General features: G+C 49.1%; 53 protein-coding genes and 1 other annotated feature (2 of these 54 cut by a window edge). Of the genes, 14 read left to right on the top strand and 39 right to left on the bottom strand.

Features of this window, described 5'->3' with window-relative positions; all coding sequences use genetic code 11:
* The 12 genes from M1D61_RS10885 to M1D61_RS10830 all read right to left on the bottom strand — a co-directional run.
* A protein-coding gene (locus tag M1D61_RS10885; protein WP_458122353.1) for a PAS domain S-box protein crosses the window boundary here: on the bottom strand, positions 1-99 show its beginning. The gene continues 1,932 nt to the left of window position 1, outside the view; the window shows 99 of its 2,031 coding nt (coding positions 1-99); it begins with the start codon at positions 97-99; its stop codon lies beyond the left edge, outside the window.
* A gap of 48 nt (positions 100-147) precedes the next feature.
* On the bottom strand, positions 148-1,071 hold the full coding sequence (locus tag M1D61_RS10880; protein WP_458122352.1) for a sensor domain-containing diguanylate cyclase: 924 nt from the start codon (positions 1,069-1,071) through the stop codon (positions 148-150).
* A 163-nt stretch (positions 1,072-1,234) separates the two neighbouring features.
* Positions 1,235-1,597 (bottom strand): response regulator, encoded by a 363-nt coding sequence (locus M1D61_RS10875; protein WP_458122351.1) that lies wholly within the window; start codon positions 1,595-1,597, stop codon positions 1,235-1,237.
* A gap of 22 nt (positions 1,598-1,619) precedes the next feature.
* Complete coding sequence (locus tag M1D61_RS10870; RefSeq protein WP_458122350.1) at positions 1,620-2,555, bottom strand: alpha/beta hydrolase; 936 nt, start codon at positions 2,553-2,555, stop codon at positions 1,620-1,622.
* Positions 2,556-2,585: 30 nt separating this feature from the next.
* A complete protein-coding gene (locus M1D61_RS10865; RefSeq protein ID WP_458122349.1) occupies positions 2,586-3,776 on the bottom strand; it encodes an alpha/beta hydrolase in 1,191 nt (396 codons plus the stop codon).
* Positions 3,777-3,887: 111 nt separating this feature from the next.
* The gene (locus tag M1D61_RS10860; RefSeq protein WP_458122348.1) at positions 3,888-4,127 is read right to left on the bottom strand and encodes a YkuS family protein; all 240 of its coding nucleotides are present in this window, start codon (positions 4,125-4,127) and stop codon (positions 3,888-3,890) included.
* 123 nt (positions 4,128-4,250) lie between these two features.
* Entirely contained in the window at positions 4,251-5,279 is a 1,029-nt protein-coding gene (locus tag M1D61_RS10855; RefSeq protein ID WP_458122347.1) for an asparaginase, read from the bottom strand.
* The gene (gene cphA, locus M1D61_RS10850) at positions 5,272-8,055 is read right to left on the bottom strand and encodes a cyanophycin synthetase (protein ID WP_458122346.1); all 2,784 of its coding nucleotides are present in this window, start codon (positions 8,053-8,055) and stop codon (positions 5,272-5,274) included. Before cphA ends, M1D61_RS10855 begins: the two co-directional genes overlap by 8 nt.
* On the bottom strand, positions 8,048-8,869 hold the full coding sequence (locus tag M1D61_RS10845; protein ID WP_458122345.1) for a cyanophycinase: 822 nt from the start codon (positions 8,867-8,869) through the stop codon (positions 8,048-8,050). Before M1D61_RS10845 ends, cphA begins: the two co-directional genes overlap by 8 nt.
* A gap of 462 nt (positions 8,870-9,331) precedes the next feature.
* Positions 9,332-9,700, bottom strand: a complete 369-nt coding sequence (locus M1D61_RS10840) for a hypothetical protein (RefSeq protein ID WP_458122344.1) — start codon at positions 9,698-9,700, stop codon at positions 9,332-9,334.
* 187 nt (positions 9,701-9,887) lie between these two features.
* Positions 9,888-10,121: a hypothetical protein gene (locus M1D61_RS10835; protein ID WP_458122343.1), complete on the bottom strand. Its 234-nt coding sequence runs from the start codon at positions 10,119-10,121 to the stop codon at positions 9,888-9,890.
* A gap of 306 nt (positions 10,122-10,427) precedes the next feature.
* Positions 10,428-14,240, bottom strand: coding sequence for an S-layer homology domain-containing protein (locus tag M1D61_RS10830; protein ID WP_458122342.1), 3,813 nt, complete (start codon positions 14,238-14,240; stop codon positions 10,428-10,430).
* A 344-nt stretch (positions 14,241-14,584) separates the two neighbouring features.
* Here M1D61_RS10830 and M1D61_RS10825 point away from each other — a divergent pair, with 344 nt between their 5' ends.
* Positions 14,585-15,265 (top strand): expansin EXLX1 family cellulose-binding protein, encoded by a 681-nt coding sequence (locus M1D61_RS10825; RefSeq protein WP_458122478.1) that lies wholly within the window; start codon positions 14,585-14,587, stop codon positions 15,263-15,265.
* 221 nt (positions 15,266-15,486) lie between these two features.
* Here M1D61_RS10825 and M1D61_RS10820 read toward each other — a convergent pair whose 3' ends face one another.
* The 3 genes from M1D61_RS10820 to M1D61_RS10810 form a co-directional block, all read right to left on the bottom strand.
* Positions 15,487-15,849, bottom strand: a complete 363-nt coding sequence (locus tag M1D61_RS10820) for a hypothetical protein (protein WP_458122341.1) — start codon at positions 15,847-15,849, stop codon at positions 15,487-15,489.
* A gap of 175 nt (positions 15,850-16,024) precedes the next feature.
* Positions 16,025-17,011 carry a tryptophan--tRNA ligase gene (trpS, locus tag M1D61_RS10815; RefSeq protein ID WP_458122340.1) on the bottom strand — a complete coding sequence of 329 codons (987 nt, stop codon included), beginning with the start codon at positions 17,009-17,011 and terminating at the stop codon, positions 16,025-16,027.
* A gap of 80 nt (positions 17,012-17,091) precedes the next feature.
* Positions 17,092-17,347 (bottom strand) — a binding site (T-box leader).
* 312 nt (positions 17,348-17,659) lie between these two features.
* Positions 17,660-17,920 carry a hypothetical protein gene (locus M1D61_RS10810; protein WP_458122339.1) on the bottom strand — a complete coding sequence of 87 codons (261 nt, stop codon included), beginning with the start codon at positions 17,918-17,920 and terminating at the stop codon, positions 17,660-17,662.
* 283 nt (positions 17,921-18,203) lie between these two features.
* Between M1D61_RS10810 and M1D61_RS10805 the strand changes: the two genes are divergently transcribed.
* A complete protein-coding gene (locus tag M1D61_RS10805) occupies positions 18,204-19,436 on the top strand; it encodes an outer membrane protein assembly factor BamB family protein (protein WP_458122338.1) in 1,233 nt (410 codons plus the stop codon).
* Between the two features lie 252 nt (positions 19,437-19,688).
* On the opposite strand, the gene M1D61_RS10800 is transcribed toward M1D61_RS10805, so the two are convergent.
* The 3 genes from M1D61_RS10800 to M1D61_RS10790 all read right to left on the bottom strand — a co-directional run bounded on the left by M1D61_RS10800 (position 19,689) and on the right by M1D61_RS10790 (position 25,288).
* Positions 19,689-20,723: a metal ABC transporter substrate-binding protein gene (locus M1D61_RS10800; RefSeq protein WP_458122337.1), complete on the bottom strand. Its 1,035-nt coding sequence runs from the start codon at positions 20,721-20,723 to the stop codon at positions 19,689-19,691.
* A 507-nt stretch (positions 20,724-21,230) separates the two neighbouring features.
* Positions 21,231-22,103 (bottom strand): amidohydrolase family protein, encoded by an 873-nt coding sequence (locus M1D61_RS10795; protein WP_458122336.1) that lies wholly within the window; start codon positions 22,101-22,103, stop codon positions 21,231-21,233.
* Positions 22,100-25,288 (bottom strand): N-acetyltransferase family protein, encoded by a 3,189-nt coding sequence (locus M1D61_RS10790; RefSeq protein WP_458122335.1) that lies wholly within the window; start codon positions 25,286-25,288, stop codon positions 22,100-22,102. Before M1D61_RS10790 ends, M1D61_RS10795 begins: the two co-directional genes overlap by 4 nt.
* Positions 25,289-25,441: 153 nt before the next feature.
* Here M1D61_RS10790 and M1D61_RS10785 point away from each other — a divergent pair, with 153 nt between their 5' ends.
* The gene (locus M1D61_RS10785) at positions 25,442-25,663 is read left to right on the top strand and encodes a helix-turn-helix domain-containing protein (RefSeq protein WP_458122334.1); all 222 of its coding nucleotides are present in this window, start codon (positions 25,442-25,444) and stop codon (positions 25,661-25,663) included.
* Here M1D61_RS10785 and cntE read toward each other — a convergent pair.
* From cntE to M1D61_RS10710, 15 genes are all read right to left on the bottom strand, one after another.
* Complete coding sequence (cntE, locus tag M1D61_RS10780) at positions 25,647-26,870, bottom strand: staphylopine family metallophore export MFS transporter CntE (RefSeq protein ID WP_458122333.1); 1,224 nt, start codon at positions 26,868-26,870, stop codon at positions 25,647-25,649. The genes M1D61_RS10785 and cntE overlap by 17 nt on opposite strands.
* A 21-nt stretch (positions 26,871-26,891) precedes the next feature.
* Entirely contained in the window at positions 26,892-27,638 is a 747-nt protein-coding gene (locus tag M1D61_RS10775; RefSeq protein WP_458122332.1) for an ABC transporter ATP-binding protein, read from the bottom strand.
* Between the two features lie 34 nt (positions 27,639-27,672).
* Positions 27,673-28,479 carry a staphylopine uptake ABC transporter ATP-binding protein CntD gene (gene cntD, locus M1D61_RS10770; protein WP_458122331.1) on the bottom strand — a complete coding sequence of 269 codons (807 nt, stop codon included), beginning with the start codon at positions 28,477-28,479 and terminating at the stop codon, positions 27,673-27,675.
* Positions 28,476-29,357, bottom strand: a complete 882-nt coding sequence (cntC, locus tag M1D61_RS10765) for a staphylopine uptake ABC transporter permease subunit CntC (protein ID WP_458122330.1) — start codon at positions 29,355-29,357, stop codon at positions 28,476-28,478. Before cntC ends, cntD begins: the two co-directional genes overlap by 4 nt.
* The gene (opp1B, locus tag M1D61_RS10760; RefSeq protein ID WP_458122477.1) at positions 29,358-30,284 is read right to left on the bottom strand and encodes a nickel/cobalt ABC transporter permease; all 927 of its coding nucleotides are present in this window, start codon (positions 30,282-30,284) and stop codon (positions 29,358-29,360) included. It abuts the gene before it with no gap.
* A gap of 42 nt (positions 30,285-30,326) precedes the next feature.
* Positions 30,327-31,937, bottom strand: a complete 1,611-nt coding sequence (cntA, locus tag M1D61_RS10755) for a staphylopine-dependent metal ABC transporter substrate-binding lipoprotein (protein WP_458122329.1) — start codon at positions 31,935-31,937, stop codon at positions 30,327-30,329.
* A 13-nt stretch (positions 31,938-31,950) separates the two neighbouring features.
* Positions 31,951-33,249: an opine metallophore biosynthesis dehydrogenase gene (locus M1D61_RS10750; RefSeq protein ID WP_458122328.1), complete on the bottom strand. Its 1,299-nt coding sequence runs from the start codon at positions 33,247-33,249 to the stop codon at positions 31,951-31,953.
* The gene (locus M1D61_RS10745; protein WP_458122327.1) at positions 33,246-34,049 is read right to left on the bottom strand and encodes an SAM-dependent methyltransferase; all 804 of its coding nucleotides are present in this window, start codon (positions 34,047-34,049) and stop codon (positions 33,246-33,248) included. The genes M1D61_RS10750 and M1D61_RS10745 overlap by 4 nt, the downstream gene beginning before the upstream one ends.
* A 78-nt stretch (positions 34,050-34,127) precedes the next feature.
* Positions 34,128-34,967 carry a diaminopimelate epimerase gene (locus M1D61_RS10740; protein WP_458122326.1) on the bottom strand — a complete coding sequence of 280 codons (840 nt, stop codon included), beginning with the start codon at positions 34,965-34,967 and terminating at the stop codon, positions 34,128-34,130.
* Positions 34,968-35,232: 265 nt separating this feature from the next.
* On the bottom strand, positions 35,233-36,012 hold the full coding sequence (locus M1D61_RS10735; protein WP_458122325.1) for a helix-turn-helix domain-containing protein: 780 nt from the start codon (positions 36,010-36,012) through the stop codon (positions 35,233-35,235).
* Between the two features lie 24 nt (positions 36,013-36,036).
* A complete protein-coding gene (locus M1D61_RS10730; RefSeq protein WP_458122324.1) occupies positions 36,037-36,639 on the bottom strand; it encodes a LysE family translocator in 603 nt (200 codons plus the stop codon).
* A 585-nt stretch (positions 36,640-37,224) separates the two neighbouring features.
* Positions 37,225-38,205, bottom strand: coding sequence for an aldo/keto reductase (locus M1D61_RS10725; RefSeq protein ID WP_458122323.1), 981 nt, complete (start codon positions 38,203-38,205; stop codon positions 37,225-37,227).
* Between the two features lie 27 nt (positions 38,206-38,232).
* Positions 38,233-38,379, bottom strand: coding sequence for a hypothetical protein (locus M1D61_RS10720; protein WP_458122322.1), 147 nt, complete (start codon positions 38,377-38,379; stop codon positions 38,233-38,235).
* Positions 38,380-38,572: 193 nt separating this feature from the next.
* Positions 38,573-39,748: an MFS transporter gene (locus M1D61_RS10715; protein WP_458122321.1), complete on the bottom strand. Its 1,176-nt coding sequence runs from the start codon at positions 39,746-39,748 to the stop codon at positions 38,573-38,575.
* 126 nt (positions 39,749-39,874) lie between these two features.
* Complete coding sequence (locus M1D61_RS10710) at positions 39,875-40,969, bottom strand: alpha/beta hydrolase (protein WP_458122320.1); 1,095 nt, start codon at positions 40,967-40,969, stop codon at positions 39,875-39,877.
* A 193-nt stretch (positions 40,970-41,162) separates the two neighbouring features.
* On the opposite strand from M1D61_RS10710, the gene M1D61_RS10705 reads away from it, so the two are divergent.
* From M1D61_RS10705 to M1D61_RS10695, 3 genes are all read left to right on the top strand, one after another.
* A complete protein-coding gene (locus M1D61_RS10705; RefSeq protein ID WP_458122319.1) occupies positions 41,163-42,062 on the top strand; it encodes a LysR family transcriptional regulator in 900 nt (299 codons plus the stop codon).
* Positions 42,063-42,236: 174 nt separating this feature from the next.
* The gene (locus M1D61_RS10700) at positions 42,237-42,584 is read left to right on the top strand and encodes a carboxymuconolactone decarboxylase family protein (protein ID WP_458122318.1); all 348 of its coding nucleotides are present in this window, start codon (positions 42,237-42,239) and stop codon (positions 42,582-42,584) included.
* Positions 42,577-42,978 carry a cupin domain-containing protein gene (locus M1D61_RS10695; RefSeq protein ID WP_458122317.1) on the top strand — a complete coding sequence of 134 codons (402 nt, stop codon included), beginning with the start codon at positions 42,577-42,579 and terminating at the stop codon, positions 42,976-42,978. The genes M1D61_RS10700 and M1D61_RS10695 overlap by 8 nt, the downstream gene beginning before the upstream one ends.
* Before the next feature lie 194 nt (positions 42,979-43,172).
* Here the strand turns inward: M1D61_RS10695 and M1D61_RS10690 are convergent, their stop codons facing one another.
* Positions 43,173-43,778 (bottom strand): pentapeptide repeat-containing protein, encoded by a 606-nt coding sequence (locus M1D61_RS10690; RefSeq protein ID WP_046214103.1) that lies wholly within the window; start codon positions 43,776-43,778, stop codon positions 43,173-43,175.
* A 308-nt stretch (positions 43,779-44,086) separates the two neighbouring features.
* On the opposite strand from M1D61_RS10690, the gene psiE reads away from it, so the two are divergent.
* From psiE to M1D61_RS10660, 6 genes are all read left to right on the top strand, one after another.
* Entirely contained in the window at positions 44,087-44,503 is a 417-nt protein-coding gene (gene psiE / locus M1D61_RS10685; RefSeq protein ID WP_458122476.1) for a phosphate-starvation-inducible protein PsiE, read from the top strand.
* Positions 44,504-44,575: 72 nt separating this feature from the next.
* Entirely contained in the window at positions 44,576-46,318 is a 1,743-nt protein-coding gene (locus M1D61_RS10680; protein WP_458122316.1) for a sensor histidine kinase, read from the top strand.
* Between the two features lie 38 nt (positions 46,319-46,356).
* Positions 46,357-47,037 (top strand): response regulator transcription factor, encoded by a 681-nt coding sequence (locus M1D61_RS10675; RefSeq protein ID WP_458122315.1) that lies wholly within the window; start codon positions 46,357-46,359, stop codon positions 47,035-47,037.
* 56 nt (positions 47,038-47,093) lie between these two features.
* Positions 47,094-47,618, top strand: coding sequence for a CDP-diacylglycerol--serine O-phosphatidyltransferase (pssA, locus tag M1D61_RS10670; protein ID WP_458122314.1), 525 nt, complete (start codon positions 47,094-47,096; stop codon positions 47,616-47,618).
* A gap of 6 nt (positions 47,619-47,624) precedes the next feature.
* On the top strand, positions 47,625-48,113 hold the full coding sequence (locus M1D61_RS10665) for a DedA family protein (protein ID WP_458122313.1): 489 nt from the start codon (positions 47,625-47,627) through the stop codon (positions 48,111-48,113).
* 69 nt (positions 48,114-48,182) lie between these two features.
* A complete protein-coding gene (locus M1D61_RS10660) occupies positions 48,183-48,701 on the top strand; it encodes a GNAT family N-acetyltransferase (RefSeq protein WP_458122312.1) in 519 nt (172 codons plus the stop codon).
* A gap of 134 nt (positions 48,702-48,835) precedes the next feature.
* Here the strand turns inward: M1D61_RS10660 and M1D61_RS10655 are convergent, their stop codons facing one another.
* The 3 genes from M1D61_RS10655 to M1D61_RS10645 all read right to left on the bottom strand — a co-directional run bounded on the left by M1D61_RS10655 (position 48,836) and on the right by M1D61_RS10645 (position 51,976).
* A complete protein-coding gene (locus M1D61_RS10655; RefSeq protein ID WP_458122311.1) occupies positions 48,836-49,351 on the bottom strand; it encodes a hypothetical protein in 516 nt (171 codons plus the stop codon).
* 216 nt (positions 49,352-49,567) lie between these two features.
* Positions 49,568-50,194 carry an NUDIX hydrolase gene (locus M1D61_RS10650; protein ID WP_458122310.1) on the bottom strand — a complete coding sequence of 209 codons (627 nt, stop codon included), beginning with the start codon at positions 50,192-50,194 and terminating at the stop codon, positions 49,568-49,570.
* A gap of 21 nt (positions 50,195-50,215) precedes the next feature.
* Complete coding sequence (locus M1D61_RS10645; RefSeq protein ID WP_458122309.1) at positions 50,216-51,976, bottom strand: ABC transporter substrate-binding protein; 1,761 nt, start codon at positions 51,974-51,976, stop codon at positions 50,216-50,218.
* 169 nt (positions 51,977-52,145) lie between these two features.
* On the opposite strand from M1D61_RS10645, the gene M1D61_RS10640 reads away from it, so the two are divergent.
* Positions 52,146-53,393 carry an MDR family MFS transporter gene (locus tag M1D61_RS10640; RefSeq protein ID WP_458122475.1) on the top strand — a complete coding sequence of 416 codons (1,248 nt, stop codon included), beginning with the start codon at positions 52,146-52,148 and terminating at the stop codon, positions 53,391-53,393.
* A 561-nt stretch (positions 53,394-53,954) separates the two neighbouring features.
* Positions 53,955-54,875 carry a heme o synthase gene (cyoE, locus tag M1D61_RS10635; RefSeq protein ID WP_458122308.1) on the top strand — a complete coding sequence of 307 codons (921 nt, stop codon included), beginning with the start codon at positions 53,955-53,957 and terminating at the stop codon, positions 54,873-54,875.
* A 132-nt stretch (positions 54,876-55,007) separates the two neighbouring features.
* Here cyoE and M1D61_RS10630 read toward each other — a convergent pair whose 3' ends face one another.
* Both M1D61_RS10630 and M1D61_RS10625 read right to left on the bottom strand, forming a co-directional pair.
* Positions 55,008-55,745 carry a TetR/AcrR family transcriptional regulator gene (locus M1D61_RS10630; RefSeq protein ID WP_458122307.1) on the bottom strand — a complete coding sequence of 246 codons (738 nt, stop codon included), beginning with the start codon at positions 55,743-55,745 and terminating at the stop codon, positions 55,008-55,010.
* Between the two features lie 156 nt (positions 55,746-55,901).
* On the bottom strand, positions 55,902-57,671 hold the 3' portion of the coding sequence (locus M1D61_RS10625) for an efflux RND transporter permease subunit (RefSeq protein ID WP_458122306.1). The gene runs 1,362 nt beyond the window's last position; 1,770 of the gene's 3,132 nt are visible here — the last part of the coding sequence; its start codon lies off the right edge, out of view; the stop codon is at positions 55,902-55,904.

Below are 57,671 nucleotides of genomic sequence, written 5' to 3'. Positions count from 1 at the left end.
AGGCAGGTTTTGATAGTTTTTGTACAACACAATAAAAGCTATTACAAGAATGATAAACCCTGTAATATTAATAACTTCTAATAATAAATTTGTATACAATTTCGGATTCTCCTTGACGTGAAAATTGGAGCAGTGTTCAAATCCGCTTTAGTAAGCATATCCGTTTTTGGAGCCATTTTTGATAGACAGCATACGGGTGTTGGCACGATGAATAAGTTCATGAATATCGGTTGTCCATTCTTCCGACAATGCTATCCCGATACTGGCGGACAGATTGCTTTCTCCAGGCAGCATGATTTTTGAAATATTCAATTGGAACTCCTGGGTTTTTTTGATGAGTTGGTTTAGTACCGGATGCTGTAAAATGACAACGAAATGGTTCCCCTGCATCCGTACATTTACACTTTCTTCCCCATAGATACGTATAATCACATTAGCACAATAGATCAGTAGACGATCGCCATAACTATCGCCATAGTCCCGGTTGATGGATTTAAAATTATCAAGATCCATATAAATAACACCCAGAGGACTCGTCTTGAAATTATGGGAGCCGTAAAAGGTATCCAGCAGCTCACGGTTAAAAGCGCCTGTCAGAGCATCCTTGTATTTCTCATATTCCAGCATGACTACATTAGAAAGAAGACGGGCCATCGATTGCAGAAGTTCGAGATCTTTCTCGGAAAAAGTCCCGGGATTATCGTCAATTGCACAAATGGTACCAAACACACTACCGTCTCCCAGAGTGAGCGGAGCTCCCATAAAGGAACCACGTCCTATCTTCTTGGTGATTTTCAGCGAAGCCGTAAGCGGATCTCTTTCCGTATCCCTGATTAAGGTAGCCATTCGTCCATTGGCACAGACCAGCTGACAATAGCTCTCTTCAAAAGGTAGCACAGCAAACTGATCTGCCAATGAGCTATCTTTGCAGAAGGCTTTAAGCACTACGTTATTTATACGATCATTAACAGCTACAAACAATGCCAGGGCGTCAATTGACTGTCGCAAAACATCAATAACATATTGTGAAGTCGTCATAAAGGGTTGATTTTGTACAATTTCCTGAATCATTTTCTTTTCTCCCTACTTACTGAACAGATCGTCAAAATAAAGAATACGCCGATATTTTTTATATCGGCGCATACGTTTTTTGATGTTATATTTTTCTATAAATACAACAATTAACTATATTTTTTTATTTAAACCTGTAGAGACCATTTCTATCATATAAATTTTAGACACCCAGTACTTTGTTGATAGCGAGTTCTACCCGATCTTTTTGAAATGGCTTAACGATAAAGTCTTTGGCGCCGGCTTGAATCGCATCTACGATCATGGCCTGCTGTCCCATCTCGGAACACATGATAATTTTGGCACTCGGGTCTGTACTGCGGATAGAGCGTACCGCTTCAATTCCATCCATCTCTGGCATGGTGATATCCATTGTTACCAGATCAGGCTTGTTGGCTTCATAAGCCTTGATCGCTTCCAGTCCATTCCCGGCTTCTGCCACAATATCATGCCCCAGTGTAGACAGCATATCCTTCAACATCATTCTCATAAATGCAGCGTCATCCACTACCATAATTTTAGCCATTTGTTTATTCCTCCAATAGTTATCATTCGTTTAGATATACATGCTTGAGCCGCTCGGCGGACAGGATAATCGCTTCCTGCGTCCGATCGAGCTGACCCATCGTGACAAAGCCATGAATCATACCATCATAACAGATATATTCGGCTTCTACGCCTTCTTTTTTGAGCCTGCGGGCATATTCGGCACCGCTGTCCCGCAATGGATCATATTCTGCAGTCATAATCAACGCTGGGGGCAGACCGCTGAGATCACCGCTCAGCACAGGTGAAGCATATGGATGGTTCTCATCCTCAGGTTGCTTAAAATAACATTTGCGGAACCAGTTCATCATATCAGCCGTCAGCAGATAACCCTGACTGTTCTCCCGATAGGAAGGCGTATCTGTCGCATTTCCCATAGAAGGATAAAACAGCAGCTGATAACAGATCTCCGGGCCGCTTTTATCGCGGGCAATGATGCAGGCGACAGCTGCCAGGTTGCCCCCGGCACTGTCACCGGATACGGCGATTCGCTTGGCATCAATACCATATTCTTCGGCATGTTCTGCAATATAGTGCAGGGAATCGTACGCGTCCCATACAGCTACCGGAAAAGGATGCTCCGGCGCCAGTCGGTAATCGACAGAGATCACGACACATTCCGCTTCACGAGCGAGCTTTCTGCATAATTCATCATGGGAATCCAGACTTCCCAGCACCCAGCCTCCCCCATGATAAAAAATAAGTGCAGGATGAACGTTGGCATCTGTCGGTGTATACAGGCGAACCGTAATTTGCCGGTCTGCTAGAGGAATACTCCGATCCTCCACCCGGTATATATCGGTTTGGGGGACGTTTTGTTGTAGAGCTGAGCTGCTTTCCATGCTGCGAATCATTTTGGGATCAATAGAATCCATAACGGGCATCTGATATTGGTTATACATATTCAGGAAATCCTGTACCTGCGGATCAAGTGGCATACGGTTCTCTCCATTCTATTTAGTAACGATTTAGACAGTCTCACTGTCGCCGATTCCCCATTTCTGCTGGATGGCTCGGGCGATCTCGACGAGGCAGTCTTCCGCCTGCGGGTAATACCCTACTTTCTCGACAAAAGAATGATCCACCCCCATATAACGAACTGAGGTTGTCTTGACGCCGGCGCGAGCCAATTTGGTCGCCATTGCTTCGGCTTCGTGATTCAGATAATCAAATTCAGCCGTGACGATCATCGTCTCCGGCAGATGGCTCACATCTTCCAGCAGCAGCGGGGATACCAGCGGATCGGTCTTTTTGGCTCCCTGCTGCAGGTAAAGGTCATACACTTTGCCTCCCAGAAAGGAATAGCTCTGAATCGCTCCAACCGTCAGCTGCCGATGCTCCTGCTGCCGCTTATCTTCTGTACCATGATCGTCCAGTTTCCACTGAAAATCTTCTGCCGTTACACCTGCCGGATTGAGCGGCGGATACAGCAGTGCCTGGAATCCGATAAAGGATGTTCCCTGCTGCCGGTCCAGCACCGAGCATCCGATCGCCAGATTGCCTCCTGCACTGCAGCCGACAATAGCGATCTGCTGCGGATCAATGCCGATGACATCAGCCTCGCTGTATGCCCATTGTACTGCATCCAGACTGTCCATTAAGCCCGCAGGAAAAGGATGCTCCGGCGCCAGTCGGTAATCGACTGCAATAACGACGGCATGCGCCCGCTCAGCCAGTGCCTTGCAGATATGCTGGGATTCATCCAGACTGCCAGCGATAAAAGCGCCGCTGTGCAAATATAGTACAGCCGGAAGAGACTGTCCGGTGCCAGGGCGATATATTCGCAGCGTAATCGTCCCATTGCGTCCCTCGATATTCTCTTCGCTGATGCGAATCTCTCCGCGGCTAATATCCAGACTGGACCTTGCCATCGCCATACGTACCTCTTCGATCGGGAAAGCGGCAATCTCTTCCGCTGACATCTCCGGTTCGCCGAATTCACCGGATTCCTTGGCTCCCTCGGAAGCATCATCCGGCAGCAGTATGGTCAAATCCTGAGCATGATGTTCGACGGTAGCCCGCACCCGCGGGTCGAGAGCTCCCGGGGCATCTGCATCCGGAACAAACTTGGTTATTTTCGTTAGATAGCCTTCATGTTCGATATGCTGACTCATACGTAGTGTTGCCATCAGCTGCTGATATTGCTGGCCAATTTCCATAAGACATCTCTCCTTGGAATAAAATAACCTGCTTATAAAAAAGGCAGACATTCTCTACGTTCCATAGAGTTATGCCTGCCTCTTATCCCGCATCGCTACTTGCATACGTCACTACTTCATCTTCTCGACGTAGTCACTGACACGCTCTACAACCTCATCAATCGACATTCCTTCGATACTGACCACCGGGAAATCATACAGATCATTATCTCCATCGTTCTGTACACGAATTACGCCGAGATCATAGCCTTTCAGCTCCTGATCATTCTCCACCAGATCCACCTGATGGCCTTTCTCTTCCAGCGCTTCCTTTACATCATCAAACGGTTTTTCGACTGCAATCTTAGCCATAATGGTAGCCTCCTGGTATTCGGTAATAAGGATTCACTCTTTCTTTGCTTCCCCAACTTTACCGGTGGTGAAACGATTTCCTGCTACGTGGGAGGTTCCTTTGGAAGTTGGGATGAATACAAGTTATTCGTTCTGCAGCATACGATTTGACGGTATCAACCGGAAGACCGGGATCAGCCTGCCTGCTTCCTCATCGCGGTTATTCTTCTGTATCGGCTTATGAAATTCAGCCAGTGCAGCACGGTCCTGGTCTTCCAGAACGCCCAGCTGCTCCAGAATCTCTACAGCTGCCGGATAGGCACCGCGGCGATTGCCATCATCAATTTTGATGGCAATTCCGAGTCCCTGCTTTGGTAATGCCATGCAAAATACACCTTCCGCCCCAACTTTGCCAATCACACGTCCCTTCATCTGCTGCATCAGCACGGTATCAAATTCGCCGGTGCCTCCTATCATCTCCGGATGCTCAAACATCGCATGAACGATACGCTTAATCGCTTGGGCGGTATCATCAGGCATTTTGTCCGGAGCCGCCAGCCTGGCGAAGACAAGTGCCAGATGCTCCAGCGGCAGCAGATGAGTGGGCAGTCCGCAGCCGTCCAGACCAGTCGGAATCTCGCTCTCCTGCAGCCCTGACAGCATGGAAAGCTGCTTCATGACGCTCTGCTGTACCTCATGCTCCCGGTGGGTGTAATTGCTGAGGTCTGCGCCGATATTCTGCGCTGTCAGCAGCATACCGGCATGTTTGCCGGAACAGTTGTTATGCACCGGCTCCGGAGTACGACCGCCGAGCAGCAGTTGCTCATAGGCTTCTACGCTGTAGGGAGCATGCACGCCGCAGTGCAGCCTATCAAGATCTAGCCCGGCTTTGGACATCATACCCGTGACTGTCTCGATATGCATCGGCTCTCCATTATGGGAAGCACAGCAGACAGCGATCTCGCGGTCTGTAAGCTCATAACGGTCTGCCGTCCCTGTGAGGATCATCGGGATGGCCTGGACCGGCTTCATGCAGGAGCGGGAGTAGATCGGCTGATGCGGTTCACCAATTTCATACAGCACATGGCCTCCTGCATCAACAACAACTGCCGAACCTGCATGTGAGGACTCCATCGCATCACCGCGTATTACATGAACCAGTATCTCACCCATGCTTGTGTCCTCTTATCGGATGTACCGATTGTGTTAATGCCTGCAGCGAAGCCGGAGTCATCCGAATCGTCTCATTTTCTTCCTGCAGCGGAGCAGCGGCTGGAATGGGCTCTGTATTTTCTACCACCATATTTACGACAGTAGCAGACAAAGCAGACGGTTCCAGAGCATTAATCAGCCGCTCTACATTTTCATATTTGTCATAGAACATCAGGATCAGATCCCCTGGCTTCGAGATCTCCCACGCCTGAAGATGGGCTGTATGTTCATCCGGGATAACAACCGTATGTTCTTCCGGCAACCCCGCAGAGCTGCAGCCTACCTGCAGCAGGCTCGCTGTCTCCAATGGTTTACGTTCACGAAGATCACCATCTTCCTTTAGAATAACCAGATCGGAATGTTGTCCGATGATTTTACCCATTTCAATAATAGAATGATCGGTTCGGTCCCCAGGTGCAGAGACTACAGTGATCAGACGATTTTTGGGCATCTCGGCAACTGCCTCATAGATGGCTGTCATACCTGCCGGATTATGACCGTAATCCGCAATTAGTGTACGATTCTCAATACGGCTGATATTGAAACGTCCGCGGCTCTGCTCCGGCGAAGGGTAAAAAGTCATAATACCTTCACGCAGCTGATCCAACGTCATCCCTGCGGCATGGGCGGCAGCGAGCGCCGCCAGACTGTTGGCAATATTATGCTTGGCCAGTCCACCCACAGTGACAGGTATTTCTCTAGCATCGGCAAAATGTTCCACCTGTCCGTCCACCGCGTGCATCATACTGCCGTCTTCGGCCAGATACCAGACTTCCCCGCCTGCATAGATTGTTCCCTGTACAACAGGATTATGTTCATTAAGAGAGAAATAGACGACCCGTCCATCCGTATGATCACCCATGGCGATACAGCCTTCATCATCCGCATTGAGGATGCAAACACCACCCGGCAGCACCACTTCAGGAATGAGCCGCTTGAGTTTACGCAGATCCTCAATCGTATCCAGCCCGTCCTGACCAAGATGATCCTCCGATACATTCGTTACGATACCTACATCGCACCAGCGGAAAGCGAGTCCTTCGCGCATCATGCCGCCGCGCGCAGTCTCCAGCACCGCCGCTTCGATGTCTTTACGAGCGAGAATTTTGCGGGCACTTCCCGGACCGCTGCAATCGCCCTGATCGATGCATTCATCTCCGGCCCATACGCCGTCCGAGCAGGTCATACCTACTTTTTGCCCGGTCGTTTTGAGCAGATGAGCAACCATACGGACGGTAGTCGTTTTACCGTTAGTCCCGGTTACGGCTACCAGAGGAATGGCGGCTTCCTCTCTGGACTGGAACAGATAATCGACGATGGCAGCACCTACATCCCGCGGTGTACCTTTAGCAGGATAATGATGCATGCGTATGCCGGGAGCTGCATTGACTTCCAGAATGCAGGCTTCATTGTTATCCAGAGGCACACTGACATCCGGACTGATAATATCCACTCCTGCTACATCCAATCCGATCGCTTCTGCAGCTTCTATAGCCAGACGCTCATACGAAGGATGCACCTGATCGGTTATATCTTCTGCTGAGCCGCCCGTAGACAGATTGGCACTGCTCATCACACACAGTGTCTCACCAGCGGGGAGTACATCATCCAGCGAAATGGAAGCCTGGCTCAGGAAGCACTCCGCCTGTTCGATGGGTATCTCGCTCATCGGCTTCTCATGTCCTGAGCCGCGCAGCGGATTGGTGTTCTCGATCGCAATCAGCTGACGAATGGTGGATACGCCATCACCGGTTACCGCAGGCGGCTGACGCAGACTGGCAGCGACCAGCTTGCCGCCAACTACCGTAAACCGGTAGTCATTGCCGGTAAAATAGCGCTCCACAATATACTCCGTATATTCCGGAAATTCCCGGGACACGAAGTTGTACGCCTGCTCCAGCTGAAGTATGGACTGAAGGTTGGTCATCACACCCTGTCCTTGACGTCCGTTTGCAGGCTTCAGTACCAGCGGGAATCCCAGATTCATCACTGCTTTGACCAGTTCCGAGCGGGTGCCGATGACTGTTCCCTGCGGAACCGGCAGGCCGGCCGCTTCGAGCAGATGCTTGGTCATTTCCTTATCACAGCTGTTTTCTACAGCCAGATAGGAGGTCTGACTGGTTACGGTAGCCTGTACGCTTTTCTGGCGGATTCCTGTCCCGAGACGAAGAGTACTGTCTGTCCCGATCCGTTCAACAGGAATACGGCGCGCTACAGCCGCATTATAGATCGCTTCCGTACTTGGGCCCAGCTTGTTGTTAAAATACAGCTCGGATACCCGGCTGATGTGCGGCTCGGCATGAATGTCCGTCTTCCCTGCCAGAATCGCTTCCACAATCTCAACAGCTGCCTCGAATGCCGTCCGACCCGATTCCTTTTCCTGGTAATCAAAGGTGACATAGTAGATGCCGGGAGTGGAGCCGGTGATGGTCTTGCCGCGCCGAACCGGGATTCCGGCCAGATGCTGAATCTCCAAAGTAATATGTTCAATAATATGCCCTATCCAGGTGCCTTCATACAGCCGCTCCACAAAGCCGCCTTCATACCCTCGTGAGCAGGTGTGGGTATGCAGGGAGGGCAGGACGGAGAGCAACGCTTCATTGAAGCCGGGCAGCTGATGGGATGGCTGATGCTCCAGATCCCCAATATTCAGTTCCACCCACATCGTCGGTTTGAGATTATACTGATTGGGACCCGACCAGTAGCGGATTTTGTTAATTTCAATGAAGTTACTCATGATGTTGTTCCTCCTCCAGGAAGGTAGTAATCAATTTGCGGTTTTTGAGATCGAAGGTATAGCCGGCTGCCAGCGAGTGCAGACGAACTCCGGAGAGTGTGATATTCTGATTGTCTCCGTGATTCGTCGTATCTACGAAATCCAGCTTTTTGCCATCGAACACCGTGACGGAATGCTCTCCGAGTACGGTAAAACATCCACCATCATCTGTAACTTCAATAGCGGTATTTTCATCAATACCAATGCCCATGACCTGCGGATTATGGGCAATCGCTGTCATGAGACGACCGAACCTCGCGCGCTGGGAAAAGTGCTGATCAATGATCACATCTTCCACAAAGCAGAAGCCAGCTCCCATTTCCACAATATACTCATCATCCGTCTCGGTAGCCGCCATGATCATATGACAACTCATGACTGCAGCGCCTGCACTGGTACCTCCAATCGGCATCCCTTCATGACCCCAGCGATGGCGAAGCTGTTCATAGAAAAGCGTCCCTCCGAGAATACTGGTCAGTCGCACTTGATCACCGCCTGTGATGAACAAGCCGGTACACTCCTGCAGCTGCCCGGTCAGACTATCGTGCTCTGCACTTTCGCGGGTGTTTAGATGAAATAATATCGTTTTATCGCAACCCAGCGACTGGAACAGCTCGCTATACTCCTTGCCAAGCTCCTGGGGATATTGAGTCGCTGTTGTCAGAATGCCGATCACTGCCTGCTGACCGCCAGCCATTTCCACAAACCGTTGAAGAATTTCCTTGGCACCTGTCTTATCTTCTTTACCGCCTACAATCAACAAATCACCTTTCACTGGGAACCCTGCCTTTACAAGTTGGTATGTGACATGCTTTGTACGATTCTGCTCCGATTATTACCCATGAAAACGCTATTATAACCATAAAATTACAGTTGTTTTGTGCAAAAGGAGAGTAAAGCTATTTAGCAGTACCCAGACAGTCAGGAATGCTTTTCAATCATGCTGTTAAAAGAAATTCCGACAAATTATACATAAAAAAAGCTTCACACTTTTCGCCAGTTACTGGTGAAATAGTGTAAAGCTTTGTGGTTCTTTTAATTAACCTGCTTTATGAGAATAGCTGGAAAAATGATGCCAATGCTTGAAGGCTAGTTCTAGAGAATGAACTATATTTTCTCACCTTAGTTTACATAATAAAATATATGTTAACTAAAGGACAGAATATATATGATTTTCTTTGATTGCTTTACTCCCTTTTCAAGTTAAAAAGTTCGCTTTGCAACAATCCACAGACATTTATTTGCTGCCGGCTTTGCGGGAAGCATAGAATTCTGCGGCTTTTTGCAGCATCTGCTGGAGCGAACTGAACTGGGTGTTCTGACTCAGCTGATTGTCCATTTTATCCTTCGGTACAAGCATCACCTGATTGGCAGAATCGTTGTTGGAGCCAAGCCCCATTTTTTGCAGCATTTCGCCCACAGATTTAAACGACGTGTATTTTTGCATGAATTCCGGAGTTAGCAGCTTTTCCAGCGGCAATTTCTGGATAATTTTGTCCAGGGGCAGTTTGTTCAGCATGTCCATGATTCCATTTGCACCTGTAGTGATCACACCTTTATTTTTCGTATCGAACAGACCTTTTAAGTTATGCAGATTAAATCCCATTATAATTCCTCCTCTGGATTTATTTTATATTTTAAGAATGAATAGAAGATTGGAATGAATATACGCTATTTGTATACGTAATTATAATTATGTAAACAAAACATAGGATCATTGAGCCGTATCGTTGGAGTGTTATGTTTACAACCCTACCAGTCTACCCTTAACTGTTTCGGCAAATCAGGATCGTTTATATAAACTCCAGCATACGTTCCCATGAATTTAAATATTCCAGCTCTTCCTCTACCTGCTGCTGTTCATCTTCAAATTCTTCGGTAATTGTGAGTGATTCTGTCGGATCAGATTCTATTCCGCTATCTGCAGCCCATACAAGAGACAATGATTCGATATAAAAGTAGCACTGGATGGTATTCCTGAGTGAATGATCATCCTTGGCATAATCGGTATTTTCAATAGATTTCAACCTGATCCTCTCCTCGTGATTCAGGATGGTCTGTCTGCTATCATGTTATTACAATTCCTGACTCTACAAATCGGCTTTCAGGATGAATTGTTTTGGTCATTTTCTCCGTCTAGAGATGGACTTTTAGAACTGAAATGTACAAATTGTGCCATATAGCAAAGGTTTAAGATGATAACAAGCATCATTTATGTGTGATATCACGTCCACAGAGCTGTTTTGGCGGTAATAGAAAAAGCGCACTTCCCGACCTTGCTCAGGCTCGGGAGGTGCGCTTTTGGATGTGGTTTGTTTAGATAATGTGGTCAATCAGTTGGTAGAACCGGTCAGCTGATCCAGCAATCGGTTGAGAATGACTGCACTTTCTGAGCGGGTTAGTTTCTTTTTCGGCTGGAATTGTCCGGCAGTATTGCCGTTCAGCAGTTTTGAGGCGCTCAGACGGTCGATCGCCGGCCTTGCCCATTGTGCTGCTTGATTACGGTCGGTTAGACGGCTGCTGGTATTCTCGGCGACTGTCACACCGGAGTAGGATAATGCTCTCTCCAGCAAGACGGCCATCTCTTCACGGGTTATTGTGGCGTTCGGGCGAAATTGTCCCTTGGCATCTCCCTGGATCAGTCCTGCTGCTGCAGCGGTACCTACGCTATCCGCATACCAGGCCGAGCTATTTACATCGTTAAAGGTAGTGCTGCTGTTATCAATAGCAGTTAATCCGAGCGTCCTTACCAGTAAAGCCGCCATTTCGGCGCGGGTAATAGAGATATTCGGACGGAAAGCACCCTGCGCTGTACCGGTGACTATACGCTGATCGGCCAGCTGCTGAATATCGGTCTGTGCCCAGTGGCCAGCGAGATCTTTCAGCTGAACAGCCGAATCAATGACTGCATAGGTGCTGTTGCTACGGCTGAATAGCGTTACCGCTCCATTCTGTACGATGAAGGGAACAGGAGTGTACGTTACAGCACCGTCTGAGCCCGTTTCGATCCGTACGACTGCGATCCGGTCTGTGGAGACAAGGCCATCCACCTGCATGGAACGCTGGATATAACGGTCCATCTGCTGTACCGGTTGTCTGGCATTATTGCCGTCCAGCGTATACAGGCTGTACTCGACGGCAGCACGTGCCGAATAGCCGTTATTCCGTGCCTGCTGCATGGCTGCACTCGCTGCTGACATTTCCAATACGAGTCGTTCTTGACCCGTACCGGACGATTGCAGCCAGGATACCGGTACTTCATAGGTACCTACCGGAGTAGCGATGGCAATTTGCTTAATATTATTCTGGGCGGTTAGTGCCTGCCTTGCTTCCGGCTGCCATTCCAGGCGATACCGATCAGCAGTCTGTGCCGGCTGGATACGGATACGGAGCGTACTTGCCTCGCCTGCCTGCGCGAGCATCGCTGCTGTTGATGAAGCATTCAGCACTGATCCCGCAACCGTTCCGCTGCCGGTCTCCTGACTCATCGCAGGTGTCATCGACCAGCTGGATACCGTGCCATCAGCGGATGATGCTTCTGCTGTCGGCAGAGCATTTACCGGAACTGGAGTCGGTGAGATTGGAGCAGCTGGTGCAGTACTGCCGCCACCTGATCCTGAGCTGCCGTTACTTCCAGAGCCATTACCCGGAATACGGCCCGAATGGTTTTTATCGTCTTTCTTATCGGAGTGGCGGGAGAAATCAATCCGTGTCAGCAGTGGGTCATGGTCGCTGACCCGTCCATCCGCTTCCATAAAGTCCGCATTGAGATGGACAATATCCAGCTGGGCACGGGACGCCAGCCCTGTAGTCATCAGAATATGATCCAATGTCTGTGAATTGCCTTCATACACATAGGAATAACGCTCATTCTCAGGCAGGGTATCCACCATATTCGTCAATTCACTGCCTTTGAGAATCTGCAGCGTATTGGAGAATTGATAGTCGTTAAAGTCACCGACCAATACGATATTAGCATTACTGTTCTGGGCCAGCGTATTTTTAACGAACGAATTCAGCAGGGTCGCCTGCTTGGCACGCTGCACTTCACTGATCCGCTGGGGCGGCTGTGCAGCTCCGTACAGCGCCTGGTCTCCACCTTTGGAATTGAAATGATTCGCTACCACAATCACCTGCTGTCCATTGAAGACGAACTGGGCAGCCAGCGATTTGCGGGAATGAGCAAATGCTTCATTGCCCGGCTCGATGCGTCCCGGGTTATGGGTTAATCCCTGCGGACCATAAGTAACGGCAGTAACCGAGTCTCCCGCTCCTCCCGGAGCATCGGCCAGTGTGACACGCGCCGGATTGTACAGGAAGCCGACCCGGATATTACCGCCAGGAGCTCCGCCGTCTTCATTGTTTTGCGGAGTAATGCTGGTATACCGGTATTCCGGACCACCCGCTTCCTGAATCTCGCGGATCAGCGCGGCAAAGCTTGCGCTGGCATCGGTGGTTCCGTCATCCTTTTCCCCGTTGTTATCCTGTACTTCCATTAGTCCGATAATATCCGGGGTATGCAGATTCTCGGTGACATTGCGGGCAATCCGCTCTGTCTTCTCCCGGTTGGCAGGATCATCCCAGAAGTTCTCTACATTAAAGGAAGCGATCGTCAGCTGCTCGGTACCGTTATACAGCGCGGATACTTCCCGCTTCAGTCCACTGCTAATAATCGGGGGCAGGCCATTTTCTGGCAAAATTTTGAAGTTGCTGTAGCTGTAACTCATAATCCCGTAGAGCGGACCATCGAACCGGTCACCTGTTTTCACCGGCTGCTTAGGCTTCTCCCCGATCAGCAGACGATTCGGGTTAAACTGATTATTCGCAATTACCAGGCCGCCTGCGGGTGTAACACTGCGGCTCTCTTCCCGATCCACAGTCACCGGAATCTCATACGTATACGGTCCAATAATACTCGCATTATTAAGCTGAACCCGCATGCCTTCCAGACTCTCGTACAGATCAATGCTGTAGGATGACGGGTCAAAGGATACCAGTCCCTGAGGAGAAGCAATCTGTCCCGGAATCGTCCGGCCCCCCTTGCCAATAACAACGGGTTGCGGCAGCGGCTGATTCTCGGCCAGACGTGTGATCGAAGAGGCGGCAATCTCGGTGGTGGTCAGATCATCTGCGTCGCTGTAGCCTGTCTCCTTATATTCTTTGACCGTTCCATCCACGCTGACCCGGTCGCCTACCTTCATGCCATGAGCGGATTTGTAGACCATGATCGCTTCCGAGGTACGATCATCCTGGTCGGCCAGTGCATCTTCGGTCTGCATATAGAAGATCGTTTTTCCTTTGACCATGGTGACGATGCCCTCGACTTCGCGCACTTCCTGCCCTTCATAAGGGGAACGCTGGGAGGCGCCCTGAATATCGTGAATCGCCAGCTTCACCGGTGCTTCCACAACCGGAGGCGTACCTCCGGCGATGTCTTCTGCAGATCGCGGAATCAGCTGAATGCTGTCATTATACTGTGACACGACACCGGTAATGGAATCATAGGATTGTCCTACGGTCAGCCATGGACTCTTGCTGTAGACGGTGAAGCTTCCGCTGCTGTCCTGAAGGGTATAATTGTTGCTGCTTTTCCCGGTTACAGTTACCTGATGAATCCGGACGAGCTGTCCTTCATAAGGGTTATCAGCCGTAAAATCATCTGCTGTAATCGGATGTGCGGATACGCTCTGAGGGGTCTGCACCCGAATATATGTATCAGCTGCGGCGGCTTCGATCTGCAGCAGCTTGCGGTATTCACTGAGCTTGCCGGTCGTCTCGATCTCCTGGCCCGGCTCACCCGGCAGGTTCTGACCGCGGATAACGATGCCAGCGCTTCCATCCTGGATATACAGATTGCTGTAATTGCTCCCTGTATCTTCCCTGTATGTAATCCATCCCCGTGCCGTCACCCTGCTGCCAGTGCTCTGCTGTCTGATCGCGGATAGCGTGTAAGTATCGGCGCTAACAGATACCGAAGGCACTGTCTGTACAGTGAATGTTCGGGTTTCCTCCTGAGCAGCCGACATTTCTGTCTGCAGCTGCTGTGCATAGGCACTCCCGGATAGATCTGCTCCTGTGGGAGCTATTGCCGAGGCAACCATAACTGCTGCTGCACTCAGACTGACTTTCTTTTTCCATTGCTTCATTCGTATAATCCTCCAGTTTCTGTATCAAAATCCTCATCGTTCCTAACATATCATATGAATGTAAAAATAAAAGCTTTCCTTTGTAAAATAATGAATGGCCTTCTATCCACTCTGCTTTTTGATATGCAGACACAAAGTTTCTTATTTTGTTAGATCTTCATTTATTGTGTTATGAGTAAATATATAGTACATTGTTAACGGCAGTCGTCTACCTATATATTTTTGCAATACTTTTGTGAATCGTAAACCATTCTATGCAAAAGTATTGTGCGGCAGGCGGTCTTCCGCATACTAAAATCTGGAGGATTCTATTGATGAAATGGTCTGCACCCCGCAAATGGAGTATGTTCGGCATGATGGTCACTCTGAGTCTGGTCCTGTTCGCACTTCCCGCCTCGGCAGCCTGGAATGATACATACAAGGGCTATGCCACCTATACCGGCTCCGGTTATTCCGGCGGCGCTGTACTGCTCGATCCGATCCCGGCGAATATGGAGATTACCGCGCTCAACCCGACCCAGATGAACTATGGCGGCGTCAAAGCGGCATTGGCAGGCGCTTATCTGGAAGTACAGGGCCCCAAAGGCAAAACGGTCGTCTATGTAACCGATCTGTACCCGGAAGGAGCCAGCGGTGCACTGGATCTCTCACCTAATGCATTTGCCAAGATTGGTGACATGTCCAAAGGCAAAATTGATATCCAGTGGAAAGTGGTCAAAGCGCCGATCAGCGGTAATTTCAGCTACCGGATCAAGGAAGGCAGTTCCCGCTGGTGGGCGGCCATTCAAGTCAGAAACCACAAATATCCGGTCATGAAGCTGGAAGTACAAAAGAACGGCAGCTGGGTAAGCCTGCCGAAGATGGATTATAACCACTTTGTCGGTGAGCAGCTCGGTGCCAATCCTCTGCCGGTTCGCATTACCGATATTCGCGGCAAAGTCGTTACGGATACTATTCCCGCCCTGCCGGAAAGCGGCACATCCAGTGCGTATATTGTACCGGGCCGTGCTCAATTCCCGGATTGATAATGGCAGATAACAAAATGCTGTGTGCAGTATGGTGATTAATGTCTCTGTATTATGCCCTTATATCCATAATGTGCATACAGCAAAGCGGCTGTCCTTTAGAAGAGACAGCCGCTTTTTTTATGATTCGCCCATATTCTTGTTTGCCATCATGCCATTGTCTGCACAGCCAATCTATCTATACGATATGCTGAATGGCAGCAGTCGCCATTTATGCAGAGTTACTGTCCGCCTTTGCGTGCAGCATAGAACTCAGCCGCTTTTTGCAGCATTTGCTGCAGGGAACCGAACTGCGTATTCTGGCTGACCTGGTTGTCCATCTGGTCGGTAGGCACCTCTTTGACCTTCTCCGGAGAGTCGGTAGTCGAGCCAAGCCCTGTTTTCTGAAGCAGCTCGCCGATCGATTGGAACGGAGTATGCTTTTGCATAAATTCCGGGGTTAGCAGTTTGTCGAGCGGCAGCTTTTGAATAATCTGATCGAGCGGCAGTTTGCCCAGCATGCCCATGATTCCGCCGGTTGAATTGCCACCTTCACCTTTATTGTTAAGTAGACCTTTGAGATCGTTAAGATTGAAGCCCATCATTAAAACCTCCTTGTGCTATTCTTGTGTTTGCAGTAATACGATCCTCTTGCGAGGAAGGTAAGGATTATGAAATGTAAAGCCTTTCTTTATGTTCTTTACCCGCAATGCAGCCACTTGATAGCCTGGAGGCAGATTCGTGAAGGCTAACCGCCTTGTTTTACAGGCAGCGATACATCTATGCAAACACAACAAACCCCATCGCTTCCGAAGCTTTGCGCAATGTGCTATTGGCTGCAGTCGCAGCCTTTTCGGCGCCCTGACGCAGAATGATATCCAGTTCGGAACTGCCAACAATCTCGCGGAAGCGCTGCTGCATAGGTTCCAGCTTGGCTATAACCACATCGGCTAGTTCCTGCTTGAACATCCCGTATCCCTGTCCTGCATATCGCTGTTCAATCACATCTGTAGACTCATCTGTAAATACGGCATAGATTTCGATCAGATTGCTGACAGCCGGTTTGTGCTCCCAGTCATACCGCACCATTCCTTCCGAGTCCGTCACCGCCCGTGACAATTTTTTGCGAATGATTTCCGGTGAATCCTGCAGCAGAATATAACTGTTCAAATTGGGGTTACTTTTACTCATTTTCCGGGAAGGATCGTCCAGGCTCATGATCCGGCTGCCGATCTCCGGAGTAATCGGCTCGGGCAGGGTAAAGGTCTGTCCATACCGGCTGTTAAAACGCTCCGCCAGATCGCGGGTCATCTCCAGATGCTGCTTCTGATCGTCGCCGACAGGCACATGGGTCGCCTGATACAGCAGTATATCCGCTGCCATCAATGCCGGATAGGTAAATAGCGCCGAACTGACACCTTCCTTGCCCTCTGCCTTTTCTTTGAACTGTGTCATTCTATTCAGCTCTCCAAAATGCACCTGAGTCTCCATCAACCATCCCATCTGAGCGTGGGCACTGACCCGGGATTGCAGGAAAATAGCAGATTTCTGCGGATCGATGCCGGCAGCGATGTAATAAGCGGCGATCTCCCGTGAGCGCTGATGCAATTCTGCCGGGTCCTGATAGACTGTTACGGCATGCAGGTCCGGAACAAAAAAGAAACTCTCATATTCATGCTGATACTTCACAAACTGGCTCAATGCTCCTCCATAACCGCCAATATTGAGATCCCCGCTTGGTTTGATGCCTGATAAAATACGTTGCATGTGTATTCCTCCCTGGATAGTGTATATCCGTCTCCTCTAACAAGCGCCCGGAACGCAAAAAAAGCACTCCATCCCCTATAAAAAGGGACGAAGTGCTTGCTCTCCGCGGTACCACCCGAATACGGCCATAAGGCCGCTCTCTACCCTGTCACAACGACTAACAGGTCTCCCCGAGGTAACGGAGGGATGCCGTCAATGCCTACTAACCATCCATTATGGTGTTCAAATTGAAGCGAATAGACCCATTCACTAAGCTTCCATGTACCGGACCTCTCACCAACCGCCGGCTCGCTTGGACAATTCCGCTCAGCTACTCCTTCTATTCATAGCTTTGATATGGGGTGACGTATAATGGATCTTATTTTAGCGAATAACGCAGGAATGGCAAGAATTATTTTACAATAGGATTGGATAAATCAGGAACAAGATGAATTTGTTGGCACAAAAAGATTCGGTGGCGCATTTTCAGTTAAACCAATTAGTTTACATAACAATTATTATGTTATTTTAATTAATTTTGATTTTGTCGTATAAGATACTGGTTAGTAATTTATAAAATAACAGCCAGTAAATCTACTATCGATTCACTGGCTGGGTGCCATCATGGTTATGGGATATAAAACACTAAGTACTGCGCAAACTGATATATTATCGTTCGTTATCCTTTCTACGGGTTTTCGGCTGGCGCTCTGGTTCTGGTTGCTCTTTCCGCTCCCAATGAAGCGGTATCTTGATCGTAGTGCTTTTCGGCTTGGGATGAGGATTATGGTCCGTAAATGGTGCGAACCCTCGAATCATCTCGTTTGCCAATACCCGGGAGCGGGTCATGACCAGAGCGATACGAAATATGTAGTCAAAATGCTCTTCGAACAGCTGTTGTGCCTGCTCTCTGGATATGGATTCATTCAATGGGTGCTCCTCCTTTTTAAAATGTATATGCTTTCAGGAGCAAAAAGGTTCGGTAGGTATCGTGAATTTGTATATTGGGGATGTACAATCATTGTATATGCTAATCTGTTATCTGGAAATTTTTGTATAAAACCACACGTGAATTATATATCAACTTAGCTTTAAAACATAAAATAAACATAATTAATATTATGTAAACTTAAAAGAGGTGTGCTCAAGCAACAAAACCAAAATCCGAATCGTCTATATATTTATACCAAATTTATCCTTAAGGAGTATTCATATGAACAGATGCTATTCATCCCTGCGGGAAATATCACTCCCCCTCCTGCTTACGGCTGCACTCGGCGCGGCATCACTCGTCTGGACTCACGGAACTCCAGTAAATGCCGCAGAACAAGTCGTTAGTCAACCACAGCAGGCCGCTACTTTCCACACACTAACTCCCGATTGGGAGAAAACGATTCGCAAGCCCAAGTATGGCGTTGACGAGGAAGTGAGCACCTATGCCAATGGGCGTGTCTATTACAAGCTAAAAGAGAAAATTGCCGCCACTGAAGTGACAAGCGGAAAAACAAAATGGACCGTTCCGGTAACGATGGCCGCTCCTCCGACAGCAGATACAACTTCCCTGTATGTGATTAACAAACAAAATGTATTATACAGACTCGACCAGAAAACCGGAAAAACACTCTGGAAATCCAGCATCCCTCATTTGAATATCAAAAAGAAATCCATTCCTCAAAACATTCGTATACAAGAAAATCTTGTGATCACCGGAGATTCGGCAGCATTAACTGCATTTGATCGCACCAGCGGAAAGTTAAAATGGCAAAATCACACTACCTCCAAAGCGGGTTATTACGTGGAACAGAGCAGCTCATCAATTATCATTGCTACTCCAGGTCGTTCAATTTATGAACACAGCATCCCTCTATATGCTTTGGACAGCAAAAATGGCCGACTGCTCTGGAAAACAACGGCCAAATACGAAAAAGTGCTGACCATCCAGAATGGTTATATTTATAGCCAGAAGTACACATCCAGTAAAAGCAAGAGTGATACAGTCCATATAGACAAGCTTGATCTTCAGACCGGCCAACCCGTCCAGACTTTCAATTATTCAATCAAAAATGACTCGAGATTTGGATGGAGTTTCAACGTCGATTATTATGATGGGGACTTTTATATTAGAACGACTATTAATTATGATGATCGACAATGGGGATTATTCCGCATTCCGCTCGATGCACCATCCGGTTCCAAACCGGCAGCATCGTACAGTTTCTACACACCAATTTACCGGGTCGATTTTAGCAAAGATGTATTGGCAGTTGCTCTGATGGATGAAAATGTATATTTCCTGAATCGGCAAAATGGTCAGCGGCTGGGAGTCTCTCTTTTTGAATCCAATTTCTTCAACGCGACCCTGAACGCCGAAACCCATTTCCTGATCCAGACCGCCGGCAAAATCTCCGCAGTCAAAATTCCGGAAAACAGCCCAATAGATAAATGAAGATTAATTGGATATTTATGTATAAAAATTGCTAATTACAAGGTGGATAAGTGGTCTAATATCACTATGTAAATGCTTTAAAACAAAAACAGCGTATAATTTATATTATGCGCTGTTTTTTTAATGGGTATTTAATAACTATTCTTCGCAGTCTAACTAAAAACCATAACCTTCTTCCTTTAGTATTTCTCAGCATAAAAATGAAAAGACCTCATGTTAAAACGAGGTCTCCACCGATATACCGAGCACATACTATTCATTAAGTGCCTTTTTGAGAGCGGTTAGATTCTGTTTCATTACACTGATATAATCCGCACCCTGAGCCATTTCTTCCTTGGTCAGCCCTTCGATCGGATTAAGTACATCGGATTTGGCACCAATTTCATTAGCGATTGCTTCTGCAACACTGGTAGATGCAAGAGTCTCGAAGAAGATGGTCTTGATGTTATGTTCTTTGGCGAAATTCACAATCTCGGCCATTTGCTCTGCCGATGGTTCCTGATCCGGAGACAATCCTGCGATAGGTACCTGGGTTAATCCGTATTCCTTCGCCAGATATCCGAAGGCGGCATGCTGGGTAATGAAATCTTTTCTTTTGGTATTCTGTAATTCTGTTTTAAATTCCTGATCCAGTGATTCCAACTTGGCGATATAGGCATCTGCATTTCTCTTAAAATTGTCTTTGTGTTCGGGAGCTGCTTTGGAGAGAGCAGCTTCGATATTGCGAACTTCCTGCACAGCCAGAGCCGGCGATAACCATACATGTGGGTCCAGTCCGCCATGATCGTGGTCGTGATGCTTGGTTTCTTCGTCCGAATGGTGTTCATGGTCTGCCGGAGAATGTTCTTCGTGCTCTGCGGAATGGTTATGCTCATGTTCTGCTTCGGTTTCTTCTGAAATATTAATGCCCTGACTTGCTTCAACTGTCGTTAGATGACCGCCGGTAGCACTTTCCTTTACCTGATCTATCCAATCTTCCATACCGGCCCCATTGTAGACCAGAACATCTGCGTCAGTTATTTCTGCCAGATCTTTCGCTGTCGGCTCCCAGTCATGGGGCTCTACCCCTGTTGGCACCAGATTCTCAACATTGCCATATTCCCCGGCTACATTACGTGTAAAATCGTACATGGGATAAAAGGTAGTTTTAATATCAAGTTTGGCTGTATTGGCAGGGGGAGAAGTGCTCTTTGCAGGCTGAGTTGCTTCTTTGCCACCTCCGCAGCCGGCCAGGATCAGAATAAATGATAGGGAGAGGATAGGGAATAGTGTTTTATCGCTTTTCATGAGTAAATCTCCTTTAATATTGATATGCTATATATAGTAATCATTACGATTTATAATCGAAGTCAATAATTTACTCTCTTGATGACAGGTTCTCTAATAATTGTATTAATAGAACGATTTATTTTATTCGTAATAATTACTATTAGTCCCAAGAAAATATATCGCTTTATATAGGTTTTGTCAAGAGTATCTTAGAAATTCAAGTTAGCAAAGCAAAGTAGTCACATTCTAATTCTATCCCCATTCCTGTATCCGCTTCGCCAGACAGCACCTTAGCAGTCGATAAATCAAAAAAAGATATAATGCCCCTATTTTTTATTGCAGCATATAAATAGCGATCTTGATGGCGTTAGTATCTAAAGTATAAAAAACCTGTTCTCTTCAGAGAACAGGTTTTGTTTTGTGGATATCTTCAATGATGTATATTTAATCACTATTATAATGGACGAATCAAGCTGAGGCTCTCGAGCTTTTGCAGCCAGTCCTTTTCGCTTTATTCATAGTTTTCTATACTGCTCTTTCTTCCGCCCACTGCCTCAATCTCGGAAACACTCTCAATGCATTGTTGTAAAACACATCTTCCCAGTGCTGCTCGGGGATCAGACTTTTCACAAACATAATATACGCATCCAGCGGTACCAGCGGCCAGTCGGTGCCGAATACGAGTCGGTCGTACTTTTCCGCAAATACGATCGCACGGCGGAAATGATCGACATACGTCTGTTCGCCCATCAGGCGCTGTACTTTGGCCTTGTCACCTACGATCCAGCCGGACAGATCGGCGTACAGGTTCGGGTTCTTTTCCAGAAGTGCCGCTGTATCCATCACCCATGGATCACCGAGATGACAGAGCATAAAGGTCAGCTCCCGGTGCTTCAGGAACGTCTCTTCCATCGACAGCGGATGCGAATATTTGAGCAGTCCGCCATCGGCATAGGTCAGTCCGCCGTGAATTACGATCGGCAGTTCATACTGATGAGCCAGACGGTAGACCGGATCATAGATGGCATCGCCGACATTGTAATGGTAGTACCCGGCATACAGCTTGATGCCTACAGTCTGAGGAGATTGCAGTGACTGCTCGAGTGCCTCCAGCTGCCCTCGCAGATGCAGGGTCTCCGGGTTAATACCAACACATGTAAACAGATTATCCGGCATCCGGTCGTTCAGATCGAGCAGCATCGGATTGGCGGCAGCCGGGTCCGGAAAGGCTCCGGCGACCGTCTCCGTCACGCCCATGCCTACACCGGCAATCACATTGGAACCGGTGAATTCAGCCAGCAGTCCCTCGGTCGTATATTCGATAGACGCCAGATTGCGCGCTGTATCATAGAAAGATTCGATTTCGGAAAAATGAACATGTGCATCTATAATTTTCATCGATTGCTCCCTTCTGCAGCTGTACGACTCTTTGTCTCAGGAGAAGTGGAGGCTGCTGCTTCGCCAAATCGGATATTGTACAGATCATTCCAGGCATCATCGGGAATCGGCATATCCGTGATGATATGGAACTGCGGTCTGCCGTATGTCTGCTGCTGATCGTACAGGTACATCTGGTCGGTCGTAAAAGCAGCTGTAAAGTGAGTATTCAGGAACAGGCCGCAATAATCGGCATCCGGATGCGTCATCCAGTTGAGCTGCATCGTCCGTTCGGAAGAGCCGTAACGGACGATGCCATGGTTCAGCTGCTCATCGTACTGTACTTTGCCGACTTTGTAGGTGATCTGTTCGCCAGCCTGATTGCGGATATGGGCACGGCCATTGCTCAGCTCCTGACCGGTTTTGTAAAAGTTAAAGCAGTTCATCGACAGCGGGAACAGCGACGTTCCGGTCTGCGGATTGACTTTGACAAAGGTGGCCAGTACGGGTACCCCGGGAAGAGTGACGTAGTACTGCTCCACCGATAACCCTTTGAACCGGATATTGTGCTGAATATTGACGGAAATACGGATACCGGACCATAGATTTCCTTGATTATCCCGGATCTCCGTAAAATCCACCTGCCGCTCCTCTGCCTGCAGGCTCGCATCGGATAATCCTTCGATCTGCATATGAATGCCGCCGATCCATGGGTTCAGCCACGAGCGAGGGCCCAGCTGTGGGTAAGAGGAATCCAGCCATTCCACACCGTGATGCTGCAGCGAGAACAAGGTAGGCGCGAAGGAGCCATTGACCCGCAATTGCAGCACACCGTTATAGACCGTATGGACATCGCCATGTTCAGTCGGCACTACCTGCAGATCCATCTCCCGTGGCTGTAGCCGGAACAGCACTCGTGCCGTTTTTATCTCATAAGCGTCCATATCCAGATGGACGTTGATCACGTCTGTTTCCGGCCCGGGCTGCAGGGACAACCGTGCCTCATACTGCTGCAGTTCCTGTTCTCCTGTTATAGTCAGCTGCTGCTGATCTATACTGTCCAGGTGCGACGAGACATGAATGATGCCATCCAGTACAGTATTCCGCTGCTCCAGAATCTTCACTTCCAGTGCCTTCGATGCAAATGGGTTCCCATTATTGACGAGTACTTCCAGCGGCTTCTGTACAGATAACTTCTCGGATGAACCCTGCTGCAGAGCGAATGTACGGAAGTCCTGCCAGTCCTCCCATGTACCGACAGCGAGCTGCAGAGGCGGTGTCTCTATCCTTTCTGCTGCTGCCAAATCTCCGAGCGGATGCTCTACCGCATACTGCCAGATATCCAGCATCAGCAGACGATTTTTGGGCCACGTAATTCCGCAGGTGGAATGCTTGTCATGCGCGAACATCCAGTTTTCCGTCAATTCGCTGATCTCCCAGTAGTCTACTGCTGCCGCATCCGGCCCATGAGCGGTATGGACATAGCGATTGCGATATGGAAGGATGGTGTTCTCCAAAGAGAAGTTGAATTGTTCTTTCATAAATAAATTTTCTGCTCGCTGTATAGCTTCTGTTCGCTCTCCGTCACTGCTTAGAGACTGTACGACATGATGACGGCTGAAGAGGCCGTTACGATGGACTTTGACGATGGTTTTCAGCCGCAGCTGATACGATTCCAGCTCGTACTGCGCTTCCATAATCATCGCGTCCTCTTCGCGGAAGGTCACATGGGATGCCGTATCTTTGTGGAATTCATTGCTGTAAGGCAGGCCGAATTTGGGGAAATATAATATTGTTTTCATTTCGCTGCCTTGATAGATTTTCAGCAGATTATTCTGTTTGTTCAGGCGGGCGCTGTATTGTCCGTTGGATACCACCCATTCCTCGGAAGTCTCACTGCCAAAAGCAGCCATCGCTCCAGGGAAAGAGAGGCTTATGTGTTGCTCCAACACCAGGGTATCGGTAGTACGATTTATATCATTATAGATGTGAATCTTGTGATGCCAGATGCCATAGTTCAGCAGACTGGCTGCGACTCTAATCGAGCGCCTTCCATGAGCAGGAACCGTAATATTGATTTCTTGCTTATGGAAGGCGAGAATATCGCTTGCCGGCCACTGCATGGAGTAGGTATATTCGGTATCATGTTCATTTTCTACAGTTAATTCCAGTTCCAGTTGTTCGCCTGTGTACATATCACGGTGAGGGGCATGAAGCTTGAGTCTTACCGGGAAACGCGGCTCGATTCCAATCTTGAATACCGCTGACAGTCCGTTGATGAGCAGCTCGGCTTCCACGACCGGATGAGTCTGGTACGGGTCTTGCTCTTCTTCGATCGGCTGTACATGGAATTTCCCTTCAATGGTCTCATATGACTGGATCTCTCTGGATTCATGCAGCTTAAAGTCAATCGCCGGGTTGCCTTTGCCTGTTACTTCAATCATTAGCGGCTTGCCGCTCTTGTTGGTGACTTCGTAGATGATCGGATAGCTGCTGCCAAATGGCAGGCGGTGGGCGACCGGAATACTCGCCTGAATCAGATAATCATCCGTCTCGATCAGACGCAGTCCACGGCCGGTACGCTCATACTCCATGCGGAGATAGGTACCATCCTTACTCCACTGATAAGTAAAGTAATCAAAACCGTTCTCCCGCCGTCCATCCGGCGCGGTCACAATCTCGCGAACGCTATCCGCATACCAGTCGAGTTGACCGAAATAATGCTGTACTGCCGGTGTCTGCATAACCGAAGGAATCAGGTTGATCAGATGCGTGGTATCATCGCGTTTTTCCCAGAAGAAGCCTGCTTTTTTGTAGGCGGGTACCGCTTTGACATTGCCCGGCCAGGTGTACAGGTCGAGTCTCGGCCAGCCCATCCGGATCGTCTGTTCGACGGCATGCAGCACGAGCCTTTTGCCGACTTTGCGGCCATGGTAATCCGGACGCACATTCAGCAGCGGAATGTATAACGCACCGGCATCTTCCTTGTAGTGGGAGAAGCTGCAGTAGCCCACCACTTCATTCCCAGCCACAGCCAGAAATACATGCAGATGGGTGCTGTTATGATGTTCATTGAGAATCATCTGCTCGGTCTGAATCGCGCTGTCTCCTCCCCAGCTCTCATGGCTGGCATTCCACATTTCGGCGATGGAAGCGGCATAGCCGGGTTCATACTCTACAATCCGGATATCGTCGGTTCTTGTCATTATGTAATTCCCTCCAATGCTATAAATTACAGTTCTATCGATCTTACAGACTGTCCTGCTGACAGGATAGACTTGTGAAACCGCAACCAAAACGAAGCAGACAAATAATCTCGCAGCTTTGGTTTCCTGTATTATATAGAAGAATGGAAATAAATGCACCTTCCGCAAAATAAGGTCTGTCTGGAGGTGACGGCTGCGGCTTATTTGCCGGAATCATACGTTTTACATGCCAAAAAGCTGCTGCTGTCGACCGACCGTACGATCCGGGAGATTGCACGGGATTACAGGTTCTCGCAGAGCAGCTGCTTTATTCACTATTTCAAAAAGGTTCTTCAGGTGATGCCAGAGCTGTTCCGGATCAGCTGGGATTCCTGATGCCGGATGATGGCAGCTGCTGCGCATACCTCGTCATGCTCTGTTTTTGCAGCAGGACGAACAGAATCAATACAATTCCCAGTACCGCACATATGCTGTACATCCCAGAGTACGACCAGTAATCTGCCAGGGGTCCCATAATGATACTGCCGAGCGACATGCCGAGATCGGCCATCGCGATGAACAGCCCCATCAGCACATTACGGCTGTGCTTCGGCAGGACAAAGCTCAGATAGGTGGTCAGCGTCGGATAGATCACCGCCTGGGCGATGCCCATCAGTACCGCTCCGGTATATAGGAAAATAAACCCTCCGTTCACGGATATACTGACCAGCTGTGACGCCGCTGTCAGCAGAATCAATGCCCCGATCATAAATGGCGTATGCCAGCGTCCGTCGGAAGGGATTTTTTTGCGAAGCAGGAACCGGGCCAGAACTACACTGGCTGCCTGCAGCATCAGATAGATACCGGCACTACCGCTCGGCAGCTGATCCGCATACAGCGGCAGAAAGGTCGTAATCGCTCCGAATACGACAGAAGCGATCAGCATTACCACACTGCAATTGCGCAGCAGCGGATTTCGTACCAGCTGTCCAAGGGAAGACCATGTTCCCGAACGCTGCAAAGTCGATGCTTTTGGCGGCAGTTCCCGGCTGCTGTCCATCCGGGCAGTATAGCCGAATACACCCGTGAAAATGGCGATCGCCACCATGGTCACTGTAAAGTAACTGCTGCTGCCGCTCTGCCAGATGCCCAGCGCCAGCACCGGGGCAATAATGCCCGGCATGTAGGAGCACAGCGAATAGAGGGATATTCCCTGGGAGCGATCCTTTTCCGGCAGTGCATCGATAATTCCAATCTGCAGCGCCATTGAGAAAAAGGCAGTCGACACCCCCTGCAGCATCCGGGCGACCAGATAACCCGCCGGTCCTGTAAATGTATACAGCACAAGCGCAAAAGCATTAATAATCAGAATCGTACGCAGCACCCGAATCGGGCCATGCTGCTGAATCATCTGCCCGGCCCATGGCCGGAAAAACATCGTTGTAAACAAATAGGCCCCCATAATGAGCCCAATCGTCGTATTGCTCGCTCCCCAGGCATGTCCTTGCAGCGGAATAATGACATTGAGGATCGCGTTGGCACTGAAATAACCCAGTACCAGAATATACAGCCGCAGAAATGGCCAGGATAATGCTCCGTTCACGGCTTTCCCCTCCTTTATGGTCTATACGATAATTGTGGCACCCAGCAGCGTACGGGCATAATCCGACTGCACTTCCCTTAGCCGATCCGTATCGATCGTCTCCACAATCTGTCCCTTTCTGAAAATGATCATCCGGTCGCACATATAGGCAGCGGCCTGGATGTCATGTGTGATAAAGATATAGCCCATCCCATAGACGGACTGCAGTTCCTGCAGCAGATGCAGTACCTGCACCTGAACCCGTACATCCAGTGAACTGATCGCCTCATCCAGTACGATATAACGGGGACGGTTCGCCACCGCTCTGGCAATGCATACCCGCTGCGCCTCTCCACCGGACAGTTCATGCGGATACCGGGTCCGGTAAGCCGGACTCAGTCCGACCTGCTCCAGCAGTTCATCCACTCGTCTGCCATGATCCGCCCGCGAACGTCCATCCCCATCCAGCGGTTCCCGGATCGCCTGCTCTACCGTAAAGAAAGGATTGATCGACGACGTATAATCCTGGAATACCGCACTGATCTGCCCGCGGCGTACCTGACGCTGTGCGATCGGCTGTCCATTTAGCAGGATCGTGCCATGATCCGGTTTCTCGATACCGAGAATGAGACGTCCCAGCGTCGACTTGCCGCTGCCGCTTTCGCCGATAATACCGAGACATTCGCCGTCATGGCAGCTGAAGCTGACGCCGTGCAGTACCTTTTGCGATCTTTTCGCGAGCAGTCCGCTTTTTTGATATGATTTCTCCACATTCTGTATGTGCAGCATATTGCTTGTCTCCTTTATTCCGTTACTCCTGGATTCACTCCTCATTTATCAGCTGCCTGAAATGATCACTCAAGGCGAGCCGGGCAGAGAGCAGCTGGCGGGTATAATCATGCCGGGGCGCTGTGAACAGCTGCCCGGTCTCTCCGCGCTCAATGATTTGTCCGCTTTTCATAATCAGCACATCATCGGCAATGTGACGGACCGCCCCCAGATCATGAGAAATAAAGATCATCGAACTTCCCAGCGTACGGCGCAGATGGATAAACTGCGCCATCACTTCCTGCTGGGACAGCGTATCGAGCGCTGTCGTCGGCTCATCGGCGATAATGATATACGGCTTCAATACCAGTGTCAGTGCAATCATCATTCGCTGCAGCATCCCGCCGGACAATTCATGCGGATACCGGTTCATCAGCTGGGCAGGCTGGTTCAGCATGACGCTCTGCATTGCCTCCTGCATCATGGCATCGATAACGCTGCGGCTCCAGCCATAATGCTCGCCCAGTGTCTCCCGGAAATGCACCCCAACGACGCAGGAAGGATCAAAAGCACTCATGCCATTTTGCATAATCATACCAATCGGTCTGCCGCGCATGTTCCGCATCTCGCGGGCGGACAGTGCATTCAGATCGGTTTCCCGGAATAGAATACGGCCTGACTGGCGCAGAGACGACGGGTTCAGCCGCATGATCGCCCGGCAGGTGAGCGATTTGCCGCTGCCGCTCTCACCTACGATAGCAAGGCACCTCCCCTGCCGCAGTTCAAACGAAACATTGTCGACGATCACCTTGCCGGTATGGGTATCCTTGATATTCAGCTGATCCACTTCCAATACATTCATAACCGAACCGGCACCTCCTTGTGCTCGGGCTGTCTGTCATGCTGCACCTTGGATTGACGCAGCCGGGGATCGAGAGCCACCTGCAGAGAATCCGCCAGAAAATGAAATGCAGAGACAACGATCACAATCGCTATTCCCGGCGGCAGCATCATCTCAGGCCGGGTGAACATCACTTCCCGCGCTTCATTCAGCATCATGCCCCATTCCGCCTGCGGCGCTTGAATACCGAGTCCGAGAAAGGAAAACCCGGATATTTGCAAGATCATCGCTCCAATAGAGCTGCTCGCCACTACCGCAATATCGGCAAAGGTTACCGGAATCACATGACGACGGATAATTTGTCCATGTCCCATACCGGTGGCCCGGGCAAACCGGATATAATCCTGCTCCGTATACTGCAGCACGGATGTCCGGATGACCCTGGCGAACCATGCCCATTTGGTCAATACAAAGGCAATCAGTATATTTTCCAGTCCCACCCCGAGTATGCCGACTATTGCGAGGGTCATGACATACCCGGGGAAAGACAGCACCACATCACATATCCGCATGATCCATGTATCGATCCTGCCCCGAAAGTAACCAGCCGCAAATCCGAGCACCGCTCCGATCAGCACAGAGAGCAGCAGCACGATCAGTACCGCCAGCACGCTCGGACGAATGGCATAGATCAGCCGGGACAGGATACACCGGCCCAGCTGATCGTTGCCAAGCAGATATTCCCATGATGGACCTGCATATCGCAGACTCATCTGTACAGCCAGCGGATCATGCGGCGCTAGTAACGGTGCGGACAATCCAGCCATAATCACGCCGATCACCACGAGGAGGGATAGACTGCCTGTTTTGTCCATGCCCCCCTTTTTCCATATCTTCATTTACAGACCATTCCTTAGCTTGGGATTGATCGCAGCATTGATCATATCCGAGATGGCATTGAATATTACAAATGAAACAGCCAGGATCAGCACATACGCCTGAATCACCGGAAAGTCGCGGCTCAGTATTGCGCGTACGCTGAGACTGCCCAGCCCCGGCCAGGCAAAGACATTCTCGACCACAACCGTGCTGCCCAGTATGATCGGAATCGCCATGCAAAATATCGATACCGCCACCTGCAGGGAATTGCGCAAAATATGCAGCGTGATGATTCTCTCCGGCAGTCCGGATGCCCGCCCGTACAGCACATAGTCCTTATTCAGATTGCTGAGCATTGAGCTGCGCACATTACGAAAATACAATCCGGCATAGCTGATTGTAATGATCAGCACCGGCAAGACGTAACTGCGGTACGATTCCATGCCGCTCGTCGGCAGCCAGTCCAGCCGAACCGAGAAATACCAGATGAGTAGCGCAGCCAATCCGTACGAAGGCACCGCCGTAAGGATAAAAGCGAGCATACGCACCGAACGATCCAGCAGCCGTCCAGCCTGCAAGGCACAGATCACTCCCAACACCACCGAGACGATGATAATGCTCATTGCCGACACCAGCGTCAGCCGCAGTGTATTTACCAAAGCCGGACCGAGCAGCGACCAGACCGATTGACCGGTTATATACGAATGGCCAAAATCCAGCTGCAGACAATCCGCCATCCAGTGTATATACCGGACAAGAAACGGCTGATCCAGACCAAGCTGCTGCTGTGTCCGGGCAATCAGCTCGTCGGTAATGACTGGCACCCCCTGTGCCTGCAGCACGACAACCGCCGGATCCAGCGGGGACAGATTGATCAACACAAATGTCAGCAGGGAAATCGCCCACAGCAGCGGAATGGCGAATACGATTCGCCTGATCATATACATTCCCACCGGAGAACCTCCTCTTGCTTATTATTCTCTTGCCTATTATTGAAAGCTCATCGACTCAAACGGCAGCTCATACTGAGTCTGCTTGAATGAAATATTCTGCAGATTGCTCGGCGCGACGACCGTAATGTTGCCGTTCGTTACCGGGATGAACACCGCTTCATCATGAACGATATTCAGAATACCCGCATAGAGCGACTTGCGCTTCGCTTCATCTAATGATGTCATCACCTGATCAATTTTGCTGTACAGCTCTTTGGCCTGTGGAATTCCCTGGGTCGTATGCAGATAGGCACTGCTGGAAGTGAAGCCGGCTATGGTACTCTGCGGGTCATAGGCCAGCCCCCAGGTCTGGTTGAATAACAGATCATATTCGCCGGTCGCCCTGCGGTTGGCGATAGAGGCGGATTCTTCTCCGCTTAGCTTCAACTGCATGCCTACCGTGGCTGTCGCACTCTGAATCAGCTCCGCCTGAATTTTCTGGGAAGAGGAATTGCTATCATAATAGAGCGTCATGGTCAGCGGAGTTCCGTTCTTGCTGCGTATGCCGCTGGCCGGGTCCATTTTCCAGCCTGCATTTTCCAATATTGTGCCCGCTTTGGCCAGATCATAGCTTCGCTGGGTAAGCGGAACATCGGCATAATTAACATTGCTGGAAAATAGCGTATTCGCAGCCGTCTCGGTACCGCCCATAATATCGCGGCTGATCGTCTCCCGATCCACCGCATGCCAGAGCGCTTCACGCACAGCCTTTTCGCTGACCGGACTGCCGGAGCGGCTGCTGTTGACGACGATCATCTTGGTATTCATCGATTCGCTGCGTACGATCCGGTAATCGCCGGAGGCTTCCAGCTGCTTCATCGCTTCGACATCCATGCTGTCGGCTCCCCGGTCATCGGTAAAGGCAAAGTTTACTTCGCCTTTTTGCAGAGCCAGGAATGTCGTCTCACCTGCAGGCAGCACTTTGGCAGTGATCTTACGAATCGCAGGGGTACCGTTCCAGTAGCTGGTATTAGCTTCGAATGTCGCGGATTGCTCCGGTTCATGGGCAGTCAGCACATAGGGACCTGTGCCATGATAGCCGCTCACTCCATTCATCGTCTCCCCATTTTTAAAATCTTTTGGCGAGATGAATACATACGGACGGGTCATGGATAATTCGGATAGTGTCGGATAATATGGTTCGGATAGTGTCAGCTGAACGGTATATTCATCGATCACCTTGCAGTCCGTGATTTTGGTCGATAATTTGATCCAGGAATGTTTTTCCTTGTTATGCTGGACAGCATCGATATTTTGCTTGACGGCTTCTGCGTTAAAAGGCTCGCCATCATGGAACTTTACATCCTCACGCAGATGGAAGGTATACACTTTGCCATCCTTGGAAATATCCCAGGAGGAAGCGAGCAGCGGCTTGATTCCTTCGCTCGTATTTTCCACGAGCGATTCGTATACCATCCCCTGCGCCGGCATGGATCCGGCGTACAGATGCGGATTCATGTCGTTGATGTCTTTGGCTGTAGCATAGATCAGTTCATTGTTATGTGCAGATGCAGTATTCGCTGCGGATTGTCCTGCCGGGGAGCAGGCAGATAGTACGGTTGCTGCCATCAGCATGAGCAGCAGCAATAATGATATTTGTTTTGACATTTGTATTCTCTCCTTAGTGGACCGGCTGAATAGCGCCGCAGATCCTGGTTAGATCTTCATGAAAATCCTGTACGGTAAATGCTCTCGATAAAGGTACTCCCGGGTGATTGCTTGCATATTCCCGGATGGTAGATTCGTATCGGTGAATAAACTCATCGATCACCGGACAGGGCGTTCCAGTATGATGGGAGATGCCCTGAATGATCTTGATACGGTAATAGTCTTCCTGCGGCATGCGCGGAATATCCAGCTGACCCTCCTGATTGGTAAATACTTTGCGAAAAGGCACCGCGGAAAAATCGAAATATCTGCCACTGCTGTCCGGCTCGGAAAAAGGATCGATCAGCAGCGAAGCATAGCGGACATACAGCAGGTATTCCTGATGAATGGGAGGGAGATGATTGAAGTTCTCGATATCCTCTCGTCCCAGACTGGCCGGCAATACCGGATAGTTATCATCGGTCATAAATTTCAATAGATTGATGCCGGGAATATTCAGCTGCTTCAGAATCGCCGTAATCTCTTTCCACTGGGCGAGCATACTTCGAATCAGCTGCTGGGTAATCGGACCTTCGGGATACAGCTTGTAGACATATCTCGGAATGGACTCTTCACCAAACACCGCTTCCAGAGCTACTTCGTTCATGAACAGCGGTGGATGCACGTACAGAGAGATGTTTCTGGTCTCCGCTTCCAGTGGTGAATCCATCAGCTGAAGCTGTACGCCCAATCGGGTATACATGTCCTGCAGACTGTCGAGACGAGCGGATGACTTCTGCACCGAGCCTGCACAAAGTTTCTTTTTGACTGCAGTAGTTAATACAGTATGGGAAGGTTCCTGATGTGCCCATCGTGTATCCCCATGATAGGTGGAGAAGCTGATCACCTCGGCCCGGGGATTGAACTCTTTTATGTAATGGTGAACCAGATTCCCTGAGCCGAATGTTGGCGAGATGAGCAGAATGCACTGGACATTACGCAGCACTTCCTGATCGAGCTGCTTTAGTACAGTCGTATAGGCATCGGTAGTTACCGCGAGTAGGAGTGTATTCCACTGTCCGGTAATGTGTTCATAGCCGCTGAATACCTCATCGACCCGGCACTCGCCTGCCATACTGTGATGCTGCTCGTTCTGAATTCCAACACGGATCTGCCGGTCGCTCTGCTTCAGGGAAGCAAAGAACTTTTGCGAACGCGATGATCTCCTGCCCGCTATCCCGATCCTGCTGTTCCACTGCCGTTTCAGCATGACAGCCAGCTGAACCGACACCGGACCAGTGCCCAGAATTAGCACATTGCCCCACTCTTTCATCGGATGCTCTCCTTTCGGTATAGTGCAATATCGAATACCTGATCCGGCCGCAGGATCTTGCTCGCCTGCTGCCATTTCCGGGAGTCGGTCTCCTGAGATGGAAAGTTGAACAGTGACTTCAGTCCATCCCCGTACCTCATTGCGACAATGACCTCTTTACCTGTTAAAGGATATAATCGGTCTAGAATATCGTATTTCTGCGCGACGGTAGAACTGAAAATGATATGAGTCGCCGTCCCTGTAAATTCCAGCTCTTCTACCGGATTAGACAGCAGTCGGATATTCAGTCCCTGACCCAGCTGGTCCACAATCGCTCTACCCAGCTGTACCGATTCTTCATCAATATCGATGCCGACTACTTCGGCTCCCGTACGTCTGGCAATCAGCAGCGGAGTCATTGGAAATGAACCTGATCCGATCATCAGCACCCTGGATGCGGAAGTGACCTGGAATCGGCCAAACTCTTGCTCGATACAGGACTCGATATTCCGAAAATAATCGGTAATCCCGCTGCTGCCATCCAGCAGCTTCAGCGCACGATACTTCTCCATAACTGCCACACACCGGGCAGATATTTGCCGCAGATCGTCGGCGATCAGAGACAGTTCTTCATTTCTCTCTTCTTGTAATTGTTCCCATATCACATGGTTAGACGGATTGATAACAAAGCGGGAATACTCATCAATCAACTGCTGCAATTCCAGATGATGCGTCATCGTCTGGTCATACTGCGCGGCCGCTCTGTGAAAATGCTTTCGGTAATCATTTAATTCATCCTGAAAAGTTAGCAGTTTCTCCATTCGGATCACTCCAATCACACTGTTATGTGGTGTTAATCTGTCTAATCATTTATTTTCTGCCTGTCACTTTTCTCTGCGTTAGGCATGGACAAAAGCTCTGCCTTCAGCAACAATGCCGACAGCTCCTTCGATCTCTACTTTACCGAGACCACGCTGTCCATACTCGGCGGCAACATGGATCACCCCACCCGGCTGACGTATATCCGCAGTGATGCTCCTTCGGTTCGTCCATGCCAGATACGCTCCCATTGAGGCGGTCCCCGAGCCGCAGCCTCTCTCCCAGACCAGACTGTCCATCAACGGTACATAAATGAGCGGCGCTATCTCGCCGGATTCCGCATCATAGAGCAGAATTCCGACGAGGCTGACCGGTTCGTCGGCACCGATCTTGATGGCGATCCTCTCGGCTTCTTCTCGAATCGTACGGCTGAACTGCTTCACTTCCATCACCAGATGAATAGCATCTTGGTAGCGCAGCTCTATGGCATTCCAGTCCTGCTTATTATCACGCAGTGTACGGCGGCGAATCTGCTCGGGTACCGGCATAGCAATTCTGCAATGATAGCCCCCCTCTACCAGCCGTACCTGGCAGTCGATCAGCTCATCCGTCCCGGACGTCTCCAGCCTGATCCTTACCGCATCATCGCCCAGGCTCATCCCACTTTCTGCTGCCAGCAGCGCTGCAAGTGCCATACAGGCATTACCGCAAAATTCACCCCCGGCCATCCGCAGGTGAGCCGCAGCCTCCGGATACAAGACCGGTTCATCGATAAAGCCCACCTGCTCGGCATACACACTGTCATACGACATCAGCCGGGCAGCGATAGGCAGATGCTCTTCCACCGGATGCTTCGTACGCACGAGAACCGTCATATTCTGCGTAGGACTGCATTTCACGAAATCCACTTCCTGCTTCATGTCTCATCTCCTCTGGCCCGATGATTGAAGAAACACAATGACCATTATTTTTAATAATAGTAATGATTACGATTATCAGCGATAAGCATATAATACGACTGTAAATACTGTCAACATTTGTTTTTTATCCAAGTAAAAAAGACTGCCTCATTCAGCAATCTTTTACATAAATCTATTCAATTAAAAGCCTCTAATTCTTCACTGTTCCCTATAATCAAAGCTTTCCGGAGCGCATGTCCTCAAGAGCACCGCAACTTTGACAAAACTACCCCAGATGCAAAAGATACTCATGCGCAGTTGTCCCATACACACTCTTGAAATGCTTGTTCAAATGCGTTAAATCCACAAATCCGCACTCCGCGACAGCCGAGTAGATATCCCGATTCTTCTCGATCAGCCGCTTGGCCCGCTCAATCTTGCAGTTCAGAAAGTACTGGTACGGCGAGATCCCCGTATGCATTTTGAAAAAACGGATAAACTGGAATTTGGACAATCCCAGCTCTCCGCAGATCTCCTCCAGCCGCAGTACCGTCTCCAGATTATCGTGGATCATATGCTTGGCTGCCCGAAGCATACCATTGTCCGCCTTATAGCGGCGAGCAGCAAGATTCGTCTCCGCCAATCCATCTGTCAGCGATACGAGCAGTTCACTGCACAGGGCTTCATCTTTTTCATTTAATATGGCGTGCCCGAGCGTCACGATCCGCTGCTTGAGTCGGTGATCGTATACAATTGGTGTATCGAACTGCAGGATTTCCTTTTTCTCCATTACTTCCAGCAGTAGAGGCGGATCGATATACAGCATCACATAATCCAGTCCGTTCCGATCATGCGCCATGCCATCATGAGCCTGCTCGGGATTAAACAGCATGACTCCGTTTTGGTGAGACAGTTGGAGGCTTCCATCCATTGTAAAATGCTGGATTCCCCGCAGAGTGACACCCATCGCATATTCCTGATGGGAATGTCTTTTGTAAGTGAAATCGGTAATGCTCGCCGATAACGCCGTGATGCCAGCCGATTGTCTGTAAATAAATTTCTCCACGCTACTCACCTCTCCCGCAGTGAATTATACCCATAACATAACGGCAGCATAGACCAGGAAAAGAGTCATAACCAGATTGGCTGCCCGCTGATACCGCTGCAAAAACGGTTTAAAAATTGTACCAAACATCACCCATGTTGCATAGGCAAGAAAACCGATACAGGTGATACCCAATACACCGGCTATTAGTCCTGTGATAGCCGGATGGTAAGGCATGATAAAGGTCGGAATGACGGTCATCGTAAACAGGATCGCCTTTGGATTGACGAACTGGGTTACAAAGCCGGAGTGAAATGTTCCCATACCGCCTGGTGTACCGGGTTCAGATGATTTGGACTTGCGCGAGATCTGGTAAGCCAGATACAGCATATACAGACTGCCGACAATCTGCATCCCGACCAGGATTTTCGGTAAAATGACAGCCAGCGTACTGCTCAGCAGCGCCGATGCGGTCAGCAGCAATCCGAATGCCAGTGTGGCACCGTATGTGTAACGAAGCGCCCGCGCGGTTCCTTCCTTTTGCGCAATGGAGAGAATGATAATATTGCTCGGTCCGGGCGTGAAAGTGACGATAAAACAGTAGAATAAAAAGGACAGGATACTGATAAGAAAAACCCCTTTCTTCATGTTAACGGTGTTTTTACATCAATATACCTGTCCTGGCGGAAAGGCTATAGTATATTATTGCAGATGTATGGATGGAATTGGGGAGCAAAAGTATGGTGAATGCATTTTTTTTTGGCAACCTTCTTGGATAGGGATAATATTGAGGTGGTTTATAAAATTTTTTGTTGTTTATTTGTGAGGGATAGTTTAGTTTTTTTTTTTATTATTGGTGCTGATTAGTTCGGGTTTTGCTGGTAGTGTCTAGGTACATTTTGTTTTTTTATTGTGAATTTTTCATATATTAAAATAATATAATAAGTAAGAAAATGAGCACTATTTATCAATTTATTTATTCAAAAATCTTCTCTTCCTTCGTTGCTTTTAGTCATAAAATTCATCTATTTTCTCGATATTTGACGTGAAAAAGGAGCAAACACACTGTTTGCTCCTGAAAATTCCATTCTATCTTATAAAATCTATCAAATTCTCTTAAATTCGTTCATTTGTATAATATTTAATCGTGTATTTTGACATTTGCCGGTTTTTTTACCATTTCTGGATCATGGTGCGAAAAGAAGCTGGTCCCCGCATTTTTTATTCAGATTTCTAGTTGGCGCCTACGACTGGATGCGGTACATAAGGCTCCTCAAGGAAAGCCACATCCTCCGCTGTCAGCCTCACATCCAGTGCCCGGACAGCATCTTCCAGATGGGCGATTTTGGTCGCTCCGATGATCGGTGCGCTTACCGGGCTTTTTTGCAGAATCCATGCCGTGGCAATCTGGGCACGGGAGACGCCGTAACGATTGGCCAGTTCGGCGACTCGTTCGATGATTACACGGTCTGTGTCCATGGTGGAATCGTACTTGGATTTCTGAATCTGATCGGTCTCCGAGCGCAGGGTAGACTGATCCAGATCGCGTGTCAGTCGGCCGGAAGCCAGCGGGCTGTATGGAATCACACCGATTCCTTCCTCGCGGCACAGCGGCAGCATCTCCCGTTCTTCTTCACGGTACAACAGATTCATATGGTTTTGCATCGATACGAAACGGGTCCAGTTGTTCTTTTCTGCTGTATAGAGTGCTTTTTGGAACTGCCAGGCATACATTGCCGACGCGCCGATATAGCGAACCTTGCCCATTTTAACCAGATCGTGCAGTGCTTCCATCGTCTCTTCAATCGGTGTGTTATAATCCCAGCGATGAATCTGATACAAATCGACATAGTCGGTACCGAGACGCTGGAGACTTTTATCCATCTCGCTCATAATCGCTTTGCGGGACAACCCTGTACCATTCGGGCCTTCATGCATGCGGTTGAATACTTTGGTGGCAATAACGATCTCATCACGGTTGGCATAATTTTTAAGAGCGCGTCCGAGATATTCCTCGCTGCTGCCCATCGAATAAATATTGGCTGTATCAAAAAAGTTGATTCCCAGCTCCAGTGCCTTGCGGATCACTGGACGACTGTTTTCCTCATTTAGCACCCATTCGTGAACCCAGCGGCTCGCATCGCCAAACCCCATACATCCGAGACAGATTCGTGATACATCCAGACCTGTATTTCCAAGCTTGGTATATTCCATGCTGCTGCACACTCCCTTGATTGATTGTTATGGTGCGGTACGGCTGTATTTGGCATACAGCTCATTCAGGGAATCTCTGTAGATATCCCTGTAGACGGCTTCTTGCTCCAGAGCGATCATATCCACCAATCTGCGGATCATCGCCATGTCCAGCCATTCGATGAATCTATCCATCCGCATCTCCCTCCTCTTTCTCTGTTATTATGCAATACCTGGAAGTTATCCCGTTATCTCAATTGTCTTAAATGATTTCCTGATTCTCTCATAAGGATTAACATAGCAGTCCATATTCGCCTATAATAAGAGAAGTACAAGATCATTCCTGATTGATCAAAGGAGGTCCCCATTTATGGATTCGTTAACCGGATCAATCGTTTGCCGATGTATGCATTGGTCGGCTATGAAGACGGAGTCTTAACAAAATGAATACCAGACTGAATCCCACCGAGAGGATGCCTATCCATATCACATAGGGTGTACCCCATATCGAGAGGAACAGTCCACCTGCCGCTGTTCCTACCGTGGTACCCAGGTTCACGGAAGCCAGAAATAGACCGTTGGCGAAGTCAGGTGCTTTCCGCGCTGCCGAAGTAATCCAGTATTGATTGATATTGCCTGCGATACCGGCCAGTATTCCCCAGAACAACGTAATAACTGCCATCGGTACAGTAAATTGTCCCAACAACAATAACAGGACATAAACGAACCCCAATACAAAAGGAAATACGATGACCGATTGATTGGCATGATTCGTAAGCAGCTTGCCTGCTACGATATTGCCTATAATATTGGCTCCCCCAAATACTACCAGCATGATGCTGATCCAACTGCCGGACATGTGAGTAACGTTCCCGAGATACTCTGCAAGATAGCTGTATACCCCAAACACTGCCGAATTCAGCAAAATGACTGCACCGATCGAAAGCCATATGACCGGCTTTTTCAATACGGACAGCTGGTCTCCATACGAAAGTTTTTCTTTTACAGGCATCGAAGGGAAAAAGGCCAGTATAGCGACAAATACGATCGCATTGACGACTGCAAAAAAAGACATCGAGATCTGATACGAAATGGCACTGGCAAGGAAACTCGCGATCGGTACGCCGAGTACCATCCCTGCCGACACACCGATAAAGACTTTGGAGACTGCCTTTGGCGCTTCTTCCTTACGAACAGAATCCGCAGCCATCGTAAAGGCCGCCGAAAAATAAATAGGATGAAAAATAGCCGGAATCACACGCGCGACAAGCGCAGTCGTGAAATCGGATGTAAATATGGAGACGATGTTGCTCATCACGAAGATACCGAGTACAAGCAGCATGGCCTTTTTGCGATTGATTCCCGAAAATAAAAGCGGCATTGTCGGGCCCGAGATAGCCACGGTAAGCGCGAACAGACTGACCAGCCACCCTGCTCTGGATACACTGATATGGAAATGTTCGGCAATATAGGGCAGTATCCCGATAACGCCCATTTCCGTATTGATAATGCCAAAGGCGCCTATCATCAGAATCAGGATCAACAGATGATTTTGTTTATACATAGAATATGGTTCCTTCTTCCTTGAAAATACAGAAGTGTGAATCCTCATAAGACTGGCAGGATTCACACTTCCATTGGATTGCATATGATTTGGAGGTCAATCCCTTGTCAGGCCTGAATCTCTCCCTTACTTCTTCTTCAAATTCTCGTCAAAGAATGACTCCAGCTTGCTGAACGGGATATACTCTTTTTTGTCATACAGATCGACATGTCCTGCACCCGGAACAATATAGAGTTCTTTCGGCTCGGCAGCCAGTTGGTAGGCATCTTCACTGTAATATCTGGAATGCGCATTCTCCCCTGCAATCAGCAGGAGCGGACGAGGAGAAATCTTACCGATCTGTTCCATCGGGAAGAAGTTCATCAGTGCCCCCGTGCTGGTCATGCTGTAAGGCATGGAGCGGGGATGATGTCCTCTTGGCGTACCGTAATATTCAGCGAATTCTGCGGCCGCTGCCTGCTGCGAAGGTTTCATTTCAACAGCAGATCCTGTGCCATATTTGGTTTTTCCACTGCCAAATTCGGTCCAGCGCTGCTCGGCAGCTTCCTGAAGTGCTTTGGAGCGTTCTTCTTCGGTCATTCTTTCCTCTGGAATCGCAGCCAATCCCATGCCTTCACGATAAGCACGTCCCATATCGTACATGCTCACTGTCGCAATCGCCTGAAGCCGCGGGTCCAGCTGTGCAGCACTGAGGGCAAATCCGCCGCTGGCACATACACCGATCACGCCGATACGATTACGATCCACAAAGGGGCGTGTTCCCAAAAAGTCCACTGCAGCGCTAAAGTCTTCCACCATAACGTCCGGCACTGCGATATTACGCGGCTGTCCACCACTCTCGCCTGTATAAGACGGATCAAAAGCCAGCGTCACAAAGCCGCGCGCTGCCATCTCCTGGGCATACAGACCGGCGGTCTGTTCTTTTACACCGCTGAACGGAGGGCCAACGATAAGGGCGGCAGATTTCTGTGTCTTATTCATATTTTTGGGAAAATACATATCGGCAACTATTTTGACGCCCAGCCTGTTGGTATAGGAAACTTTTTGGATCGTTACCTGCTTGTTGGCAGGAAATGTCTTGTCCCAGACCTGTTGACGTGGTGCTGGTGCCGAGGCTGCAACCTTTTCCTCTGCTGCTCCCGATGCACCGATGGTTGTAACCAACAGTAACCCCAAGCCCGCCAATTTAAGCAAAGGGCTGCTCATCCATTTTTTTCTCATTTGTAAATATCATCCTCTCCGGTTTGAATGGTTTATGTTTACCTTTGATGTCTTAAGAGATCGTATGCTCTCCTCTGCTGCCTATTCTAAAACACTTTTTGATTATGTCCTATTGCTTATATCTGATATCTAGATATGCTTTACAGGCATGTCTTACACAGGTATACTCATTCCCTATAAGGGAGGCAGGGGTATGGAACTGAGAGTATTACGTTATTTTCTGGCGGTGGCCAGAGAAGGAAGTATTACGGCAGCGGCTGATTTCTTGCATATTACACAGCCTACACTGTCCAGACAGCTGAAAGATCTGGAACAGGAACTCGGCAAAAAGTTATTTGTTCGCAGCAGCCACAGTATTATGCTGACAGACGAAGGCATGCTTTTGCGTAAACGTGCGGAAGAACTGGTCGATATGGTCACCAAATTGGAAGCCGAGTTCAGCTCGATGGAAGAAACGGTGGGCGGAGATGTATATATCGGCGGCGGGGAGACTGACGCTATGAGACAGATCGCCCGGGTCGTCAAAGAGCTGCAGTCCAGCCACCCTCATATCCGGTATCATCTATACAGCGGCAACGAAGACGATGTGGCGGAAAGGCTCGATAAAGGGCTGCTTGATTTCGGGATTCTTATTCAACCTGCCGATTTATCCAAATACAATCATGTTCATATTCCTGTCCATGATGTATGGGGAGTAATCATGCGCAGAGACAGTCCGCTCGCCCGTCAAGACACTATTCGGCCTGCCGATTTATTGAATGTTCCCGTAATTTGCTCGCGTCAGGTGATGAAACAGACCTTTTCCCATAATGAATTTGCGGACTGGTTTGGCGAGGATTTTGATAAGTTGAATGTCGTTACTACCTACAACCTGGCTTACAATGCTTCGATTATGGTCGATGAGGGCATCGGTTATGCTATCGTTCTTGATAAAATAGTCAATACTTCCGCGGACAGCAATCTCTGTTTTAGACCGCTGGAGCCAAGGCTGGAATCCGGACTGAATATGGTCTGGAAAAAGCATCAGGTATTCTCTGCAGCCGCAGATCTGTTTCTTCAAAAAATTCAGACACAGTTCACCAAGTCTGACTGAACAGAGGAGTAGATCGGTTATCCAGGACAAATAAATCAACAACTTCCTCCATTCTGTTCATTAATAGACAGATTCCGGCAATCTAGCAATTGCACAAGTATGTAACCGCTATATAATAGTTACCATATGCGCCGCATAAGCAGCATAACAGGAATCCAGAATGGAGGAATACCTATGGCAGAGAAACAAACCGCAGGCAGAGACCTGTTAGGCGAATTCGCACCCCAATTTGCCGAACTGAATGATGATGTTCTGTTCGGACAGGTCTGGTCCCGGGAAAAGGAATTATCTCCACGCGACCGCAGCATGATCACCGTCTCCGCCCTCATTGCCGGAGGCAATTTTGAACAGCTGACCCCTCATCTGCACAAAGCCAAAGCAAACGGCGTCACCCGCGAGGAAATTGCAGAGATCATCACCCATCTCTCCTTTTACGCCGGCTGGCCCAAAGCATGGTCTGCATTTAACATCGCCAAAGACATTTACCAAGACGAACAGAAAGCAGGGATAAACTATGAATAACGAACATCTGAGCAGCAGCACCATCTTTCCGCTCGGTGAAAAGGTAGAATCCTATTTTGTGGGAGACGCTTATCTGCAAATGGTATTTACCGACCCGGCTCCACTGAATGCAGGCATCGGCAATGTCACTTTTGCACCCGGCGCACGCAATAACTGGCACAGCCATACTGTCGGCCAGGTGCTGCTCGTTACCGGCGGCGAAGGCTGGTACCAGGAAGAAGGCAAAGACGCCCAATTGATCAAAACCGGCGACGTGATCAACATCCCGCCAAACGTAAAACACTGGCACGGCGCCACCACTGACAGCTGGTTCGTCCACCTGGCGATTACCCCTGGCCAGACCGAATGGCTCGAACCGGTTAATGATGAATGGTACAACCAATTATCTGTATGATAAAAGGTAGACTTGGCCATATATAGACTGAAAAAGTGCCGCTTGATGCACGTAAAAACAGCCTGATGTGTTTACGCGCATCAGGCTGCTTGTGTTAACGCTAATTTTCGATAGGATCAACACAGTCATTCATTACTATTTTAATTATTGAATTTTAGTCTGGCAGTTAATGAAGGTGAATGAAGCAAGAACGTTTAGTCCACCTTCGCCCCATATGACCGCATAAACAGTACAGCCTGCTCCCGATCCATCCGCGCCCCCTGCACATTAATCGACTTCAGATCAATGCCTTCCAGAACCGCACCACGCAGATCCGCTCCCTGCAGCTTGGTCCCGGCCAGACTCGCACCGGTCATATCACAATCACGCATATCCGCCTTGGCCAGATCCGTATTGGAAAAGTCGGTCTCATAAAAACGGATGCCTCTCAGATCCTGGCGCCCCAGCTTGATATGACTCAGATTCGTGTATGCCCAGTCTCCGCCGTTCAGGGTAATGCCGTCCATCTGTGCGCCGGCAAAGTCCGAGCCCGTCATTTTGCACATGCTGAATTTGGCAGCGAACAGATTGGCTCCATCGAACCGGCAGTTCTCAAAAGCCGATTCCGTATGTATCGACCCGTTCAACGTCACGCCGCGAAAATCGCATTCGATAAACCGGCAGTGGCTTGTATCAATCTCATCCATCGCCGTATTCATAAAGGTACAGTTCTGGAACACACAACGTACAATCTCTCCATACCGCAGATCCTGCCCGTCGAATCGTATTGATTCATATTTCTGATCACTATATTGATACATATTGTCCCTCCTGTGTCTTCTCCTGCTGCTTATACTGCATGATCATTTCCCGTTCACCGTTCACGGGTGTATTGAATGGTATCCTGAACTCAGTACATTCGCGTTTCTATAATACCATACAGGTGTCAATCCCCTGCATAAGCCCTGGTCAAAGTCAATCTTATTTTCCTACAGTGTCTGCTGCACAACGCTGATTCGCTGTACGCAATTTCGCCAAAGGACACATAAAGGACAAATCATCCATTTACAATAAAGCCAATGAATAAATAAGCTTCAACCATGACTTGCAGGAGAGATGATGAATGAAAATGAAATTTATTATGATGCAGACTCGTAAAGTACCGGAACTGCTGCAAATTGTACTGAATATCAGCCTGTTCCTGATGGCGATTGTACTGAGTGTGCTGCTGATGAAAGAAACATGGAGTATTTTCTCGTCGGTTGTTCTGTCTCCGGAAGAGATTGACAGTTATTTTGCTTTTACCGATGAACTGCTTGTTTTCTTTTTATACTTTGAATTTATCGCGCTGATCGTTAAGTATTTCAAATCCAACTTCCATTTCCCGCTGCGTTATTTTATCTATATTGGGATTACCGCAATCGTCCGGCTGATCATTATCGATCATGATGAGGCACTAAGCACATTCTGGTGGTCGATGGCTATCCTGGTGCTGATTGCTTCTTTATTCCTTGCCAATACCCGTGTAGTGCGAAAAGATCACTGATTCAGCCGATACAGTGGTATGGTTAGAAGAACATCGCTGTATTTAGAATACCAATGAAGGCAAGGAGACGTTATGAAAAATCGCAGTATTACCTTTAAACTGTTTTTGATGACTGTTCTGTTTTTTGTCTGCTTTTACGGGATGGTTATTCTCAGCCAACTGCTATTTTTTAACAGCTTCTATCAGGAACACAAAGTGAACAAAGCAGAACATGATCTGGATCAGCTCGCCGCTGTCTATGTTCAATCCGGCGACAATCCGCGTCAGATCTCCAATGAGATGCTGCGGTTCATGAACCGCAACAAAAGCCAGCTGACCATTGTGGACATGGACGGTCAAATGGTGCTGGAAGATCCGTATCATCTGGTCATCCGGAAGGATAACGGCCAACAGGTGTCGGTCTCCCTTTCGCTATATATGAACCTGTATGAAGATTCGTTCCGGGCGCTCAATATCCGCACAGGCGATAAACTGGATCTGTGGGGAGATGCGGATATCCGGAATACCAAACCACACATCGTATTTACACCGGAGCAGATCGAGAAACATAAACCCCTTACCGAATACTATACGCCGGACATTTCAGGCACAGTGACCGAGATTGTACTGCCCACACCCAAGAACTGGAATCAGCGGCAGGGATTGCTCATGGAGGCACTGTATCGTTCCTTTCCATTAACCGACAATCAGCGGGAACAGCTGCTGGATATGAAGCGGCTGCAATATGAATGGACCGAATCCTGGAGCGGGACGCATAATGTCATTATGATCCAGCCAGTGAAACGGCCCAATCAGAATATGGAACTGCTCTTCTCGATGACTTCACTGCAGGAGATTAGCGACACCAATGAAGCGCTGCGCTGGTTTTATATGTATCTCGGTATCGGCGGATTTATATTGATTGTGATTTTATCGCTCTTCTTTTCCAAAATTATTACCCGTCCGCTGATCGCGCTCAATGATATGGCCAAGCGGATGGTCAAGCTGGACTTTACCGCAGATTCTCCTCCTGTTCGGCAAAATGATGAGCTGGGCAGCCTCTCCACCAGCATGTATACGATGTCCCTCAGTCTGGACCGGGCGCTGCGTGAGCTGCAGGAGGCCAATCAGCAGCTTCAGCAGGATATGGAGCAAAAGCAAAAGATCGAGATGATGCAGCAGAGTTTCTTCACCAATGCATCGCATGAACTCAAAACTCCGCTCAGTATTGTGAAAAGTTTTGCGGAAGGACTGCAGGATGGGGTTAATATCAATAAACAGGATCATTATGTATCTGTCATTATCGAAGAAGCCGACAAAATGGAAATGCTGATCAAGGATATGCTGGATCTGGCGCGGCTGGAGTCGGGTACCATCCAGCTGCATATGACTTCCTTCATGCTCAGTGAGCTCACCGAGAAAGTGGCTGACCGGCTGATCCATCTACTGCAGGCTCGCCGGCTGGAAATTATGATTATCCCGGTCAATGAGCTGCCTGTCATCGCTGATCCGGACTGGATCGAGCAGGTGATCCGCAATTTCATCGTCAATGCGATTCGGCATGCCGATGAAGGCAGCACGATTATGATTGAAATACTCAGCGACCCGCAGTCCACCCGCTTTTCCGTAGAAAACAAGGGCGATCCGATACCGGAAGACCAGCTTTCCCAGATCTGGGAACGATTCTATCGCGGTGAAGCTTCGCGCAGCCGGCAGACCGGCGGAACCGGACTTGGATTATCCATTTCCCGGCAGATTCTGGATCTGCACGGGTTCCATTATGAAGTACGTAATCTGAAAGATGGCGTCTGCTTTTCCATTACGTTTGGGCGATAATGCTTATTTTGATTTTGTTGGAGAAAGAGGGATGAACAATGGCAAGGAAAGTGCTTCTGGTCGAAGATGAAGCGCGAATTCGCGAAGTGATTTCGGATTATTTTGAACAGGATGGCTGGGAAGTGCATCAAGCGGATAACGGGCCTGATGCCCTGCAGTGGTTTGATCATCTGCAGCCGGATCTGGTCATTCTCGATATTATGATGCCCCGGATGGATGGGTTCGAAGTATGCCGGCAGATGCGCACCCGCTCCGGGGTACCGATTATTCTGCTGACCGCCAAATCCGCCGATCAGGACAAGGTGCTTGGATTTGAACTCGGTGCCGATGACTACGTGACCAAACCGTTCAGTCCCAAAGTGCTGATCGCCCGTGCCAACTCCTTGATGAAGCGGGTGACCGAAAATTACCAGCCACAGGGGCATATAATTACATTTGGCTCTGCTGTGCTCAATACACTCGCCCATCGGTTGGAAGTAAACGGCACCCACGTGGATCTGACACCCAAGGAATACGATCTGCTGCTGCTGCTCACCCAGAATCGAAATATTGTCATTTCCCGTGACACCATTTTGAACCGGGTTTGGGGACTGGAGTTTGAGGGAGATACACGGGTGGTCGATTCCCATATCAAAAAGCTTCGCGCCAAACTGGGCTATGAATCACGCCATATCCGTACTGTGATCGGTACAGGCTACCAGTTTGAGCTTACCTCATAACCTGATTTCAACCTATCAGATGCTGCCATTTTACAGAAAGAAAGGAACTCTATCCTATGAACACGACATGGCTACCTACACTATGTACTGTACTGAATCTTGGTGCAGGTACTGCTTCCTTATTGCTTACAATTAATGGACATTACAGACTGGCGCTGATCTGGATCGCTATGGCGGCTGTATTCGATATACTCGACGGCCTGCTGGCCCGGCTGCTCCGATGCCCCAGTGAATTTGGCAAGCAGCTCGATTCGCTGGCCGATCTGATTTCTTTCGGTGCGGCGCCGGCTGTGCTCGTTCTCCTGTATCAACTGGAGGACAACGGATGGCTGGGATTTGCATCGGTTATCCTGTTTGTGATTTGTGGTGCGCTGCGGCTGGCACGCTTTAATATATCGGGCACGGTGAACGGCTTTACCGGACTGCCGATTACGGCTGCCGGTACCCTGCTCGCCCTGTCTTCCCTGTCGGGACCGGATTCGTCCGGCTACTGGACGATTATGCTTATGGCGGTAATGTCTCTGCTGATGATCAGTCGTATTCCATTTCCCGCCTTTAAAAATAAAATGGTCAGGAAGTGAGTACAGATGGAGTTAGCAGCAGAATATATCGCCCAGTATGGCTATATGGCCATCACTCTACTCCTGGCCCTTGGCATTATCGGGCTGCCGATTCCGGATGAAACGCTGATGCTGTTCGTCGGATATCTGGCTTCGACCGGTGTGCTGAACTATCTTCTCTGCATCCTGTTCAGCTTCGCAGGCTCTGTGATCGGGATGATGGTTAGTTACGGAATAGGCAACAAGCTGGGTTTCAAAGTCGTTAACAAGTATGGCAAATGGATCGGGCTCACGCCCAAACGATTTGATCGGGTGCAGCAGTGGTTTACCCGTTATGGCATATGGACGGTACTGTTCTCCTACTTTATTCCGGGCGTTCGACACGCGGCAGGTTATATCGCCGGGATCAGTGCTATGCCTTTTCGCAAATATATGCTGATTTGTACAATTGGTGCCCTGATATGGACCGTTCTCTTTATTTCAATAGGCTATGTTGTAGGGCTGAAAGTCGCTTGATAGATGGCCGCTCCACAGCTGGCAACCCATTCAAAAGGGGAATACGAATGGAAAGAAGGACTAGGTAACATGAGTTTGATGATCAAAGAAGTGACAGGAATGAACTGGCGTGCTGCGGCTGCCCTGCAGGTGACGGAAGCCCAGCAATCCTATATTGAGAGTAATGCCTTTTCACTCGCGGAGTCCAAGTATGAATACAATGGTTCCTCGGTCTGTCTGTATGACGGCATGATGCTGGTGGGGTATGCGATGTATGGCTGGTATTGTGAAGAAAGTGACAGTATCTGGGTCGAGCGCTTCATGATTGATGCCGGATTCCAGAGACGTGGGTATGCCCGCCAATTTTTCCCACTGCTGCTGGAGTATATGCATGAGCGATTCCATTATGAAAAAGTGCTGATCAGCATTCATCCGGATAATACGGAAGGGCAGCAATTGGCTCAGTCGCTGGGGTTCCAGGTAACAGGGGATACGGATGATGTCAGTACATTTACCGGACAGGTGATGGAGTTGCTGGTGGATCATCCGGAAAGCCATCCAAACTGGCAGCCGCTGCGTCTGCTGCTCGGCTCCCTTCGCAGTCGGTAGGTATTCACGCATATATCTGTTACTCTATCCCATACATGCTTAAATAGCCCGATTACTGATAATTAGTCACATCAGTAATCGGGCTATTTTCAGGCTGTACTCTTATTCCGGGCGCTGATCGCTCCGCCATGTGTTCATGTATTCCATTCATTATCGGTAAACCGCTCACTCGATCTGCTGTTATCGCGTTCTGCCTGCTTGCCCAGCCGGTGATGAAGCTCCTGCAGGATCATGCTGGTGACCTCACGACGCTCTCCCAGATTGCTGAGTGCCCGGCGCAGACTGTCTTTGACCATGCCGGCTTTCTCTCCCTGCTGATAATTCGCCAGAGCCGCGGCTCCCTTTTCAATCTCAAACTGCAGCTCACGAATATAAGTGGTAACGATATCCAGCGACTCCTGATAGACTTCACTCGAATGCCCATGAAGAGGCGAGCGGACAAAACGATCAATATGCGATTCCTGGATATGAATCAGCGTGAATGCAGGATTACCAAGCAGCAGCTCCATACTCTGCATCTGCATTTCAGCCGGTATTCTGTCGATCAGGATGGCTTCATTATCCAGAACCATTTGCTGCAGATAATTATCCAGTTCTCTGCTATCTACAGGCAGCTGATTCACTTTATTTTTTTTGACAAAATAAATCATGTTGCACCCCCGCTTCATTGAGATATCAGCCTGGCTCCGATTGGACCGCATCAGGAGCATTTTCTTTTGAACTATTTACCCCATATCCTCTATTTTATATTGTTTATCGGCAATAAATAGAGAAAAAAGCTGTATTTTCTACATAAACTGCAATTATATTTTCCTGAAAAGAGATATTATAGCTGAATTTTTCCATATCATTACATTACTGCGGCACTATTCGTAGCCCAGTGCATCAAATAATAAATCATAATACTCCTGTGTATTGGCGGTAAAGTCGCTCAGGCGAACAACCCGATGCTGCGGTACCGGCTTCTGCTGTTCATCGTAAATGACACCCTCTGCAGACAGGGTATCCTGCTCTCCACCGATCATGGACCGAAACTCATCCGCCGCAATCCAGAACAGTCCGGTCACCTCACTGTGCTGGACTTCATATTCATTGAGTGGAAGATTGCATGGGTACAAATACACGTGCGTGAATTCCCGATCCATATAATGATCCGAGATCCGATACTCTTCCTGGTGCATGCCACAGTACGTCAATTCCGCAAAGGTCACCCCAAGACCAAGTTCCTCTTCCAGTTCTCTTACCCCATCTTCCGGTGATTCACCCGTCATCAGATGCCCAGCGCTCGATGTATCCAGCTTGTCGGGAAAGGTCTCCTTGTCCGGATGGCGCAACTGAAACAGCAGCTTCCACCCCTCTGCAGCCGAGCCTGCGACGATCCAGCAATGAAAAGTCTGATGCCACAATCCCTGTGTATGTACTTCCTCCCGTGTGGCTGTACCGGTCTTTTCCATTTGCTCATTAAACACATCCAGTATCTCTACAGCTGTCATTGCTGACACCCCTTTCTTGTTTCATTTCTTCCTGATCCAGAGCGCCGACAGATTCGGAAAGCCGAACGACTCAATATGAAGTCCATACAGATTGCGGTTAAAATAAGCCCGCTGGTTCAGATGATTCCCGTATATAATCCAGTTCTCATCCCGCATCATCTGTTCTACCCGGTCGAGTACGCTTTCACGCTGACCCTGCTCCAGCTGCATAATCCCTTCCAGCATACCTTTCAGCCGCTTCTGCTGCCCACTGTTCAGAGCATGGTACAGATAATTGCCCTCATTGGCAAAAAAGTTGATCATATCCCATTCCCAGTCATCCTCCAATATTTCCATACCGAGCATGATTTCTCCTCTATCCCTACCATACAGCATCGTACCATAAGCCTTCGTGCAGGGAAGCAGCTGGAGACGAAGACCGATCCGGGCCGCCTGCTGCTGCATCCACAGCGCTTCAATCCGTTCTTCTTTTTTGTCCATAAAGGAAAGGCCCAGCTCTATGCCGTCATATCCGCTTTCCCAAAGCAGCCGCTTCGCTTCGGCCAGCGAACTCTTCCGTAAAGGTTGATAATCGGCGCTTTTCCAGGGTAGCAAGCTATAGGCGACTGCAATCCGGTCACCTCCCAGTTCACGCATCATCGTCTCTCCATCATACAGATGACGGATACATTCGCGAAACTTCGGATGATGCTGAATACCCGGCGTACGAAAATCAAACCGCAAATATCGGCAGCCGAGCACCGGATGATTGATTTGGCGGCTGGCCATCTGATCGTCACGTTCACTCAGCTGGTATAACCGTCCCATATGCCCTTGCTCCGGCATGAACCAGACATCCACCCGGTCGAGCACCGGGCGCAGACCATAATAATCGTCGAAAGCCAGCAGGGACAGCTTGCTTGCCGTCAGCTCCGAGATGCGAAACGGTCCGCTGCCGATCAGCGATTGTTCCTGCTCGATGTGCGCAGGCAGAATCGCCATATACACATTGGTCATCAGATGCAGGAAAAACAGATTGCTGCGGTGCAGATGAAAGGTGACGATATGATCTCCATTCTGCTCTACTTCGCGGATATCCCGGTAGAGCCACAGCATGCTGCTCTCCTTCTCGCACATCCGCTGCCAGGTGTACCGGACATCCCGTGCGGTCAGCAGGGCACCATCATGGAACCGAATACCTTTGCGCAGATAAAAGGTCCAACTTGTATGATCCTCATTATTCTCCCACTGGTAGGCCAGCCTTGGCAAAAAGCTGCGTGAAGCCGCATCATAAGCCAGCAGCGTATCCTGGATCTGCCGCAGCACAAAGGTCTCAAAAGCGGTGAACACACTGGCGGTATCCAGCTTTTCCAAAGGACGGTAGCGGATCATGCGCAGCACATCCTGGACACTGCTCTCCTCCTGCTCGCTGTGCATACCGAGGTATACATGCAGCACATTCCAGAGCCTTTCCCGGATGGGCTCCTCGGTCTCCAGTGTACCGATCAGCTCCAGCGCTTCCTTGACCCGGTCCTTGTCCAGCAGCTGACGCAGGCGTACTTCTACAATATCGGCAACGGGATACAGAAATTCCAGCTGTGAGATATGACCTCTGCCCCGTCCGGGCTGCCAGACGATCCAGTGCCGGCTCTCCAGCCGCCGCAGCACGAACTTGGCATTACGCGGCGTACAGCAGAGCATCTCTGACAGCATGGCTACCGTAACAGGCAGCGGCGTATGCTGCAGCCGCTGCGGATTGAGCTTATCATACAGTTGCAAGTATTGAATTGCATCATTATCCACTGCATGCTCCCTTCCTGTACCTATTTTTGGCTTTTCCATAGTTTTTTTCGTAAAAGGTGAAATGTAAATATAAAAGCTTACTCTTTTTCTTCGCCTTTTTTCTTTTTACAATGATACCAGTGATATCGGCTCAATAAAAGCTTTGTACAATATGGGAGTGTAGTCTATGATCGCAAAAAATCTCAAAATAATTCATCCTCTGGCTTGGACGATTATCATCGGCACGATGTTCGGAAGACTCGTTACGTCGATGAGCATTCCGTTCCTCGCCATTTATCTCACCTCCGCACTCGGCGTATCCGCTACACTGACAGGTATTATCGTCGCTGCCAGTTCGCTGGCCGGGGTATCGATCAGCTTTTACGGCGGGTACATCTCGGACCGGATCGGTCGCAAAAAGGTAATGCTCGTCTCGGTATTTTGCTGGGCAGCCGTATTTTTTGGCTTTGCCGGCTCTCATGTGATCTGGATGTTCTTTGTCATGAATGTATTAAACGGGCTGTGCCGCTCCGTATTCGAGCCGGCTTCCCGCGCACTGCTGTCGGACACCACACCTCCGGAGCACAAGCTGCTCGTCTTCAATCTGCGCTATGCGGCGATCAATATCGGCGTCGTATTCGGTCCGATCCTCGGTCTTCAGCTTGGATCGGCAAAATCCACTTTTCCATTCGTAATTGCAGGGATCGTATATATCGTCTATGGACTGGTGCTGGTAATGCAGTTTGCGATTCATCGCTCTGCCATGCCTGTTGTCTCCTCGGCCGAACCGCCCAAGATCGGCGAAGCTTTTCGGATGACCAGCCGTGACCGTGTATTCCTGCCGGTACTGATCGGTACAACATTCTGTGTACTTGGTTATGGTCATTTCAGTTCCACACTGGCACAGTATCTGTCACTGACTCCCGATCTGGAGGATGGCAGCCGGATCTTCTCCTATATGCTGGCGATGAATGCCGCTGTTGTACTGATTGTCCAGTATCCGGTCGTACGCACGGTCAGTCGCTTTCGTCCGGTAGTACCGCTCATTCTTGGTAATATTCTCGTCTCGATCTCCTTACTGATGTTCGGCATGGCGCACAATCTGATCGCCTTTATGGTCGGTGTGTTTATTTTCACGGTAGGCGAAGTGCTGCTGTTCACTATGATGGATATTCTGATCGACCGTATTGCCCGTCCGGAGTGGAAAGGCACTTATTTCGGCACGATCGGCTTCAACAATATTGGAAATGTGGTCGCTCCGATAATCGGCGGACTGCTAATCGACCGCTTCGCCCTGCAGAGCGGCATTGCCATCTTTGCTCCACTGGCGCTGCTGACAGCAGTTGGTATCCCGTTCCTGCTGATTGCACGTAAGCGCCTGACTATCCGGGAGCAGGCTGCTTCATCTGCTGTGCTGCAGTCTGTGGATTCAGCTTGATCCGGCTCTTTTTACATCCAGCATGCAGTTCTGTTTATTGATAGATTGGTATGTCGGTTAGCATCTACGCATATCCTACTGATTTCTGATACGCCTGGCGTTTAGGTATGCCATTTTGTATTGTGTGCTGATCACAGTCACTTCTGAACACGGTGACTTCCCCTATGGACATTACATCAAAGCCGATTCCCGAATACCATCTATTCTGTCCGGCAGCCCGCTTGCAGTGGTGCCGGGCTTTTTGCACGGTTTGGCTGGAAATAACTGCTGCTTCTGCACGTCTTGTTGCGGTGATATTATTTATAGGAGCTCATTTGCATTCCTGCTGAGAAAAGTTGGAAGAATTGTTGATTTTATAGTGTAAATCGGAGACAATTTATCTTGATGTCCGACTGATGTTTGAGCATACTTTTCCCTAAATTCCTATCCTCTTCAGCAAAAATTAATAAATTATTCACAATTTAATGACGTAATTTTAAAAAAAGTCATTTCATTTCCATTCTTCAAAATTAAAGTGTTATGATAAAGTCACAACAATCGAAACGGGTGACAAATACAGAGATGAATAATCAAACAAGCCAAGGTGCAAGTGCACAAGTCAATTCTATGCCCGCGATCTTTTTTGCAACGATCAAAACGGGCATTATCAAGTCCAATCTTATCGCGATGTTCGCCGGGTTAAGTATGGCGCTTTACATCTTCGACGTATCCTTTATAGATCATATCTGGGCGATCATTCTCGCTTTTGTCGGATCTTCCCTCGTTATTGGCTCTGCCGGGGCTTTTAACAATCTGTACGACCGCGATATCGATGCCATTATGGAACGGACCAAGACTCGTCCGACCGTTACCGGCAAAATGGATACGCGTACCGGTCTCATTATCGGGATCACGATGAGTATCTCCGGTGTGGTCCTGCTGTACCTGAGTTCGCCGCTGGCCGCATTTTTCGGATTCCTCGGATTGTTCCTGTATGTGGTTCCCTATACCATGTGGACCAAGCGTAGAACGATCTACAACACCGAAGTCGGCAGTATCTCCGGCGCTGTTCCGCCGCTGATCGGCTGGGCCGCCATTTCCAGTGATCTCGGTCATTTTGAGATCTGGGCACTCGTTGCTACCATGCTCATCTGGCAGATGCCTCACTTCTATGCAATTGCAATTCGCCGGTTCGACGAATACAAAGCTGCCGAAGTGCCGATGCTGCCGGTTGTCAAAGGCATCAAACGCACGTATGTACAATCCAACTTTTATCTGGTACTGCTGATCGTATCCAGTGTCATGTTCTGGCCGCTGAGTCCGTACATTGCCGGCGTCGCTTTCCTGCTGAGCCTGACATGGCTGATCTTCAGCGTAACCAGCTACCGCAAGGACGACATCAAGGACTGGGCGAAAAAAATGTTCATCTTCTCGCTCAATCATATTACACTGCTGTTCCTGATCATTATCGCTTTCTCGCTGATCGCACAGCTGCTGAAGTAAGCAATCCAAAACGGTCGATCCTTTATCAAGGGTCAGACCATAAAATAAACAAACCAAAAAAGGAAGTACGGATCTTATCGATCTGTACTTCCTTTTTGTTTACACGTGATGAATATATCCGCTTTATTTCTTTTATTGAATATGGCGTTGGTGACAGTCCAGCAACTGCATGCACTCTCCGATCAGTGTCGGCTCCTGTTCTATAAAATCAAGCCAAGCTCGTACCAGATACAGACGATGCTGCTCTCCAAGAGCTTTCTTTTCCATCTGCCGAAAAGACTGCCAGCATTTCCTGCGGAATGAATCCGATACGTTCATCTGATGCAGCATCAGCTTGGAGCGGTACAGATTCTCCTGGGATTGGACAGCTTCCAACAGTACATTATGATGGGAGATCCGAATTTTGGTTTGAAGCCTGTCCCAGTTCCACAGCGGTTCACCATGATCATCTTTCATTTCATAAATAACCACGTTCATCATCTCAATCAGCAGCGTGCTGAGCTGGTATTCCAACTCCTGCTGAATCGGCGCATGATCTTCGACCTGTCCGGTCTGCTGCATGAAGCCCTCATTTGCCGTGGTATAGCTGTTTTTTCTGGACATGGCGCTGACGTACATTTCGATCAGCCAGGCCAGTTTGAGCCTGGCATCCAGCCTGTGGTCGCTGTATAGACGGAATAGACCCTGCTGAATATCTTCGCCGATTTTACGAACCACCGCGCTCCACACCTCCTCCTTGCTGCCAAACAGTGTATACAGACGGGAAGGACTCATGCCGCAGCCTCTGGCCAGTTCTTCGATAGATACAGAGTCATAGCTTCGGCCAGCAAATAACTGTTCAGCCGTCTCAATCACGTTTTGCTTATCCATGGTGTTACTCCTCTCCAACAGGATATAGACAGAAACAGACGGGGGGACGTCTGTTTCTGCCACAGCACGACTCCGCACATCTGTATACCAGTCAGCGAAGAAGCGCCTGTATTCAATTCAGGTGTCATTTGCAATTCGTTTCGTGCATACCTGTATTTACAATCGGTTATCCGATGGTAAAGTGGCTTGTTTTTCCATTCTTTTTTGTTTGCGTTCCATTTTGCGTGCCTGACGTTTGTCCTTGGCATGGGTCACGACCATATAGAGCGATGGCACGACAAACAGTGTCAGTATGGTGGAGAAGATCAGTCCGAAAATAATAACTACACCCAGCGGACGGAACAGCAGCTCACCGATTGTTGCAATCGGAATCATACCCACGATTGCGGTTAACGAGGTCAGAATGATTGGACGGAAACGGGCAGATGCGGCCTGAATAACCGCTTCTTTCAGCTCCATGCCTTCATGTCTTGCATCCTCGATAAATTCGATAAAGACAATACCATTCCGGACGACAATCCCGGCCAGTGCGATAATACCCATGATCGCCATAAAGCCGATTGGAGTACGGGTAATGAACAGTCCCAGAACCGCACCTGCTGCGGCAAGATAGACGGTTGTCATGATGATTAACGGAATGGCCAGAGAGTAGAACTGAATCACAATAAGAACAAAGATAATAAAGATCGCCACTACAAACAATTGTCCCATATCTCCGAAAGTCTCTGTCTGATCGGAAGTCTCACCACCGATCTCCAGTGTATATCCTTCCGGAAGTTTAACCTGATCCAGCTTGGGCTTAATCTCTGCCATGACTTCGGTAGCCGTACGCCCATTGACCTCTGCCTCGATTGTGTTCACACGCTGCAGATCATACCGGTCAATCTGCTGAATCGAGAATGAAGGCTTCATGCTGACAATCTGGGACAGTGGAATCTGTTCTTGCGATGAGTTGGTAATATTCGTCTGCTGGATCAGGGATTCCGGACTCGCTTTGTCCGAGCCGTCCAGATACATTTTCATATCAATCAGATTCTTGCCATTATCAAAGTCACCCAGACTTACACCGCTGCCCATCATCAGGAGCGTCTGTGTCAGCGTGCCATAAGTGACCTTGTAACGATCCATGGCCTGCTTGTTAACCGAGAAATTCAGTGCATAGTTATCATTGCCCATCGTATCGATAATACCGTAAGTACCCGGCGTATCCCCGATTACCTGCTTGATCTGGTTGGTCAGCTGCCGGATCTCATCGAGATCGTCTCCGGCGATACGGATCGATACCGGCTTGCCGACAGGAATACCAACCGCGCTGCCCTCAACGGCAGTCTCGATGCCCGGATAACTTTTCTTGAGTGCAGCAGACCATTGACTGGTCACCGTTTCGATGTCCATACTCTCATTGCCGACGACCAGAATCTGGCCGCTGCTGCTTCCGCCGCCTCCGCCTCCGCCGAGCCCGCTGAACAGCAGCGGAGCGCTTCCTCCTGCCGCATAAGCGATATTTTCTACACCAGGCTGCTTTTTGACCCAGCTGGCTATGCTCTGTACGACACGGTCCGTCTCTTCCAGCGCGGTACCGGAAGACATGCTGACATTAATAGTGATTTGCTTTTCCTCCGACGTCGGGAACAGCTCGACCGGTGTGAATGCAGCGAGTCCATACACTGCTGTACTGATAATCAATCCTGTGAGAGCGACGAGCAGCGGTTTTTGCAGTACTCTTGGCATCAGGCTGTGCGCGTAACTGTCGGTTACTACCTGAATCTGCTTGCCGAGCAGCCCGGCAGGACGATTCACACGCCGCTTGCCTCTCTCCATCTGTCTCTCTTCATACCACTGACGGAAAATAGGAATAATCGTCAGGGACATAATCATGGACGCCAGCATACAGAGGGAGATTACAGCCGGAATCGGCAGAATAAA

This window comes from Paenibacillus sp. Z6-24 (genome assembly GCF_054161335.1).
The sequence above is the reverse complement of the archived record's forward strand: the minus strand, read 5'-3'. Positions and strand labels throughout refer to the sequence as shown.

Excerpts from the sequence above, each read along its gene's own strand:
- trpS (WP_458122340.1), bottom strand. The coding sequence starts at position 17,011 with ATGCAACGTATTTTATCAGGCATCAAACCAAGCGGGGATCTCAATATT.
- cntD (WP_458122331.1), bottom strand. The coding sequence starts at position 28,479 with ATGAATGTATTGGAAGTGGATCAGCTGAATATCAAGGATACCCATACC.
- M1D61_RS10730 (WP_458122324.1), bottom strand. The coding sequence starts at position 36,639 with ATGAAGAAAGGGGTTTTTCTTATCAGTATCCTGTCCTTTTTATTCTAC.
- M1D61_RS10875 (WP_458122351.1), bottom strand. The coding sequence starts at position 1,597 with ATGGCTAAAATTATGGTAGTGGATGACGCTGCATTTATGAGAATGATG.
- M1D61_RS10785 (WP_458122334.1), top strand. The coding sequence starts at position 25,442 with ATGCACCTTCCGCAAAATAAGGTCTGTCTGGAGGTGACGGCTGCGGCT.
- M1D61_RS10855 (WP_458122347.1), bottom strand. The coding sequence starts at position 5,279 with ATGGGTGAGATACTGGTTCATGTAATACGCGGTGATGCGATGGAGTCC.
- M1D61_RS10725 (WP_458122323.1), bottom strand. The coding sequence starts at position 38,205 with ATGGAATATACCAAGCTTGGAAATACAGGTCTGGATGTATCACGAATC.
- M1D61_RS10740 (WP_458122326.1), bottom strand. The coding sequence starts at position 34,967 with ATGAAGCAGGAAGTGGATTTCGTGAAATGCAGTCCTACGCAGAATATG.
- pssA (WP_458122314.1), top strand. The coding sequence starts at position 47,094 with ATGAACACGACATGGCTACCTACACTATGTACTGTACTGAATCTTGGT.
- M1D61_RS10700 (WP_458122318.1), top strand. The coding sequence starts at position 42,237 with ATGGCAGAGAAACAAACCGCAGGCAGAGACCTGTTAGGCGAATTCGCA.
- M1D61_RS10805 (WP_458122338.1), top strand. The coding sequence starts at position 18,204 with ATGAACAGATGCTATTCATCCCTGCGGGAAATATCACTCCCCCTCCTG.
- M1D61_RS10660 (WP_458122312.1), top strand. The coding sequence starts at position 48,183 with ATGAGTTTGATGATCAAAGAAGTGACAGGAATGAACTGGCGTGCTGCG.
- M1D61_RS10655 (WP_458122311.1), bottom strand. The coding sequence starts at position 49,351 with ATGATTTATTTTGTCAAAAAAAATAAAGTGAATCAGCTGCCTGTAGAT.
- M1D61_RS10705 (WP_458122319.1), top strand. The coding sequence starts at position 41,163 with ATGGAACTGAGAGTATTACGTTATTTTCTGGCGGTGGCCAGAGAAGGA.
- M1D61_RS10690 (WP_046214103.1), bottom strand. The coding sequence starts at position 43,778 with ATGTATCAATATAGTGATCAGAAATATGAATCAATACGATTCGACGGG.
- cntC (WP_458122330.1), bottom strand. The coding sequence starts at position 29,357 with ATGAAGATATGGAAAAAGGGGGGCATGGACAAAACAGGCAGTCTATCC.
- M1D61_RS10870 (WP_458122350.1), bottom strand. The coding sequence starts at position 2,555 with ATGCCACTTGATCCGCAGGTACAGGATTTCCTGAATATGTATAACCAA.
- M1D61_RS10680 (WP_458122316.1), top strand. The coding sequence starts at position 44,576 with ATGAAAAATCGCAGTATTACCTTTAAACTGTTTTTGATGACTGTTCTG.
- M1D61_RS10750 (WP_458122328.1), bottom strand. The coding sequence starts at position 33,249 with ATGAAAGAGTGGGGCAATGTGCTAATTCTGGGCACTGGTCCGGTGTCG.
- M1D61_RS10665 (WP_458122313.1), top strand. The coding sequence starts at position 47,625 with ATGGAGTTAGCAGCAGAATATATCGCCCAGTATGGCTATATGGCCATC.
- M1D61_RS10695 (WP_458122317.1), top strand. The coding sequence starts at position 42,577 with ATGAATAACGAACATCTGAGCAGCAGCACCATCTTTCCGCTCGGTGAA.
- M1D61_RS10820 (WP_458122341.1), bottom strand. The coding sequence starts at position 15,849 with ATGATGGGCTTCAATCTTAACGATCTCAAAGGTCTACTTAACAATAAA.
- M1D61_RS10860 (WP_458122348.1), bottom strand. The coding sequence starts at position 4,127 with ATGGCTAAGATTGCAGTCGAAAAACCGTTTGATGATGTAAAGGAAGCG.
- M1D61_RS10840 (WP_458122344.1), bottom strand. The coding sequence starts at position 9,700 with ATGGGATTTAATCTGCATAACTTAAAAGGTCTGTTCGATACGAAAAAT.
- M1D61_RS10715 (WP_458122321.1), bottom strand. The coding sequence starts at position 39,748 with ATGTATAAACAAAATCATCTGTTGATCCTGATTCTGATGATAGGCGCC.
- M1D61_RS10865 (WP_458122349.1), bottom strand. The coding sequence starts at position 3,776 with ATGGAAATTGGCCAGCAATATCAGCAGCTGATGGCAACACTACGTATG.
- M1D61_RS10675 (WP_458122315.1), top strand. The coding sequence starts at position 46,357 with ATGGCAAGGAAAGTGCTTCTGGTCGAAGATGAAGCGCGAATTCGCGAA.
- M1D61_RS10650 (WP_458122310.1), bottom strand. The coding sequence starts at position 50,194 with ATGACAGCTGTAGAGATACTGGATGTGTTTAATGAGCAAATGGAAAAG.
- M1D61_RS10630 (WP_458122307.1), bottom strand. The coding sequence starts at position 55,745 with ATGGATAAGCAAAACGTGATTGAGACGGCTGAACAGTTATTTGCTGGC.
- cphA (WP_458122346.1), bottom strand. The coding sequence starts at position 8,055 with ATGAGTAACTTCATTGAAATTAACAAAATCCGCTACTGGTCGGGTCCC.
- M1D61_RS10720 (WP_458122322.1), bottom strand. The coding sequence starts at position 38,379 with ATGGATAGATTCATCGAATGGCTGGACATGGCGATGATCCGCAGATTG.
- M1D61_RS10790 (WP_458122335.1), bottom strand. The coding sequence starts at position 25,288 with ATGACAAGAACCGACGATATCCGGATTGTAGAGTATGAACCCGGCTAT.
- M1D61_RS10825 (WP_458122478.1), top strand. The coding sequence starts at position 14,585 with ATGTTCGGCATGATGGTCACTCTGAGTCTGGTCCTGTTCGCACTTCCC.
- M1D61_RS10795 (WP_458122336.1), bottom strand. The coding sequence starts at position 22,103 with ATGAAAATTATAGATGCACATGTTCATTTTTCCGAAATCGAATCTTTC.
- M1D61_RS10880 (WP_458122352.1), bottom strand. The coding sequence starts at position 1,071 with ATGATTCAGGAAATTGTACAAAATCAACCCTTTATGACGACTTCACAA.
- M1D61_RS10710 (WP_458122320.1), bottom strand. The coding sequence starts at position 40,969 with ATGAGAAAAAAATGGATGAGCAGCCCTTTGCTTAAATTGGCGGGCTTG.
- M1D61_RS10830 (WP_458122342.1), bottom strand. The coding sequence starts at position 14,240 with ATGAAGCAATGGAAAAAGAAAGTCAGTCTGAGTGCAGCAGCAGTTATG.
- cntA (WP_458122329.1), bottom strand. The coding sequence starts at position 31,937 with ATGTCAAAACAAATATCATTATTGCTGCTGCTCATGCTGATGGCAGCA.
- cyoE (WP_458122308.1), top strand. The coding sequence starts at position 53,955 with ATGAATAATCAAACAAGCCAAGGTGCAAGTGCACAAGTCAATTCTATG.
- M1D61_RS10775 (WP_458122332.1), bottom strand. The coding sequence starts at position 27,638 with ATGCTGCACATACAGAATGTGGAGAAATCATATCAAAAAAGCGGACTG.
- M1D61_RS10800 (WP_458122337.1), bottom strand. The coding sequence starts at position 20,723 with ATGAAAAGCGATAAAACACTATTCCCTATCCTCTCCCTATCATTTATT.
- psiE (WP_458122476.1), top strand. The coding sequence starts at position 44,087 with ATGAAATTTATTATGATGCAGACTCGTAAAGTACCGGAACTGCTGCAA.
- M1D61_RS10745 (WP_458122327.1), bottom strand. The coding sequence starts at position 34,049 with ATGGAGAAACTGCTAACTTTTCAGGATGAATTAAATGATTACCGAAAG.
- opp1B (WP_458122477.1), bottom strand. The coding sequence starts at position 30,284 with ATGTATATGATCAGGCGAATCGTATTCGCCATTCCGCTGCTGTGGGCG.